Origin of the sequence: Kitasatospora sp. NPDC059571, assembly GCF_042735675.1 — a bacterium.
GTDB lineage: Bacteria > Actinomycetota > Actinomycetes > Streptomycetales > Streptomycetaceae > Kitasatospora.
This window is the reverse complement of record NZ_JBHWBW010000004.1, coordinates 25,177-74,345: the sequence shown is the minus strand read 5'-3', so window position 1 is coordinate 74,345 and position 49,169 is coordinate 25,177. Positions and strand designations below refer to the sequence as shown.

General features: G+C 67.6%; 37 protein-coding genes and 3 pseudogenes. 26 read left to right on the top strand and 14 right to left on the bottom strand.

Going from position 1 to position 49,169, the window contains the following annotated elements; all coding sequences use genetic code 11:
- Positions 1 to 54 precede the first annotated feature (54 nt).
- Complete coding sequence (locus tag ACFV0G_RS01800) at positions 55 to 1,500, bottom strand: glyceraldehyde-3-phosphate dehydrogenase (RefSeq protein ID WP_380539911.1); 1,446 nt, start codon at positions 1,498 to 1,500, stop codon at positions 55 to 57.
- An 862-nt stretch (positions 1,501 to 2,362) separates the two neighbouring features.
- Here ACFV0G_RS01800 and ACFV0G_RS01795 point away from each other — a divergent pair.
- On the top strand, positions 2,363 to 3,601 hold the full coding sequence (locus ACFV0G_RS01795) for an alpha/beta hydrolase family protein (protein ID WP_380539908.1): 1,239 nt from the start codon (positions 2,363 to 2,365) through the stop codon (positions 3,599 to 3,601).
- Between the two features lie 442 nt (positions 3,602 to 4,043).
- Here ACFV0G_RS01795 and ACFV0G_RS01790 read toward each other — a convergent pair.
- A pseudogene (locus ACFV0G_RS01790) lies at positions 4,044 to 4,130 on the bottom strand (Lrp/AsnC family transcriptional regulator); the annotation flags it as partial.
- A gap of 203 nt (positions 4,131 to 4,333) precedes the next feature.
- Here ACFV0G_RS01790 and ACFV0G_RS01785 point away from each other — a divergent pair.
- Both ACFV0G_RS01785 and ACFV0G_RS01780 read left to right on the top strand, forming a co-directional pair.
- Positions 4,334 to 6,235, top strand: a complete 1,902-nt coding sequence (locus tag ACFV0G_RS01785; protein WP_380539905.1) for a DNA/RNA helicase domain-containing protein — start codon at positions 4,334 to 4,336, stop codon at positions 6,233 to 6,235.
- 540 nt (positions 6,236 to 6,775) lie between these two features.
- A pseudogene (locus tag ACFV0G_RS01780) lies at positions 6,776 to 7,853 on the top strand (integrase core domain-containing protein).
- Positions 7,854 to 8,173: 320 nt separating this feature from the next.
- On the opposite strand, the gene ACFV0G_RS01775 reads toward ACFV0G_RS01780, so the two are convergent.
- Together ACFV0G_RS01775 and ACFV0G_RS01770 are read right to left on the bottom strand one after the other, a co-directional pair.
- On the bottom strand, positions 8,174 to 9,541 hold the full coding sequence (locus tag ACFV0G_RS01775) for a hypothetical protein (protein ID WP_380539902.1): 1,368 nt from the start codon (positions 9,539 to 9,541) through the stop codon (positions 8,174 to 8,176).
- Positions 9,538 to 12,867 carry an AAA domain-containing protein gene (locus ACFV0G_RS01770; protein WP_380539899.1) on the bottom strand — a complete coding sequence of 1,110 codons (3,330 nt, stop codon included), beginning with the start codon at positions 12,865 to 12,867 and terminating at the stop codon, positions 9,538 to 9,540. Before ACFV0G_RS01770 ends, ACFV0G_RS01775 begins: the two co-directional genes overlap by 4 nt.
- Between ACFV0G_RS01770 and ACFV0G_RS01765 the strand changes: the two are divergent.
- Both ACFV0G_RS01765 and ACFV0G_RS01760 read left to right on the top strand, forming a co-directional pair.
- Positions 12,802 to 13,011: pseudogene (locus ACFV0G_RS01765) on the top strand (transposase); the annotation flags it as partial. The gene ACFV0G_RS01770 and the pseudogene ACFV0G_RS01765 sit on opposite strands and share 66 nt — an antisense overlap.
- A complete protein-coding gene (locus tag ACFV0G_RS01760) occupies positions 12,924 to 14,000 on the top strand; it encodes an IS3 family transposase (RefSeq protein WP_380539917.1) in 1,077 nt (358 codons plus the stop codon). The pseudogene ACFV0G_RS01765 and the gene ACFV0G_RS01760, both read left to right, overlap by 88 nt.
- Positions 14,001 to 14,030: 30 nt before the next feature.
- On the opposite strand, the gene ACFV0G_RS01755 is transcribed toward ACFV0G_RS01760, so the two are convergent.
- Positions 14,031 to 14,279: a protein kinase gene (locus tag ACFV0G_RS01755; RefSeq protein ID WP_380539896.1), complete on the bottom strand. Its 249-nt coding sequence runs from the start codon at positions 14,277 to 14,279 to the stop codon at positions 14,031 to 14,033.
- A gap of 468 nt (positions 14,280 to 14,747) precedes the next feature.
- On the bottom strand, positions 14,748 to 15,071 hold the full coding sequence (locus ACFV0G_RS01750; protein ID WP_380539893.1) for a helix-turn-helix domain-containing protein: 324 nt from the start codon (positions 15,069 to 15,071) through the stop codon (positions 14,748 to 14,750).
- A gap of 916 nt (positions 15,072 to 15,987) precedes the next feature.
- Between ACFV0G_RS01750 and ACFV0G_RS01745 the strand changes: the two genes are divergently transcribed.
- Positions 15,988 to 16,614, top strand: a complete 627-nt coding sequence (locus ACFV0G_RS01745) for a nucleotidyltransferase domain-containing protein (protein ID WP_380539890.1) — start codon at positions 15,988 to 15,990, stop codon at positions 16,612 to 16,614.
- On the opposite strand, the gene ACFV0G_RS01740 is transcribed toward ACFV0G_RS01745, so the two are convergent.
- The 3 genes from ACFV0G_RS01740 to ACFV0G_RS01730 all read right to left on the bottom strand — a co-directional run bounded on the left by ACFV0G_RS01740 (position 16,604) and on the right by ACFV0G_RS01730 (position 19,589).
- Complete coding sequence (locus ACFV0G_RS01740; protein ID WP_380539887.1) at positions 16,604 to 17,071, bottom strand: PPC domain-containing DNA-binding protein; 468 nt, start codon at positions 17,069 to 17,071, stop codon at positions 16,604 to 16,606. The two genes, ACFV0G_RS01745 and ACFV0G_RS01740, sit on opposite strands and share 11 nt — an antisense overlap.
- A gap of 43 nt (positions 17,072 to 17,114) precedes the next feature.
- Positions 17,115 to 18,107 (bottom strand): asparaginase, encoded by a 993-nt coding sequence (locus ACFV0G_RS01735; protein ID WP_380539884.1) that lies wholly within the window; start codon positions 18,105 to 18,107, stop codon positions 17,115 to 17,117.
- 72 nt (positions 18,108 to 18,179) lie between these two features.
- A complete protein-coding gene (locus ACFV0G_RS01730) occupies positions 18,180 to 19,589 on the bottom strand; it encodes a helix-turn-helix domain-containing protein (protein WP_380539881.1) in 1,410 nt (469 codons plus the stop codon).
- Between the two features lie 329 nt (positions 19,590 to 19,918).
- Here ACFV0G_RS01730 and ACFV0G_RS01725 point away from each other — a divergent pair, with 329 nt between their 5' ends.
- From ACFV0G_RS01725 to ACFV0G_RS01670, 12 genes are all read left to right on the top strand, one after another.
- Positions 19,919 to 20,635, top strand: a complete 717-nt coding sequence (locus tag ACFV0G_RS01725; RefSeq protein WP_380539878.1) for a hypothetical protein — start codon at positions 19,919 to 19,921, stop codon at positions 20,633 to 20,635.
- On the top strand, positions 20,635 to 21,312 hold the full coding sequence (locus ACFV0G_RS01720; protein ID WP_380539914.1) for a dTMP kinase: 678 nt from the start codon (positions 20,635 to 20,637) through the stop codon (positions 21,310 to 21,312). Before ACFV0G_RS01725 ends, ACFV0G_RS01720 begins: the two co-directional genes overlap by 1 nt.
- Positions 21,312 to 22,181 carry an isocitrate lyase/phosphoenolpyruvate mutase family protein gene (locus ACFV0G_RS01715; RefSeq protein WP_380539875.1) on the top strand — a complete coding sequence of 290 codons (870 nt, stop codon included), beginning with the start codon at positions 21,312 to 21,314 and terminating at the stop codon, positions 22,179 to 22,181. The genes ACFV0G_RS01720 and ACFV0G_RS01715 overlap by 1 nt, the downstream gene beginning before the upstream one ends.
- Positions 22,182 to 22,206: 25 nt before the next feature.
- Positions 22,207 to 22,668: an NUDIX domain-containing protein gene (locus ACFV0G_RS01710; RefSeq protein ID WP_380539872.1), complete on the top strand. Its 462-nt coding sequence runs from the start codon at positions 22,207 to 22,209 to the stop codon at positions 22,666 to 22,668.
- Between the two features lie 5 nt (positions 22,669 to 22,673).
- Positions 22,674 to 23,336, top strand: a complete 663-nt coding sequence (locus ACFV0G_RS01705; protein WP_380539869.1) for a TylF/MycF/NovP-related O-methyltransferase — start codon at positions 22,674 to 22,676, stop codon at positions 23,334 to 23,336.
- Positions 23,333 to 24,277: an NAD(P)-dependent oxidoreductase gene (locus ACFV0G_RS01700; protein ID WP_380539866.1), complete on the top strand. Its 945-nt coding sequence runs from the start codon at positions 23,333 to 23,335 to the stop codon at positions 24,275 to 24,277. Before ACFV0G_RS01705 ends, ACFV0G_RS01700 begins: the two co-directional genes overlap by 4 nt.
- The gene (locus tag ACFV0G_RS01695; RefSeq protein ID WP_380539863.1) at positions 24,274 to 25,149 is read left to right on the top strand and encodes a hypothetical protein; all 876 of its coding nucleotides are present in this window, start codon (positions 24,274 to 24,276) and stop codon (positions 25,147 to 25,149) included. The genes ACFV0G_RS01700 and ACFV0G_RS01695 overlap by 4 nt, the downstream gene beginning before the upstream one ends.
- 29 nt (positions 25,150 to 25,178) lie before the next feature.
- Complete coding sequence (locus tag ACFV0G_RS01690; protein ID WP_380539860.1) at positions 25,179 to 27,077, top strand: radical SAM protein; 1,899 nt, start codon at positions 25,179 to 25,181, stop codon at positions 27,075 to 27,077.
- A complete protein-coding gene (locus ACFV0G_RS01685; protein ID WP_380539857.1) occupies positions 27,074 to 27,817 on the top strand; it encodes a hypothetical protein in 744 nt (247 codons plus the stop codon). Before ACFV0G_RS01690 ends, ACFV0G_RS01685 begins: the two co-directional genes overlap by 4 nt.
- Positions 27,818 to 27,897: 80 nt before the next feature.
- Positions 27,898 to 28,065 (top strand): hypothetical protein, encoded by a 168-nt coding sequence (locus ACFV0G_RS01680; protein ID WP_380539854.1) that lies wholly within the window; start codon positions 27,898 to 27,900, stop codon positions 28,063 to 28,065.
- 77 nt (positions 28,066 to 28,142) lie between these two features.
- On the top strand, positions 28,143 to 29,099 hold the full coding sequence (locus ACFV0G_RS01675) for an aKG-HExxH-type peptide beta-hydroxylase (protein WP_380539851.1): 957 nt from the start codon (positions 28,143 to 28,145) through the stop codon (positions 29,097 to 29,099).
- A gap of 119 nt (positions 29,100 to 29,218) precedes the next feature.
- A complete protein-coding gene (locus ACFV0G_RS01670; RefSeq protein WP_380539848.1) occupies positions 29,219 to 29,686 on the top strand; it encodes an NUDIX hydrolase in 468 nt (155 codons plus the stop codon).
- Between the two features lie 191 nt (positions 29,687 to 29,877).
- Here ACFV0G_RS01670 and ACFV0G_RS01665 read toward each other — a convergent pair whose 3' ends face one another.
- The 3 genes from ACFV0G_RS01665 to ACFV0G_RS01655 are packed head-to-tail and all read right to left on the bottom strand — an operon-like array spanning position 29,878 to position 34,216.
- Positions 29,878 to 30,789 carry a phospholipase D family protein gene (locus tag ACFV0G_RS01665; protein ID WP_380539845.1) on the bottom strand — a complete coding sequence of 304 codons (912 nt, stop codon included), beginning with the start codon at positions 30,787 to 30,789 and terminating at the stop codon, positions 29,878 to 29,880.
- Entirely contained in the window at positions 30,786 to 32,654 is a 1,869-nt protein-coding gene (locus ACFV0G_RS01660; protein WP_380539842.1) for an ATP-binding protein, read from the bottom strand. Before ACFV0G_RS01660 ends, ACFV0G_RS01665 begins: the two co-directional genes overlap by 4 nt.
- Positions 32,651 to 34,216, bottom strand: coding sequence for a DEAD/DEAH box helicase (locus tag ACFV0G_RS01655; protein WP_380539839.1), 1,566 nt, complete (start codon positions 34,214 to 34,216; stop codon positions 32,651 to 32,653). Before ACFV0G_RS01655 ends, ACFV0G_RS01660 begins: the two co-directional genes overlap by 4 nt.
- Positions 34,217 to 34,705: 489 nt before the next feature.
- Here ACFV0G_RS01655 and ACFV0G_RS01650 point away from each other — a divergent pair, with 489 nt between their 5' ends.
- The 6 genes from ACFV0G_RS01650 to ACFV0G_RS01625 all read left to right on the top strand — a co-directional run bounded on the left by ACFV0G_RS01650 (position 34,706) and on the right by ACFV0G_RS01625 (position 43,499).
- Positions 34,706 to 35,875, top strand: coding sequence for a cysteine desulfurase family protein (locus ACFV0G_RS01650; protein ID WP_380539836.1), 1,170 nt, complete (start codon positions 34,706 to 34,708; stop codon positions 35,873 to 35,875).
- Positions 35,876 to 35,930: 55 nt separating this feature from the next.
- Entirely contained in the window at positions 35,931 to 37,031 is a 1,101-nt protein-coding gene (locus ACFV0G_RS01645; protein ID WP_380539833.1) for a DUF4007 family protein, read from the top strand.
- A complete protein-coding gene (locus ACFV0G_RS01640) occupies positions 37,028 to 40,588 on the top strand; it encodes an ATP-binding protein (RefSeq protein ID WP_380539830.1) in 3,561 nt (1,186 codons plus the stop codon). The genes ACFV0G_RS01645 and ACFV0G_RS01640 overlap by 4 nt, the downstream gene beginning before the upstream one ends.
- A gap of 2 nt (positions 40,589 to 40,590) precedes the next feature.
- Entirely contained in the window at positions 40,591 to 41,427 is an 837-nt protein-coding gene (locus ACFV0G_RS01635) for a phosphoadenosine phosphosulfate reductase family protein (protein WP_380539827.1), read from the top strand.
- A gap of 146 nt (positions 41,428 to 41,573) precedes the next feature.
- Positions 41,574 to 42,176, top strand: a complete 603-nt coding sequence (locus ACFV0G_RS01630; protein WP_380539824.1) for a hypothetical protein — start codon at positions 41,574 to 41,576, stop codon at positions 42,174 to 42,176.
- Positions 42,177 to 42,206: 30 nt separating this feature from the next.
- Complete coding sequence (locus ACFV0G_RS01625) at positions 42,207 to 43,499, top strand: DNA sulfur modification protein DndB (protein WP_380539821.1); 1,293 nt, start codon at positions 42,207 to 42,209, stop codon at positions 43,497 to 43,499.
- 260 nt (positions 43,500 to 43,759) lie between these two features.
- Here ACFV0G_RS01625 and ACFV0G_RS01620 read toward each other — a convergent pair whose 3' ends face one another.
- Positions 43,760 to 45,496, bottom strand: a complete 1,737-nt coding sequence (locus ACFV0G_RS01620; protein WP_380539818.1) for a hypothetical protein — start codon at positions 45,494 to 45,496, stop codon at positions 43,760 to 43,762.
- Positions 45,497 to 45,725: 229 nt separating this feature from the next.
- Entirely contained in the window at positions 45,726 to 46,310 is a 585-nt protein-coding gene (locus ACFV0G_RS01615; protein WP_380539815.1) for a hypothetical protein, read from the bottom strand.
- A 908-nt stretch (positions 46,311 to 47,218) separates the two neighbouring features.
- On the opposite strand from ACFV0G_RS01615, the gene ACFV0G_RS01610 reads away from it, so the two are divergent.
- A complete protein-coding gene (locus tag ACFV0G_RS01610; RefSeq protein WP_380539812.1) occupies positions 47,219 to 48,148 on the top strand; it encodes a hypothetical protein in 930 nt (309 codons plus the stop codon).
- A gap of 305 nt (positions 48,149 to 48,453) precedes the next feature.
- Complete coding sequence (locus tag ACFV0G_RS01605; protein WP_380539809.1) at positions 48,454 to 48,801, top strand: hypothetical protein; 348 nt, start codon at positions 48,454 to 48,456, stop codon at positions 48,799 to 48,801.
- Positions 48,802 to 49,169: the final 368 nt, after the last annotated feature.

The window sequence follows — 49,169 nt, the reverse complement described above, 5'->3', positions numbered from 1 at the left end:
ACCCGACAGGGCGCAGCGGCGGGCCGGCCGCCGATCTCGCAGGGTCCGACGGCGTCAGACCGCCGGAGCCGGGTAGGTCGGGTACTCCACGCCGGAGACGTGCTGGACGACCCGGATGACCTGGCACGAGTAGCCGAACTCGTTGTCGTACCAGAGGTAGAGGATCGCGTTGTCGCCCTCGACCTTGGTGGCGCCGGCGTCGACGATCGAGGCGTGGCGCGAACCGATGAAGTCGCTGGAGACCGCGTCGGGAGCGGTGATGAAGTCGATCTGGCGCTTCAGCGGCGAGGTCAGCGACACCTCGCGGAGGTACTCGAGGACCTCCTCGCGGTTCGCCTCACGGGCGAGCTGCAGGTTCAGGATCGCGATCGAGACGTCCGGCACCGGCACGCGGATCGAGCTGCCGGTGATCTTCGCCTTGAGGTCCGGCAGCGCCTTGGAGACGGCCGAGGCGGCACCGGTCTCGGTGATGACCATGTTGAGCGGCGCGGAGCGGCCGCGACGGTCGCTGCTGTGGTAGTTGTCCAGCAGGTTCTGGTCGTTGGTGAACGAGTGGACGGTCTCCACGTGGCCGCGCAGAACGCCGTACTGGTCCGCCATCGCCTTCAGCGGCGGAACGATGGCGTTGGTGGTGCAGGAGGCGCACGAGATGATCTGCTCGTCGGGCTTGATCATGTCGTGGTTGACGCCGTGCACGATGTTGGGCACGTCGCCCTTGCCCGGCGCGGTCAGGACGACCTTGGCGACACCGGGGCGGAGGTGCTTCGACAGGCCCTCGCGGTCGCGCCAGCGGCCGGTGTTGTCGATGAGGATGGCGTCCTTGATCCCGTACTCCGTGTAGTCGACCTTGGTCGGGTCGTCGGAGTAGATCACCGTGATCTCGTTGCCGTTGGCGATGATCTTGTTGTTCGCCTCGTCGACGGTGATCGTGCCGTGGAACTGGCCGTGGATCGAGTCGCGGCGCAGCAGCGAGGCGCGCTTCACGAGGTCGTCGCCGGCGCCCTTGCGGACGACGATGGCACGGAGCCGCAGGCCGTTGCCCGAGCCGGTCTTCTCGATGAGCAGGCGGGCGAGCAGGCGGCCGATCCGGCCGAAGCCGTACAGGACCACATCGCGCGACTCGCGGCGCTCGACCTTGTTCGGGCCGGTGGCCCCGGCGACGGCCTCGGCGGTGAACTCCGCCACCGAAAGGCCGCGGTCGTCGCTGCGGTAGGTCGCGGCCAGCATGCCGATGTCGATCTGGGAAGGACCGAGATCCAGCGTGGTGAGCGCGGTCAGGAACGGCAGCGTCTCGGTGACCGAGAGTTCCTCACCGGCGATCTGGCGGGCGAAGCGGTGGGTCTTGAGGATGCTCACCACCGACTTGTTCACCAAGGAGCGGCTGTGGAGCAGGACGGTGACATCCCGCTCGCGGTGGAGTCTCCCGATGACCGGGATCATCGACTCCGCGATCTCCTCGCGATTATTCCAGTCCGTGAACACGTCGTCATTGACAGTCACAAGTTCATCTTTCGAGCTAGGCGATGCCCACATGGTAGCTTTCCGGCTTTTTGATCTCTCCGCCGGTCCACGCCGGGAATCGCTCTCCGCCGCCCCGCCCGCCCCACGGACCGCGCCGCGCCGAACAGGTCGGCCGCACCGCCCACCCCCGCCCGGACGGCGCCCCGAACCACACCGGGAGGCGTCCGCGACTCAGCGGCACCCGCCGCAACCCCCGTCACTTCGACCACGGATCGCCGCAGGTCAAGATGGAACCGGCATTGCCCTGCCCGCCCGGTCGACACCGCACCAGCCCCCGCCCGGACGCCCGGCGGGGCACCGCCGGGCCCCCGGCACTCCCGACCGCCACCGCGCTCGAGCGGGCCCGGACGCCGCGCCCGACCGGAGCGCCACCAGTGACCCGAATCACCACGAGGCCGACCCGGGCATCCATCCGGATCCCCGACAATTCGCCCCAACCGCCACAGCAGGATGTCCCGCCCGCACGGCGGCCGACCGCCGCCCCCGTCCCCGGCGTCGGCATCTCCCGGAGTGAAGTTCCACCCCCGGAACGACGGCGGGAAGGCTCCCGCCCGCACGGCGCGGCATCTCCCGGCCGCGAATTTGTCAACGCGGACGAGAATCAGGGGAGTGCGCTGGATCACAGATCCCCACCCGACCGCCGTCGCCATGCGATGCACCATCGCGCCGACACCTCACCGACCAAATCGGCGGCGCCGCACGGACACTTCGCACCATGACGGACCACCCGCCTCTTTGCCAGTGCTTTTCCTGCATGATTTCGCGTCAAAATCTGTCCTGATAGCGCCGGTACGCTCAAATTCAGATGTGTCCGGTAAGCGTCACTGCATAGGTTCGGGGTATGACGACGAACCGTATCCGGCGGTCCAGTGTGGCCGCCGCCTCCGTGCTTCTCGCCCTCGCAGGTCCGTTCGCCGCCCCGGCGGCACATGCAGATCCGGCCACCACGACCCGTCCGGTCGCCATGACCCTTCCGGCGCCCCACGGGCCGCACGCGGTCGGCACCACCGGCCTGCACCTGGTGGACGCATCGCGGAAGGACCCCTGGCAGCCCGGGCACTCCCGCGAACTGATGGTCACCCTCTGGTACCCGGCCCGGCCGGGCCAGTCGGACGCGGTGGCACCGCAGTTGCCGGCCGGCACGGCAGCGGCCTTCGCGGCCTCGCTGCAGCAGCAGTTCGGGCTCCCGACCGACACGGCCGACTGGGCCGGCACCGAGACCCACTCCCGCACCGACGCACCCGCCCAGGCGACGCAAGCCGGCCTTCCGGTCGTGCTGTACTCCCCCGGCGCCACCGGCCTGCGCGGCCAGGGCACCGTTCTGGCGGAGGAGTTGGCGAGCCGCGGCTACCTGGTGGTGGCGATCGATCACACCTACGAGTCGCTGGCCGTGGAGTTCCCCGACGGCCGGGTCGCCCTGCCGGACCCGGCCGCGGCCTCCGCCCCACCGAGCCGCCTGGTCGACATCCGGGTGGCCGACGCCCGGTTCGTACTGGACCGGCTGACGCTCCTGAACGCGGGCGGCAACCCGGACGCCGACCACCGTCGACTGCCGACCGGTCTCACCGGCCGGCTGGACCTCTGCCACGTCGGGATGATCGGCCACTCGCTCGGCGGTGCTACGGCCGCCCAGGTGATGCACGACGACGCCCGGGTGGAGGCCGCGGTCGACCTCGACGGCGGGCTCGACTTCGGCGACCAGGGGCCGGTGGGCAGCGTCGTCGCGGACGGCCTCGACCGCCCGTTCCTGCTGATGAACAGCGCGCAGTGGACGCACAACGACCCGTGGTGGCAGCCCTTCTGGGCCAACCTCCGGGGTATGCACCGCAACATCCAACTCGCGCAGTCCGCCCACCTCTCGTACACCGACCTGCAGGTCCAGCTCCCCCAGATCGCCGCCGCCGGCCGGGTGCCCGAGGCCGCCGTCCAGTCCCAGGTCGGCACCATCGACCCGACCGCCTCGATCACGACCCAGCGCGCCTACGTCGACGCCTTCTTCGACCTCACCCTGCGCCACCGGGACGACCACCTGCTCGACGGCCCGTCGAGCCGCTTCCCCCAGGCGACCTTCGTGAAGTAGGCCGAGCGCCGCCACCCTCACCACCAGAGCGGGTGTGTCCGCCCCCTCGGGCCACCGGCCACGCGGTGCGCCGCCGGCACGTCCCCGTACCCTGACGGGCCGACTGCTGCGGGGGTGCCCGTGAAGGGCTGATCAAGGCGCGATGTGGTCAGCCGTGGTTGTCAAAAGGGCCGGAGACTATGCCTCCGGCCCTTTGACCACTGTCGGAACGACAGGATTGAACCTGCGACCCCTTGACCCCCAGTCGCCCGGCGATAGGCATCGCTGCACGTCAGACGGTAGACAGCCCGCGCTGTTCGTTCACCGAAAGACACCTCAGAGGCGATGGTGATCGACGCGTGGTCCCCGGCCGTCCCCCGGTTCTCCCCGCTCCAGCCCCTCCCCGACTCCGGCGCAGCTGTCGTGGCCCAAGCCGTCGGAGTAGCCCCGTCCAGACGGGACCGACGGTGGTTCGCCGCACGATGCCGCGCTCGCGCAGCTTGCGGACCCGCCCGTGGGTCGCGCCCGCGGACAGTACGACGGCCCGACCGCTACCGGGCTCTGTCGGCCACACAAGCCGTCCCCGTCGCCCATTCCCGGTCCGCCATGCGTTGGTGGAGGCTCAGGTGTTCGGGCACGAGCTCAGACTCTCCGTTGTAGGTTTAGCCCTGTCATCAGCGCGGCCCGCCGGGCTTCCCTCCAGGGACATGCCCCCACCCGCACGAGTCACTTCGTGCTGCCTGGGAGCATTCCTTGCTGTTCCGCGACTCCGCGTCCGCGGTCGCCGCAGAGAGCCTGGCCGGATCACTGTTCGTGCGCCTTATCGACCAGTTCGTCCACAAGCACGGCCACAAGCCCAGCCCGTCCGAGGTGCGATCCTGGGAACGGAGCATCCCGGCTCTGACCAACGCGCTCCTGGACGCCGGGCTCGGCATGGTGGAGGTGCTGGTCGAGTACTCGCTTCCGCTCAACAGCAAGCGCGCGGACGTCATACTCGCCGGCGTCCACCCGAGCACGGGCGAACCGTCCTACGTGGTGGTCGAGCTCAAGCAGTGGAGCAGCGCGGTCCCGGAGGACGGCGAGCCCCTGCTCTGCCGGGTGGACGCCTACACCCGACCGGTGCTGAACCCCATCGAGCAGGTCCGCGGCTACTGCGACTACCTCATCTCCTTCAACGGCGCACTCGCCGCCCATCCTGAGCGGCTGTCGGGCGTGGCCTTCCTCCACAACGCGACGGAGTTCGGCGTCCAGGGCCTCTACGAGGTGCCGCAGGACGAGCGCGGCCGGCTCTTCACCGCCGAGCGCCGCGGGGAATTCGTCCAGTACCTCCGCTCGAAGCTGAAGCCGGTCTCTGGCGCGGAGGCGGCGGACCAGTTGCTCGCGGGCAAGGTGGCCCCGTCCAAGCAGTTGATGGCGGTTGCCGCCGAAGAGGTCCGCGAGCGCGAGCAGTTCGTCCTGCTGGACGAGCAGCGAGTTGCCTACGAGCTGGTGCTGCGCGCGGTCCGCCAAGCGCAGCAGTCCGACCACAAGCAGGTTGTCGTCATCACGGGCGGCCCGGGCACCGGGAAGAGCGTTATCGCGCTGTCCCTCCTCGGCGATCTGTACCGGCGTGGCGTCACTGCCCTTCACGCGACCGGGTCCAGCTCGTTCACCACCACGATGCGTCGGATGGCCGGGGCGCGGAAGCGTCAGGTGCAGGAGCTGTTCAAGTACTTCAACAGCTTCATGACCGCTGAGCGCAACGGGCTGGACGTGCTGATCTGCGACGAGGCCCACCGGATCCGGGAGACGTCGGCGAACCGCTACACCAGGGCCGCCCAGCGCACCGGTAAGCCCCAGATCGAGGAGCTGATCGACGCCGCCCGGGTGCCCGTGTTCCTGCTGGACGAGCACCAGGTCGTCCGGCCGGGCGAGATGGGCACGGTGGCCCAGATCAGGGCTGCCGCAGCTGTAAAGGGCCTGGATTGTCAGGTGGTCAAACTGGATAGCCAGTTCCGCTGTGGCGGTAGCGACGCCTACCTGAACTGGGTGGTGCGCCTGCTGGACCTCGAGCCCGGAGGCCCTGTGGGGTGGGAGCCCGACGGCAAAGTCGCCCTGGAGGTGGTCGACAGCCCCCAGGAACTGGAGGCATTCCTCGACGCCCGGAGCGCGGAGGGATACGGCGCCCGCATGTCAGCCGGCTACTGCTGGAAGTGGACCACGAAGGTGGCCCCGGGGGATCCACTCCCCCTCGACGTGCACATCGGTGACTGGGCCAGGCCGTGGAATGTGTACGGCGACCGCTCGATCGCCGGCGCGCCTCCGGCCGCGCTGTGGGCCACCGACCCGGCCGGCTTCGGCCAGGTCGGATGCGTGTACACGGCTCAGGGATTCGAGTACGACTGGAGCGGTGTCATCCTGGGGCCCGACCTGGTCTGGCGAACTGACCGCTGGGTGACCGACCGCACGGCGTCGAAGGACCCGGTCTTCCGCAAGTCGACCAACGACGCCGACATCGACCGCCTGATCCGCAACACCTACAAGGTGCTGCTAACGCGCGGGATGATCGGCACGGTCCTCTACTCGACCGACGCGGAGACCCGGACCAAGCTGCGCGAGCTGGTGTCCGAGCGGCAGACGGAGATGATTCCCGCAGTGCACAAAGCTGGCTCCTGACAGGGCCGACGGCCCTGTGCTCGGGGGTGGTGCAGTCGTCTTGAGCCAACCGTTACGGGGTGGGCGGCAGTTCAACGTTTTCGTGTCGGGCAGGGTGGCCCGGGCCCATGCTGCTTTCGCGGCGGAACGGTGAGGCAAGGGGATCCGTTCGACTCCACGACGGGCAAGACCGTCTGGAGCACCCCGGTCGACCTCGTGGAAACGCCTCTGGACAGGGGGAGGCTGTGAGCCGCGACGAATCGCTGCTCGCCGACGGCATCAGGGCGGCGCAGGTGGTGGCCGTGGACGACCAGAGCCTGGTCGTGCCCGACGACGAAACGACCTATGTGGTCGACGCGGGATCCGGGCAACTCCGATGGACCAGGGCGGGATTCAACGCGCTGCTGCTTGTCGATGGCATCGTCGCCGGCGCCAGGGCTCCGACGTACGGCGAGCGTCAGCTCGCAGGCTACCGCGCATCAGACGGCAGTCCTGTCGGGCTCGGAAAGTCATCGCCCCAGGTGGTAGGGGTAGAACGATCTCGGCTGGCAGCATGTCAGGGTGATCGTTTCAATGCTGTACAAAATGACGCGCAAGCTGCTGGCCATCCCCCTGGTGCTGCTACGCCGCGAAACCGCCAAGGATGCCGAAGTGCTCGTACTCAGGCACGAGAACGCGGTGCTGCGTCGCCACCTTGCCAGCCCGGTCCGCTATGAACCGGAGGATCGGTTCTGGCTGGCAGCGCTGTCCAGTCTGATACCCCGTCACCGGTGGCGGGCAGTCCTCCCAGTCACTCCCGGCACGCTGCTGGCCTGGCACCGCCGACTCATCGCGGCGAAGTGGGACTACAGCGCGCGGCGCACCCGGACCGGGCGGCCGCCGACTAGAGCGGCGCTGAAGGACCTGATTCTGCAGCTCGCTCGCTCGCTCGAACCCAAGGTGGGGCCACAAGCGGATCCAGGGCGAGCTCGCCCGCCTCGGGCATCCGATCGCCGCATCCACGGTATGGGAGATACTCCACGCCACGGGCATCGACCCGGCCCCGCGCCACACCGGCCCGACCTGGCGCGAGTTCCTCACGGCCCAGGCCGAGGGCATCATCGCCGTCGACTTCCTCCATCTCGACACGATGCTCGGCCAGCGCCTGTACGCGCTGGCGTTCCTCGAACACGGCACCCGTCGCCTGCACATCGCCGGCGTCACCGCCCACCCCACCCGCGAGTGGGCGGTGCAGCAGGCCAGGAACGTGGCCGCCGACCTAGGCCGGCGCATGGAGTCCCTGCGGTTCCTGCTGCGTGACCGCGACGGCAAGTACGGGCAGCCGTTCGACGCCGTCTTCGAGGCCGAGGAGATGGAGATCCTGAAGAGCGCCCCGCGAGCTCCCCGGATGAACGCCCACTGCGAGCGCGTGATCGGGAGCATCCGGCGTGAGGCCCTGGACCACGTCCTCATCATGAACGAGGCCCACGCCCGGCAGGTCCTGGCCGCCTACCAGCGGCACTACAACGAGCACCGGCCACATCGAGCCCGGAACCAGCTACCGCCCGGCACCCACGAGCAGCCCGTCACAGGCGATCTCGAACGCCGCAGACTCCTCCGCACCCGCGTCCTCGGCGGCGTCATCAACGAGTACCGGTAAGCGGCTTGACCAGCAGCGATGACTTTCCGAGCCCCACAGGACGCAGTCCACTCTTGGCGCGTTCCGAGCCCGAGGAATAGTGGACGCCGGGGGTCCACCGTCAGGCACCCGGATGTGTCGCTCCGAGCACGTATATCAGACCTCTGCCTGCCAGTCCCTTACCGGACGGAGTCGTTCTCGCGCACGTGCGGCCTGGTCGTCACCCTGGTCACCACCGGTTACGAGACAGGGATGACCGTCCCCATTTACGCACCGATCTAACCGATACCGAAGAGACAACCCGCCGCCTTCGCCGGCGCAGCATTCGCTGCCAGGTTAAGCTACGGCTTAATGTCAGTCTTCAACACTTCGACATACTGCTTGTATGCTTTGTCAACTTCGCTCGAAATCTGCACGAGCGTTCCTTCCTCCATGCGGAAGGTCCGGTTCGGGTCACCCTTGAAGGAGAGCCAGTTGAAACTCGTATTAATCCAGATCCCGTCGTAGATCAGGATCTTAGCGTGGGTGTTCTTAAGCCGCACGAAGTGGAACCTGTCTCCGTGGCGCTGGGCAAGATTGCGCAGCTTGCGAAGTGCCCACTCGTCGCAGTCGCGATCGTCGGGACCAATGCCATAACCGATATGAACCTCGACACCCGCACGCAGCCGACGCTCAAGCCTTTCTACGAAGTTAGTAGTTACGACGCCGCCCCTAACCCATGGGGAGATGATGAGGATTCGCTTGCGGGCCGAGTCGAGCGCGGCGTTCAGGTGATCGGGGTGCTCCAGCATGCTGATGCTCCGAACGGGGATCTCCGTCACCTTCTGCGGCGCCTCGGTCGCCGAGTTGCCTCCGTCGGGCATCCTTGCGGCGCCTTGAACCAGTGCCTCGATCTGCTCGGCCGGGACACGGACCTCCTCGAGCTCCGGGCTGAGAGTCGGGCGGGGCTCCGGCTGACCGACCTCGAAGCCCAGCTTCTCGGCCGCACCAATGGCAGCGAGCTCGAGCCCGTGCGCCGGTTGGAGCTCGCCGTCGATGCATAGCTCCAATTCGACCTCGCCCTGCTCGGGGTTGCCGTAGACGAGAAGTTGTGCCGGCAGGTAGAGGTGCTGAGTCTGGGATGCGATCTTGCGGATGCGGAGAATCTCGATTAGCCGCTCGCGGTCTTCGCGATCACGGATCAGTTCGTTGAACTGTTCGACTGTGAGGTCCGTCAATGCGACACTGGCTTGCTTCTTACGCGGTAGTAGGAGGTAGCCATGTTCCTCCGCCGCTTTCTTATTGATCAGGCCGATCTGGGCGTAGTTCTTGATGCTCCAGACAATGCGGTCGAACGGGACAGGCAACTGCTTCAAGACCGGCTGGATGGCGGCGAGAGTCCGAGCAACCTCGGTCCCCTGCGCAGTCAAGGCGAGATGTCCGCTACTCCGGCGGATGTTGCCTTCGCGGATCTGCTCGGCGGTGGCGTTGAGCACCTGCTCGTGTTCAAGCCCGAGCAACGCCGCCAGTTCATCGAGCGCACGCACGCCCTCATGTACGAACTGGATGACGAACTCGTCGAGTAGCGGCAGCTGCTTGCGCTCCTGAGCAAGCACGTCCACCCGGAGAACCGTGACCGGCACGGCGGCTTCGACCAGCCCGAGCAGCTCCAGTCCAGGCCTCTTGTTTCCGAACCTTCGCCGGATCTGTTCTGATGCGGTGAGGCTCATCGGTCGGCCATCCTGATCTCGCAGTCATCGGGGTGCGTTTCGATGTGTGACAGCACCTTTCGAAGGGCACCGGGCGTACCCTTGATGAACCCGGCGTCACCTACGATGGTCAAGCCATACTTAGCACGGGACAGCGCAACATTGATGCGGCGCCAGTAGTCCGCACCAAGGAAGCCGAGCTGCCCAGTACTGTTGCTCCGGGTGACCGAGAGCATGGCAATGTCGGACTCGCGGCCTTGAACCGCGTCAACCGACATCACGGTCATGGTGAGATAGGGCAGCCACTTGCGCATCGGGGCCAGCTGGACGTTAATCTCCGTCACCTGGCTGGCATAGGGCGCGATCACCAGCACGTCCAAAGGGGTGCCGGGGTTCGGAGGTTGGATTAGGTTGCGCTCGATGGCCTTGTTCAGCACCCTCAGGCGATCGATAAGCACACGCACTTCAGCGCGGTTGGCGTAGCTAGTCGCAGTGCCCTGCGGCGCTGACTCGCGACGCTGGTTACCGAGCGACGACGTGTCGATCCACAGAACGGGCTTGCCGTACGCCCGGTCATAGCCGGACAGACCGGTCTGTCGGTGCGAGACCAGCTTGCCACCGTAGAAGCAAGAACTGATCAAATCGCCGATGGGGCGAACCATGCGGTACTGCTGGTTCAGTAGGATCTGGGAGTGCTGCGGCAGGTGTGTAGCAAGCCGTTGGAAGAGCGTCTCTTGGATGTCCGCCTTGGTGAGATGGTGTTCATCAAGGAGCTCCTTACTACGGAGAAGCTCTTCATCAGTCGGCGGCAACTGGTTGGTGTCGCCGACGAAGATCCAGCGGTTGGCCCGAGACACTGGCACCAGCGCCTCAGTCAACGTTGCCCGCGACGCCTCGTCAACAATGCACAGGTCAATGTCTAGGTGGCGCACGGCCTGGTGCCGAAGAAAGCCAGTGCAAGTACCGGCGATGACACTGACTTGATCCAGGAAGGTCGCCGCGAGGCGCTGGTCGGATGCGATCCGCTGGAGCCACTCTCCCTGAAGCCGGAGGTGCGTCAGCAGCGCACGCGATTCAGCGCCTTCGCCGACGAGAACATCAACTGCGTTGAGTGCGTCCTCCGAAGACATGCTGAGCGACAATGTCAGATCGCCGGCGAGAGTTGCTTGGGCTTCCTCGAAGAGTTCATCGCGGAGGTCCATCAGACTATCGACGCGTTCCTGTACGGAGGCAGTTGAGTCCGATGACCCCAGCGCGGTCGTGAGCTCTGTCTGCTCGGGAAGCGCTTCCTCGTTCTTAACCCTCGATTGCAGTGCTGCAACCTCGCGGAGGGTCGTAGCTAGCTGCTGCAGCGCGAGAGCTGCCCGCAGGTGCGGTCCCGAGATACCGGCCGCCTCCGCCTGCGAGCTGAGGTGCGACTCCGCCTTACGGCGGACAGACTGCGCCCACTTCCGCATCTGGGCATCCAGCAGAAGGTGGCGCACCGGCTCGCTGACGCGACTTTGATCTGCGCTGGCTAGACGGACCAGACTGGCAAAGCCGCCCTGATCGAGCTTTTCGAGGGCGTTATCGACCGCAACGTTCGTTTGGGAAGCGATGAGAACGCGAGCATCAGGCTTGGCGAGCAGACACTGCTCCACCAGCTCAGCAATGAAGCTAGTCTTCCCGGTCCCTGGCGGACCTTGCACCAGGTACACATCCTTGGCACCGAGCGCGGCCCTGACTGCCTCTTGCTTGCGCTGATCGAGGTCGCGACTCCAGGCGGTCACTCCCACCGGCATCGGTGCCGAGGCGGTCTCTGGCTGCAGCAACAACTCCCGCAGCTCCGGCCGTGCCGCCGAACCATTCTTGACTGACATGACTGCTTCGCGCTGGCGTCCGATGGCTACTTCGTCCGGCCCGATGTGAGGAACGAGCAACCCGCGATCTGGAATGCTCTCCCACCGATTGCCAAGAATGACGACAGTGTCTCCATCGTGTTCAACGACTTCGCCCCAGCCGAAACGGCGGTCGGTGTACTGGTCCTTGACGCGCCACTCGGTGTTGATGAGGTCCTGCTCAACCGACTCCCCGAGTGTGAAGGTCGCCTCTCGCCCTCGGACCTTGAAACGCTGGTATGGAAGAGGCTTCTTCTCACCGCGCGCCAGCTCTTCGCGGGCGGCGAGGATTCGGAGCCAGGTGTCGAAGAGGTCGTCGCTGGCTCGATCGACCGTGCCAGCAGCAATCTGCTCAGCCTTCTCGGCGTAGAACTCGTCCAGGCCATGGATCAAGTCGGCCATCGCCTGTCTTGCGGCCTCGATGTTCGCTGGCCGATAGAACGTCCACGCGTAACTCTTCGGCAGAAGGAGCCCTCGACGCCGATACCCGTCCAGTGCCTGCAGCTCCATCTGTCGCGCTGACACCATCACAGCGCCGTCTGCGTCAGGCTTGATGTTGAAGCGCCACGAGTCACCGATGATGAACACGCTGTCGCGTTGTGGTTCTCCCGAGTCGCGGTCGAGCAGGAACGTTGCGTGGACGTCTCCGGTGAGATCGGCTTGAACAACGGTCTGAGCCTCCACGCGCTTCTCGGGTGCGCCGGCCAGCGCGGTCGCTGCGTTACCCGTGATGCGCAGCCAGATCGGCTTTGGCGATGCCGCCGCTGCGTTCGCGACATAGAGCTTCTGAGCGGCAGTGAGCGCCGCGAGCAGGTCACTGGCGTTCTTCGGGCGGTCACTCGGAACACGTGATACGCAGGCCGTCAGGATCCGCCGGATCTCTGGCGGAACGTCGATGTCCAGGACGGCCTGCTCGACATTATCCCACGTCTTGAGGCGCGAGGCGCTCATGCACTGGATCAGAAGGACACCGAGAGAGTAAACGTCACGTACGTAGCGGATGTCGGCGTTGATCTCAGGCGGTGCGTAAGGCCGCGAGTGCCAGTCGGCAACGGTGTTGACGGTCTCCTCGTCGTCGCCGCGGATCTTGGAGATGCCGAAGTCAGCCAACATCGGGACCCCACTGGATGTGATCAGGATGTTCGCCGGCTTTAGATCGCGATGCTCAACCTGCTTGAGGTGGGTATACGCCATCGCGTCGACGATGGGGATCGCGATCTCTTTCGCGAGGCGATCCCACGACAGCCACGGACCGGCATCTGTGAGCAAGTCGTCGAGGTTGCGCTCGACCCAGTCCAGCACGATGTAGTAGCTGCCTGAAGTTCCCCCGTTGAACTGGACAGCCTGATACTGGGACGGTTGGTCCCGGAGGAAGCAGTCCAGGTAGTGAGTGGCAAGAGCAACATGAGCAAGCGGTACACGGCGGAGTTCAAACGGGACGCGGTCGCGCTGGTGCGGTCCTCGCCGCATCGGAACGTCACCGAGATCGCCCGGGAGCTCGGGGTGAGCCCCGAGGGGCTGCGGGGCTGGGTCAGGCAGGCGAAGACCGACCGGGGCGAGGGGCCGACGGGCGCGCTGACCACCGACGAGCGCGAGGAGCTGCGGCGCGTCCGCCGCGAGAATGCCGACTTGAAGAAGGCCAACGAGATCCTGGTAAAAGCCGCAGCCTTCTTCGCGAGGGAGATCGTGAAGTAGGCACTGTGTGCCTCTTCATCGATGCGGAGAAGGCCACCGAGGCGAATCCCGGCGGCAGCAGTGTCGCCCGACTGTGCCGCGTTCTGGGCGTGGGCCGCTCCACCTACTACTCGTGGCTTGCCGCGAGGCCGGCCGTTGCCGAACGGCAGCGCGCCGACGACGAGTTGGCCGGACGTATCCGCGAGATCCACGCCGCTTCCCGGGGCGCCTACGGCGTTCCGCGGGTGCACGCCGAACTGCGGCGGGGCGGCCACGGCATCAACCGGAAGAAGGTGGAACGGATCATGCGCGAGCGCGACATCCGTGGGATCACCCGCCGCAGACGCCGCCACCTGACGAAGCAGGACATGGCGGCCGCCCCGGCCCCGGACCTGGTCGGCCGCGACTTCACCGCCGAGCGGCCCGGCACGAAACTCGTCGGCGACATCACGTATCTGCCCACGATCGAGGGCTGGTGGTACCTGGCCACGGTCATCGACCTGGCGACCCGCGAGGTGATCGGCTACGCGATGGCCGACCACCACCGCGCCGAGCTGGTCACCAACGCCCTGAAGATGGCCGCCGGCCGCGGCGAACTGCGGCCCGGCTGCATCATGCACACCGACCGCGGAAGCGAGTACACGAGCAGCGAATTCCGCAGGGAGATAAGGAAGTTGAACCTGAGGCAGAGCATGGGAAGAACCGGCATATGCTACGATAACGCCGCAGCCGAGAGCTTCTTCGGACTGCTGAAAGCGGAGATCGGCACCACCGTCTGGGAGAGCCGCGAGGCCGCCCGAGCCGACGTCTTCCGCTTCATCGAAGTCGAATACAACCGCACCAGGCTCCGCAAACACCCCGAGTTCGGGTACCTCACCCCACTCGAAACCCGAGCCAGACTGCAGTACGACTTCACCCCCGCAGCGTAAGCAACAGCTGTCCAAGATCAGGGGGGAACTTCAGCCGGTCTCGTCGATGCCGGAGTCGCGGTAGGGAACGATATTGGGGTGTGACAGGTCTTTGAGCGTGCGCCACTCGCGCTCAAAGACCCGCCGACTCAGTTCATCGGCCTGGCTTTTGACAAACTTCACGGCCACAAAGGAGCCGTCTCGTCTGTCGATCCCCTTGCGAACGACGCCGAAGCTTCCGGCACGGGATCCGACCTCAAGCAGGGTGAAGTACTCCCCGACGTGGTCTGGTGCTGACACGTTCGTCCCTCCCGGAAGACGACCACACCCATCGTTCGGGCTGCAGGTCAGATCCTGTCACTCCGCAGAGTTCCGGCACAACTAGCCTGGTCCGCCATCGTGGTGGTGACGTCCGGCGCAGCCGGCCGTAGCGGCTCTGCCTGGAGGCCGTGGGCTGGACGGCCGTTACTGTGGCTGGAAACTTGATGACCGCCGAGAACCTCACCACACACCTGTGGACGTTGAGGGACGCCACTAGCAGGCCCACCGTTCGGTAGTTGGCGGGGTCGACCACCTGTGGCGGAATGCATCCTCACACGCCCGTCCCGGTCGCGGTCGCGCTCCAGATGGTCGTCCTTGCGCACCGGCTCGCCTGGGCGGCCTGGGACGTGATCAACCGGTCAGACAGTCCCGCTTCGTCCTGCGAGTCGGGACCGGGCGAGTGAGGGCTGGGCGCTTGGCCCCGTCGCTGGCCTGCCTGAGCCGGGGTCAGTAGCGACGACTGCGGGTCGACCGGTAGTGGTCGTGCAGGATGTGCTGAAGATACACATGCAGTTGGTAGACGTGTTCGTCCCTGAGCTGCGGGAGCTTGGTGCCGAGTTCCAGGATGGTCCTTTCGCGGCGGGGGATCTTCCGCTCATAGGAGGACAGGACCACCTCGAGCAGAACGGCGGTCTCGGTGCTGGGCTCGGTTGCGCCGTTCTCGATCTGGGAGATGTGCGCGGCCGATACGCCGACCTGGCTGGCCAGCTCATGCTGGGTGATATCGGCGGCTCGCCGACGCTGACGCACTTCATCGCCTGAGGTGATCACGTGGGGTCCTTCATCGCGTGTGGTTTCTTCACGAGGCGGGGCCAACCGTATTCAGTAAAGTCGCTACGCAAAAGCCGAGTTGACGGCTAGGCATGTCGGGCGGTACAAGGGCTCGCGGGCCATTTCCGGGGTGAACTGGCGGCTTTGACGCGGCGCGACAGTCAGGCACATACTCTCTGTGCCGGGCCAGCCCTGCGGGCTGGTGACCTTCCCCTCAGCGGAGGGGGCTCAACTGGGTGACTCCCGCCTGCGCCGGCGCGCAGGGCGGGGAGCTTATGCCCCTGGTCTCGAAGTATCCGAGCCGGAGCCCGCGCGGCACGCGGAACCCGTTTCCAGCGGAATCCAGGGCCCGCACAGCGAGCAGCGCCGCGATTGCTCGACAACCAACACCACCACATGGGGAGTTGGGTGTCGAGAACGGCTCCGGCAGTTCCGCCCCTCCCCTTGACCAGGGGAGAACCGAGATGAACCACGCGTTGCCCGTCCGGATACTGCTGTGCATGTGCGCTGTACTGTCGGGGCTGCTGGCTGCCACGATCACCGGGGTGCTGGCACGGGCCGACGGGAAGTCCTTGCCGGGTGCAGTGCTCGCGGCTGGGGCGGCCTTCGTCGGGTGGATGGGTATGTGCGCCGCCTTGGCCGCGCTCTGGTAGCCGCCGCCCGCCTGCCCTGCGGACAAGCGGGCCGTTCACCAGCGTCTGTCCAACCAAATGATCACCCTCCTGGTTCGCGGGGCCTCGGCGTCGCGGCCGACCAGGCAGCCACGGCTGCCGAGCATGACGCGCAAGCCCTGTCGGGCCAGGCGGGCGGCAAAGGCCAGCCCGAGTCCTCGGTCGGCGCCGGAGACGAGGGCGACGTGGTGGTCAGTATGCGGATCGGCTCCCGCGTCCCGGTGCGGAGTGCCAGGATGAGGGTCGTGAACGACACTCACGCGACCGTGCCGGCGCGGGGACGGTGGGCTCCGCTCTCACCGCGGCAGACGGCCGAGTTTCTGGCAGGGGCGGACTTTCCCTGGTGGATCGCGGGAGGCTATGCGATCGAGCTGGCCGTTGGTGAGCCGTATCGCGAGCACGGCGATCTCGACGTGCTGGTCCTTCACCGCGATCAGGACAGGGTCCGCCGCTTCTTCGGCGGGTGGGATCTCTTCATGGCCGATCCTCCCGGAGCCGGGATGCTGCGCCCCTGGCCGCCGGGCGGGCTTCTTCCGGCCCGGGTGCACGACGTGTGGTGCCGCCGTGCGCCCGACGAACCGTGGTCGGTCCAGCTCATGTTCGACGAGGCCGACGGCGAGGAGTGGGTCTCGCGTCGGGATGCCCGTGTTCGGCGAGCTCTCGCGCAGCTCGGCCGGGTGACCTCGACCGGTGTTCCGTACCTGAGCCCCGAGGTGCAGCTGTTCTACAAGGCGAAGAACGTGCGGGAGAAGGATCAGCTCGACTTCGACCGGATGCTCCCCCGTCTCGATGCCACAGAGCGGGCGTGGTTGGCGGGTGCCCTGGAGTTGGTGCTGCCGGTCCATGCGTGGTTGGGCAGGCTCAGGCGGTAGAGCCGAAGGTGAGGAGCGGCACGTCGTAGAGGTTGGGGTTGCGCGGGCGGGTCATGGTGGGCCCGGTGACCTCCACGATGAGGAGCTCGCTGAGGAACTGAACGCGGGCGTTGAGCAGGTGGCTGGTGCGTCCGTCGGCGTCTTCGCCCTTGAGGCCGGCGGCGAGGTGGATGTGCGGGAGGATCAGGCCGGTGGCGGGGTCGTGGGCGAGGGTGCCGCCGCCGAGGGCTTCGACGAATTCGACGCGGGTGCGGTCCCAGAGCGGCTGCTCGGGGTGAGTCAGGCCGTTGCAGGTGCCGACGATCTCGGCTTCGGAGAACGCGCCGATGAACATGGGGATGTAGCCCTGCTGGACGTCGTTGTCCTTGCAGAAGGCCGTGAGGGCGTCGAAGAAGTCCTCGCCGTGTTCGAAGGTGACGCCGAACGTCCGGCCGAGGGTCAGTTCACTGGCACGCATGAGCAGGTCCTCACTGGGTCAGGGGCTGTTGGCGATCTCGGGATCAGAGGGTCACGGTCTTGAAGGCCGCGGCGATCTCATCGCTCTTGCGTCCCTGGGCGAGGAGGACGTGCAGGAGCAGCCGGGCCTTGTAGGCGTCGAGGTGGCCGCCCCGGATGAGTCCGCGGCCGAGCAGGTCCTTCTCCGAGCCGGGGAAGCTGTACGTGGCTTCCAGGACTGGTCCGTTGCCGATGCGGCTGGTGAGGATGACGGGGATCCGGGAGGCGGTGTTCTCAAGAGTGGCCACGAAGCTGTGGGGAACGTGGCCGACGCCGAACGCGGCGACGACGAGTCCGTCGCAGGCCTCGGCCATGGGGGCGAGCAGGGTGCCGTCGTCGCCGAGCGTCGCGGTGTACAGGCCGACGCGCGGCGTCGGCTCGGTGAGCGATCCGGGGAGCGTGGTGCGGGCGGCGAGCGGGCCGTGGAGGTGGACGCGGCCCTCGTAGAGGCGTCCCAGGGGGCCGGTCGCCGGGGAGGTGAACGCGGCGGGGCTGGTGCTGTGGGACTTGCGGACGGTGCGGGCCGCGTGGATCTCGTCGCCGAGGACGACCACGGCGCCGGCGCCCTGCAGTTCCGCGGCTGCGGCGGCGATGACGGCGGCATGGATGTTCGCCGGGCCGTCCGCACCGGGCTGGGTGGGGTTGCGCATGGCCCCGGTGACGACGATCGGCTGACTGCCCGCGTGTAGGAGGTCGAGGAGATAGGCGATCTCCTCGATCGTGTCGGTGCCCTGGGTGACCACAGCTCCGTCGCAGCCGGCTTCGAAGGCGTCGGCGATGGCCTGTGACAGTGCGGTGAGGTCGTCGAAGCCGAGGGAGGCGCCTGGCAGGCGCCGGAAGTCGTGGACCTGCAGGTCGACGTCCAGGCTCTGCAGGGCGGGGACGGCGTCGAGGAGTTCCTGGGCGGACAGGGCCGGTACGACTCCGCCGGTGGCAGGATCGGTGGTCATGGCGATGGTCCCGCCGAGGGAGAAGATCGCAACTGTCCTCGTGTGCAACGCCGTTGTCTCCCTGTCATCGGGCTTCCCGCGAAGCGGTGCGGCCTCGTGGCCTTCGGGCAATCTATCGGTTCAGGTGGTGCGGTGGGAGGCGACGAAGCGGCATGCGGCGTCCAGGCCCTCCAGGCCCAGAAGCCGGCTGCGGGGGCGGGCGAGGGCGCGCGTTCCCACCAGCGCGAGTTGGTGACAGCGCCGGGTGAGCCAGGCCCAGTCCAGGCCGAGGTAGTCGGCGGTGGCGACGAGGCGGCCGCGGGCGAGGCCGGCTGACGTCACGGAGTGCGCGGCGGCGTGCCCGATGGCGTCGGCGAAGGCGTGCAGATCTGCCGGTCGTGTGGTGAGGCCGAGTTTGGAGACGGCATCGGCTCGTACCCAGCTGGCGATGACGGCGCGCTGTCGTGGGAGCAGGACGAAGCCGTCGGTCTCCGCGAGGTCGGGGTTCTCGGTGATCCAGGTGGTGATGCCGAGCGATTCCATCAGGGCGATGGCCAGGAAGAGCAGGATCCGCTCGTGGGCGGGGGAACGGGTGACCGCGTGCGGTGGAATGCAGAAGGCGCGGCCGGTCCCGGTCGTTGCCTGCGGCGTGCCTGGGGCGGATCGGCGGAGGTAGTCGAGTTTGTGCGTGAACAGGAGCCAGGTGACGGCTTCCTCGCCGGTCCGCTCGCGGGTCCAGAAGATCGGCGAGTCTCCGAGGGTGGCGCGGTTGTCGAGGATGTAGCCGGCGCTGGCTTGGGAGCCGATGAACATGAGGGAGCCGGGTGTCAGCTCCTCGTCCTGGACCGCGGCGGCCAGCGGGTCGAGATCGGCGCCGTTCGTCAAGGGCAGGAGGGTGTGCAGGTCGGTGTCGTCGCTGAGGAGGGCGGCGTCGAACCCGGCGACGGCCCACAGGATCCCGTACGTGAGGTCGTCGAGCTCGTACGCGGACGGGATCCGTAGGACGCGGCCCTGATCGCCTGCGCTGTCCTTGGCCCGGGTTCCGTAGCGGGCGTCGACGGCGAACTGCCGGCTGGTTCCGTCGACGGTGCGCGTGGCGATCACGAGGGCGCGGGTGGGTGTGCCCGCCCAGGCGTCCAGTTCCGGGCTGCGGCTGATGTGGAGCTCGTTGCCGCGGAAGGTATCGGCGTCGAGTACCAGGGTGGGCAGGGAGCCGCCGCTGAGGTTCTGTCCCACGGGGAGGTGCAGCTGCCGTGGTCCGGCCGGCTCGACGATGAGCGGCGGCAGGGAGGGAGCCCGGAGGGTGAGCGCTGTGGTCTCGTCGAGGCTGCTGGGGAGCGCACCGGCCAGCTGCTCGGGAAAGTTGAGGGCCTGGGCCCACTGCGTCATCCGCTTGCGGTCCTTGACGGCCCGTCGCCCGCGCTCCAATCGGCTGATCTCTGACTGGTCGCTGTTGACGATCCGGGCGAAGGCCGTCTGCGACAAACCGGTGTGGGAGCGGACGAGACGGCTGACTGCTCCGAGGTCCCATGCCGCCAGGGCTTGCCGCACCTGCGGGTCCTGCCAGAACTCGGGCGCAACGTGTAACCCGCGCTGACAGGGGCCGCACCTGGTTTCGGCGTTGTAGCGGCTCAAGGCGTTGCCACAGGAAGTGCACCGCCGCTGCTGACTGCTGTCCACCGTCGCATTCTTCCTTGCGATCACCCGTCAGGTCGGCGGCATGAGGAGACTCGCATAAACGCCCATAACCGCAGCCCGACGTATTCGCCACCATGGAGGGATCGCACGCGGGCCGGCTCGGTGATCCTCGCCGTCACAGGTCGTGTGCCAGGAAGGACCTTCAGGCGATGAGAACGATGAGCCCCGCAGGGGAGCCCGCCGTGCCCTCACTTCGAGCGGCGTGGCGGACTCTGGCGGACGGGTTGCTGATCCAGAGGCTGCACCTGCACGTGGAGGAGTGGCGGGAGCTCGTGCAGAACACGGGGAGCCTGCCCGACCTCGGCGGCGTGCCGCTGGCCGGTCTCGCCCGCCGTCCCACCCACGTCCCCGGACCGCAGGCCCAGGAGGTGCTGGAGGGCGCCGGTCTGGGGTACTGGTGGTCGCTCCCGCAGCTCCACGGCGTGGACGCCGACCCGGACGCCGGCCAGATCCTCGGCGCAACGGAGCAGGCCCGGCAGCGGCTGGTGCCCGATGGCGCGGCACAGCCGTGGGCCGAGGCGCTGACCGCGGTGTGTGAGGCGAGTGCGTGGTGGGTGGGGTTCTTCGCGATCATCAGGCATCGCGGTGTGCGGCACCTGACGTTGGAGCCGAACCCGGAGCCGATCCGCGCCCAGGTTCTGGACAGCGCTGCCGGCGCGGTGGCCTACGGCATGGCGGACCGGCTGCTGGCCTCCGCCCTGCAGACGCGGGACGACGAGCTGGCGCGGCGCGCCTACTGCGAGGCCATCGCGGCGGGCATTGAGATCGAGCGCACGTTGCCAGCCCTGCTGGAGGAGTTGGGCGAGTTGCGCCTGGTCGACCTCGTGGCCACGACGGCCGTCTGGCGAGGCCAGTTCACCAAGTACGCGGGCGGCACCGGAGCAGGACAGGTCGAGTGATGATGCACCGTTACCCCTTCATTGCCGTCGAGGGCCTGGACGGCACCGGGAAGACCACGCTCCGCAAGGGGCTGTTCCGGCTGTGGCAGGGCCTGTTCGACATCACCCCGCTGTGCCTGCTGACCACGAACTTCCTGTCGGCCGAGCACGCCGGGCAGATCGTCGCCGGCAAGTACCGTCCGTCCGCGGAGAACAGCGCCGCCTACCTGTCGGCCATCGTCGCCGACAAGAACGCGACGCTTGAGCAGCTGGTGCAGCCGCAGCGACAAGCCCGGCCGGTCATCGCGGATCGCTGGCTGCTGAGCGAGCTGGCGTTCTTCGCCGTCAAGCACGGCGCCCGCGCGCAGGACACCTACAAGGCGCTGGCCAACGGCCTGGCGGACGGCCCTGACGTGACGCTCGTGCTCGAGCTCCCTCCGGCCGACTCCATGCAGCGGGCCAAGGGCCGCTCCGGTGACGCCGTGAGGGCGGACTGGGACGTGCATCACGTGCAGTCCGCGGTGCACGAGGTCTACGCGGACGTGACGGCCTCTCCTCAGTCGTTTCCGCTGCTCGGCACCGTGGTCCGCCTGGACGCCGCCGCAACGCCGGCCCAGGTCATCGGCTCCGCGTGGAGCGCACTCGAGCACCTCGGACTGATCCCCGGTCTACCGACCGACAACGAGACGGAGAGCTGATGCCCATATCCGACGCCACAGCCCGACTACGCCTGTCGCTCGCCACGCGGACACCGGTCCGGCCGCTGCTCGCCGCGGGGGCCGTGAACGCCATGGCGGCCCGCCTGGCCGTGGAGGAGGGCTTCGACGCCCTGTGGGTGAGCGGCCTGGAGGTGTCCGCCGCCCTCGGCCTGCCCGACGCCAACGTGCTCAGCGCACGCGACCTCGGCGATGTGGTCACCGCGCTCGGCCGCGTCACCGAGCGCCCGGTGATCGTCGATGTCGACAACGCGGGTGGCACCGTCGATGGTGCCGCCCGCGTCGCGGCCGATCTGGCCCGGGCCGGGGCCGCCGCGATCTGCCTGGAGGACAGCGCTTACCCCAAGTGCAACAGCTTCGCCGCACACTCCTCCCAGCAGCTAGCTTCGGCGGACCTCGTCGTCCGGCAGATCGAGCGCATCCGCAAGACGGTCGGCGACGCCCTGGTCGTCATCTCCCGCACCGAATCGTTGATCGCCGGGATGAGCCTGGAGCTCGCCATGGGCCGGTCGGCGCGCTTCGTCGAGGCCGGCGCGGAAGCCGTTCTGATCCACTCCAAGGACCAGAGCGGCGACCAACCCCGCGAGGTCGCGGCCCGGTGGAGCCACCCCGCGCCGCTCGTCACCGTCCCCACCGCCTTCCCGCAGCTCACCAGCGCCGAGCTGGGCGAGGCCGGCTATCGGCTGTGCATCTACGCCAACCAGTTCAGCCGGGCCGCTCTGGCCGGCATGCGCGCCGCGGCCCGCCAGTTCACCCGCGAGGGCACCTTCCGCCCCAGCGCCGAGGCCCCGCTCGCGGCTGTCGGCGACCTGCTGCGCATCGGCGAACCGGACGCGCTGTCCTGCATCTGACCCCACGCCCCGAGGGAGCCCCGCGATGACCCTTCCGCGCATCAGCGTGTCGGTGAAGGCCGCGATCCTGCACGAGGACCAGGTCCTGCTCCTCTCCTACGACGACCACTCCGGATTCCACTACAACCTGCCCGGCGGCAAGGCGCAGGAAGGCGAGAACCTTCGCGCGGCGGTCCACCGAAAGGTCGCACAGGAAACCGGCCTTACGGTGGCCGTCGACCGGCTCCTGCTGGTGACCGAGTACGTGCCGGCCTCATGGGACAACGAGTTCGGGACCGTACAGAAGGCCCAGTTCACCTTCCTCGCCCGCCCGCTGGGCGACAAGACCACCCCGCGGTTCCAGGACCTGCCCGACCCGATCCAGGTCGGCTTCGAGTGGACACCCGTCGACAAGCTCACCGAGGTGTACCTGCTGCCCCGGGTCGGCAAGCCGCTGGTCGCTGCCCTGCACGGTCGGCTCCGCGACCCGTTCATCGACAGGTGGTGACCTTGATGGACGACGTACGCGAATGGCTCCTCACCGAGCACGCGAACACGGTCTGCGCCGACCGGCTCAACGTCATCGAAGGTGAACTTCACAGCCTGGTCCACCGCGGCATCGACGGACCGATCGTGGAACTCGGCTGCTACCGCGGCGCGATGGCCCTGTGGATGCGCTGCGTCCTGGACACGCTCGGTGACTCGCGGCGCGAGATCCACGTCTTCGACTCCTTCGCCGGCATGCCCGCCCCCGGCACGCAGGACTCCGACCACCTCACCGAAGGCGAACTGCGCGCCACACCGCAAGCCGTCCTGGACACCCATGCCCGCTGGAACCGCACGCCGCCGACGATCCACCCCGGCTGGTTCGAACGGACCATCCCCACCGCCCTGCCCGGCGCCATCGCCCTCGCCTACCTGGACGGCGACTTCTACGCCTCCACCCTCACCGGCCTGCGCGGCTGCGTACCGCGCCTCGCCCCCGGCGGCGTGCTCCTTCTCGACGACTACGCCGACACCAACGCCAACCCCAAGGCGTGGGACGGTCTGCCCGGCGTCAAGCGCGCCTCGGACGACTTCTTCGGCACACCGACCCCCGTCGAGGCCGTCATCGGCGACGGCGACCTCGCCTTCGGCCGCTTCCTATCACCCGCCCGAGAGGACGCCGGCCGATGACCCCCACCGTCCTCATCGCGAAGGGCACGGCCGACCTGAGCGGTCTGCGACTGGCCCTTCCCGGCATCGAGATCACCGAAGTGCCCGACTTCGACTCCCTACCCGACATCGCGGCCCGCACCGCCATTGTCGCCCTACGCTCCGGTACACGACTGGGCCGAGAACAGCTCGACCAGCTGCGAATCCTCCAGCACGTCATCCGGGTCGGCTCCGGCACCGACAACATCGATCTCCCCGAACTCGCCCGCCGCGGCATCACCTTGCACCGCAACGCGCACGCGAGCGCCACCGCGGTGGCCGAGTGGTGCCTGGTCGCCACGCTCAGCCTGGCCCGCCGCGTTCCCCTGGGCCACAACGCCCTCGCCCACGGACGGCACATGAAGGACGCCTGCCTCGGCAGGGCCCTGTCCGAACTCGACGTCGCCGTCTGGGGAGCCGGCCCCGTCGGAAGGTCGGCCGCCAAGCTCCTCACACCCTTCGCCCGCCAGGTCACCTTCGCGCAGTGGCCGTCCAACCCTCCCGAGCTACCGCAGCTGCCCGCTCAGGCCCTGCGCGAACGGGCCGATGTCCACGTCATCGCCGTGCCGCTCCAGGCCGACACGCGAAGGCTGTTCAACGAGGCATTCCTCACCGAGGTCGCCGAGCGCCAGCCGCTGGTGATCTGCGCCGGCCGGATCGAGACACTCGACGTGGCGGCGTTCGTGCGTGCGCTCGATGCCGGGCAGATCGGTGGCCTGGCCCTCGACGCGATCGACCCCGAACACGCCGAACAACTAAACGTCACGGTCGGCCTGCGGAATCTGCTGGTCACACCGCACATCGGGGCCCAACGCGCCGATGTCCGCCACACCTTGGACGCCTGGCTCGCGCAACTCATCGCCTCGATCACGGCAGGCCCGGCCGCGGCCCCGAAGTACCCCGGCCTCCTGGAGGTCCGGTGATCGGGGACTCGGCACGGCGCCGACTGCGCATCGCGGGGCAGGCCGCCGAACAGCTCCTTGCCGCTCATCCGGGCGCGACGGTCTGGCTCGAGGGAGCCCTGGCGTGCGGACTCGCCCACGCCACCAGTGACGTCGACCTTCGCCTGCTGGGCAACGAACCGCTGCCCGAGCCCCGTTCGTGGCTCAGCGACGGCGTGCGGGTCGATCTCCAGGTCTCCACGCCCGACCAGATGACCGGACTGCGTGAGCTTCTGCGCGGCTTCGAGATCCGCGCCGACGATCTCGCCCTGTTCCGCCGGGTCCGCAAGGAGCTGCCCAGGCTGACCGGACTGCGCACCGCGAAGTACTACGAGGCCGGCCAGTGGATTCCGGTCGTTGATTCCGGCGAGGCCGAGGTCTACCGCGCCTGGGCGGTGGCCGACCGCGCCGAGACGGTGGCGAGCCTTGCCGAGGACCTGCTTGGACTGGTCGCCGACGAGCAGTACGCCTCGGCGGACCTGGTGCTGGAGCGCCTGGTGCTGACGCTCGCCTCCGCGGAGTGCGCCGCCGCCGGGCAGCCCCTGCTTGGGGAGAAGTGGCTTCCGCTCATGGCCAGCCGGCCCTCGGCCACCAAGCCGCCGACCGGACTGTGGCACGACACCGCCTGGGGGTGGTTCCGCCCGGTCCAGCGGCGCCTGGCCTACGCCCTGCTGTCCTGCCACCCCGTCAACGGCAGCAGTAGCGCGCCAGTTGAGGTGTCGGTCGACGGTCCGGCGTGGCTGGCCCAGCGCTACAGCGACGGCTGGTTCCTGCGCCGTGCCGACGACCGTGTGCCGCTCACCGGTGCGGCCCTGCTCGCCTGGGCCGAGCAACTGGGGCCCGAACCCACCTGACCACCGCGAGGCACCTCTGGAGGTGAGCCTTGTCCACCGCCCCGCCCTCGAACGACCTCGACTCCCTGTACGCGCGCCTCGACCCGGCCGACGTCACCTCGGCCGTGTCGGTGATCCTCAAGCTGCGCGGCGAGACCTGCGACATCGACTGCCTGTACTGCTTCGAGAAACGGAAGGAAGCTCCCGGTGGACGCCGCGTCGACGCCGCCGACGTGCACCACCTGTCGGCGATCTTCGCCGGCCGTCCGCTCGCGGTCGAACTGCACGGCGGCGAGCCGCTCACCGCCGGCCAGGACGCCGTCGCCGACGTCCTGCGTGCTCTCGCGGCGAACCCGAACGTGGTCCGGGTCAGCCTCCAGACCAACGGCCTGCTCCTCGACGACTCCTGGCTCGACCTCTTCGACGAGCACCTTCCCGGGCTTGAGATCAGCATCTCCCTCGACGGCGACGCCCGCGGAAACAGGTGGCGGGTCGGCTACGACGGCGTCCCCGTCTACCCCAGGATCGTCGACGCGCTGCGGCTGCTGGAGCGCCGCGGCCGGACCGCCTCGCTGGTCTGCGTCGTCACTCCGCAAATCCTCGGCCGGTCGGAGGAAGTCATCGACCACCTCGCCACCTTCCCCGCCGTGACCGCGATCAGCCTCGTCCCCTGCTTCGACAGCTCCGTCCTCACACCCACCAAGTCCGCACCCAGGCGCCCCGGCACCAGCCGGACCCTCCAGGCAGAGGCCATCAGCCCCGCCGGCCCGGCCTGGGCCATCACCCCCGAGCAGTACACGGACTTCACCCTCGCCGCCGCCATCCAGTGGGTCCGCACCGGCTGGTTCCGCAAGGTCAAACTGGATCCGGTCGTCTCCGTGATCCGCCGCCTCCGCGGCCTTCGCACCGGCTCCTGCCACTTCGACGACCTCAAATGCGATCACGTATTCACGCTCTACCCTGACGGACGCCTCGGCAGCTGCGACGAACTCCCCTGGCCACAGGCCCAGCTGACCCGGCTGCCGCTCATCCGCTCGCAGCAGGCGGTTCGCCACGTCCAGGACCGCTCGCCGTTGCTCACCCAGGCCCGCGCCCTCACCTCACCGTGTGTCTCCTGCGACTACCGCGAGACCTGCGGCGGCGGGTGCATGGCCATCCGCCTGCGCCACACAGAGGCCGGCCGAGCAGACGCCTACTGCGACCACCGCATGCGCCTCATCGACGGCGTCGCGGCCTTGCTCGCACAACCCGAGCACCCCGAGGGCATCCGGTGTACGCGGCTCCGCTGGCGCCCGCGCCATCCGAACCAGATGCACGACGTCACCGCTTTCCTGAACCGCTGGGACGACCCGACCACACCCCGGCACCCGGCCCGCCTACACACCAGCCCGCTCGGCAACATCAACACTGTGGGACTCCCCGGTGTCCACGAAGCGGACGACCTCGACCCACGGCACCCGCAGTGGCGCGACGGCATCGAGCCAGGCGTCTTCCCACTCGTCCAGGCCGTCACCGAAGGCTGGGGCTACGTCACGTACGACAGCTGCCAGGGCCACCCCGCCGCCCCCGGCGCGCCGCAGCGCGAGCTGGCCGTCGGCATCCTGCCGCGCAACCGGACCGAGGCCGCCGAGATCGCCGCCCGCCTGTGCCGCTTCGCCTCACTCGCCGAGGCGGCGCTCCCTCCGCACTGCACACTCGACATCGGCCGCAGCCTGCTGACCTGTGCTACCAGCGGAAATCGCTACCCGGTCCTCGACGTGCGCCTCATGCCCTCACCCGGTAGCCGCCCCGACGACTACCTCGCGGCACTCCCCACTGGCGGCCGGCTCCTTGCCGATCTTGCCGAGCGCCTCGCCCACCGCCCGGCCGGCGGTGACCCGTTGCGCTGTGCCTGCCCGCCACCGTGTTCCCGCCCGCGCACCCCCGAACCGTTGGAGGTCTGTCGGTGATCCACATCGCCGAGACACTGAGCATCCACACCGTCGAGGACTTCCTCGACGCCGACGAGGTACGCCAGCTCAACGAACTCATGGACGCCGCCCTTGCGCTGCAGGGGCGCGAGTCATTCGACCTCGCCCGCACCTCCACCATCCACGAGGTCCCCGGCCTGACCGCGGACCAGGCGCGTGCACTGTACGAACCCGCCGGGCGTGTGGAGATGACCGACGTGCCGGCCCTGGCCCGGACCATCCTGGACGCCGCCATGATGCGCAGCCGCCCCGCTCTCACGCGCGGCATGCCGTCGATCGAGGGCCACCGTCCCTGGATCTTCCTGGAGTACCAGGCCAGTCAGTACATCAGCGCCCACGCCGACGGCATCGCGCCCGACCCTGCGGCCTGGCCGCGCCAGATCGCCGCGGCGAGCGTCACTGTCGCAGAGGCGCCCGACGGCAGCGGCGCCTTCTACGTCGAGACCAGCGGGAGCGAGGCACCCTGGACCTCACCTCCCCTGGACGCGCCCGCCGACTACGCACCGCACATGCGCTTCATCTCGGAGGGCACCGACGGCTCCTCCACCTGGTTTACGTCGATGAAGCGCACCCGCTGGACCGTGCAGCCTGCCGTCGGCACCCTGTGCCTCTTCGGCAGCCAGCTCGTCCACGGCACCGAGCCCGTAAAGGCCGGCAGAGTCCGAAAGTTCCTCACCCTGCTCACCGCGGACGCGCCCGCAGCACACGGCACCCGGTGAACCGCCCGGTGCGCCGGAGCCGCGGGCCTCCGCCGAAACACCGGCCTCTCCCACCACACATCCACCTGTACGGAGGACCTATGGAGCACACCGACTCGTTCAGCGAATTTGTCAGCGCCGTCGAAGCCCTGCACGACGACGGACCCGTTCGGATCACGGCCCACACCTCCAACTCGTCCGCCCACGGTTGGAACACCTCCCGATCGGCCGCGACCGCCGAGGTGCCCTCCGAGGGCGTCAAGCAGTAGGCACATCAATGACCTGGTGCGTCCGGCACGACCCGGTGGTCCGCGCCGGACGCACCGCCTTTCGAGGAGATGCGAGCATGACCGAGCCCCTGACCGACCAGCTCTTCCACCTGCCCGACCTCGACGAGCGGAGAGCGTCCCGGACTCAGCGCATCGCTGAAGTCCTCGGCAGCAACCTCACCGGCCAGGGCCCGACGGGGCCGGCCATCGTCCACGCAGTAGCCCACCACCTGCTCGAAGGAGCAGAGCAGGCCGCCAACAACCGCGACGCCGGCCTGCTCTCCTGGTATCGACGCACCGAGCTGCGCGATCTCGCCTACCTCACCACCGTAGATGCCGCCGGCGCAGCCCACCTGCTCCTCAACCCGCCGCGCCGGCAGCTTCTGCAGTCACCGCTGTCGGACACGGCCTACTACCTGATCAACCCGCAGACCTCACCCGCAGCGCCGGACAAGCATGAACTCCTCGAAGCGGCATTGGACTCCTCCCACAAACACGGCTTCGGTGACCTGCTAAACCATCACGCGCCGATCATCTGCCTCCTCGAACGACGGGATCTGCGCGACACCCTGTTCAGCTGGAGCATCACGCGCCTCCCCGGCACCGTGTTCACCGACCACACCGACCACCCGGAAGTCCTGGCGCGTGACCTCGTGCACGAGGCCGGCCATCACTGGTTCAACGAAGCCCTGGCCATGAGGTCGGTCTCGCTTCCGGACGACATCACCGTCTACTCGCCCTGGCGCGAAAGCGAACGCCCCGTCTTCGGGTTCCTCCACGCGTGCTGGGCGTTCTCCCTCACCGTGATCTACAGCGGCGCCGCCCTCGACGGCGCCCCGCCTACCGCCCGCGCCTTCCTCAGCGGCTACATGGAGCAACAGGGAGAGCTCCTGCGAGCTGCTGCGCCGGACTTCGCCCAAGTCGCTGCCCTAATCAAGTCGAAACCGCTACGAGAACGACTCTCCACAGCGGTCGCTACCGCTCTGCGATGCACACAGAGGCTCCCGAAGCCAACCGAGCAGGCGAGCTCGTAATCTGCTCCATCTCTAGCGCGTGCATGTCACTGCCTGGTTCGACGACTACGCTCAGAGCTTCGAAGCCGTCCGGGCCCACGCACAACCCTGGACGCACGACCAGGAGGGGACCGCCTCGCATGGGCAGGACCGAGTACTACAACGACCCCAACGCCCCTATGGCCAACACCCTCATCCCCGCCAGCAACCTGCTCGTCGTCGACGACTCCGGCGCCGTCCTGCTGCAGCGCCGTCGCGACACCGGCCAATGGGCCCTGCCTGGCGGTGCCCAGGACATCGGCGAGACCGCCGCAGGGTGCGCGGTGCGCGAGTGCCTGGAGGAGACCGGCATCCAAGCCGAGATCACCGGCTTCCTCGGCGTCTACACCAATCCGAACCACATCGTCGCCTACACCGACGGCGAGATCCGCCAGCAGTACGAGAACACTTACATCGGCCGCCCGATCGGCGGCGAGCCCACCATCAACAATGAGGCCGACGGTGTCCGCTGGATCCAGCCCGCCGATCTCAACGAGTACGACATCCATCCAAGCATGCGCCAGCAGATCGGCGACTACCTCGCGGGTACCTATCCCCACCTCGGCTGAACCACCACTCGTCAGCTGTCGGCCAGCTCGATGCCGACCCGCTCCCGGGATCCGATGACAGCCGACGAGGAACGGGCCGCTGAGCGCGTAGCAGGCACACTCGACACTTGGCGGAGGCACAGCGCCGGTCCTGAGGAAGGACGGCTGGACGTACATACCTGAGCCGCTGGCGGCCGTGCAATGGCGAGGAGCTAAGTGAGTTCTCTTCCTTGCCGTATCTCCCAGGGGCCGGTCGGCACGAAGTGCACATCGTCGAAGTAGTGGAGCCAGGCAGCGATCGTCTCGACTGCTCGTTGTGCCTGCTCGCTCGTGAGGTCTCCTGCGGCCAGGAGGGCACACTGAGCGTCAGCGAGGTTCATCCGTCCTGCCGCCGTCAGCGCACGAAGTTCGGGCATGGCGTGGAGCCTGGCGAGGACTTCGGCGCCGAAGGTCTGCTCGTCGAGGCCGGGGCCGATGTCGAGGTGCGCAAGATCGCGGAGCACGCCGACCAGGACGTCACTGCCGATGTGGCGGTGGCGCCCGTTGTAAACCCGGTAGAGCCGTTCAGGGTTGCGGGTCTCCGGCAGCCACCGCGTCGGCTGCTCGTCCAGGCCCGGCACCACCACGCGAGGACAGTCCTCGTCGTCCCGCATGAGGGCCGCCTGCTCGCGCATCTGCTCGGCCAGCTCGACCGTGCCCGGCACCGAGCTGGCGTCGAGCTCAGCCAGTACGCGCTGGACCTCCGGGTGCGTGGTGCTGACCTCGACGAGGATCTCGACGTTCGCCGCCGGCACGCGGCCGGTGGCCTTGCCAGTGAGGTTGGCGGACCCTACGAGGCACCGGTCGTCAGCCGCGAACAGCTTCGCGTGGAGGTTGTGGCACAGCCGCACGGTTGCGCGTCCGTCCCGCTGCGCCAGTTCGGCGATCTCGGGGTCGGACACGCCGGCGGCGATCTCAGGCACGGACCAGCGGGTGATGCAGGTGATCTCCTCGACCGTCGTCGGCACGGCGGCGAGCGCCGCCTGGAAGACCTCCTTCTTGATGAAGGGGGCGACCAGGACGACGCGGCCGGTGGCGGTGGCGAGGAGCTGCTCGATCTGGCGCCAGACGTGATCGGCCGTCACTCGTCGTCCTCGTCGTCGGCATCGCTGGCGCCAAGGAACTCGCTGGCGAGGCGGCCCCAGTCCTGTCGCATCCGCTTCGCGCGCTCGCGGGGCTTTTCGGGCTGCTCGTCCTCGAACCGTGCCCAGGAAATCAGGATGAGCTTGAAGGCGTTGGCGGCTGAGGTCAGGCGTGCGGCGAGTTCCTCGCGGCTCGCGCCATCGATGTCCCCGTCGAGGACGGAGATCAGGTCGCTGTAGACCGGGTGGTCCATGTTGAGAGCGACCTGGAGCATGCCGGGGATGTACTCGACGTTGAAGAAGGCCGGCGAGTCGGGGTTGCGGCTGGTGAGCAGGCGGACGTGCTTGCCCTGCGACGTTGTCTCTTCGATGATGCGCTGGGCGTCGGCCGGGCTGTAGCGGTGTGTCTGGACCAGGCTCTCGTACTGGATCTGCTGACTGACCTCTTCGGGGGTCTCCTCGGCGAGCTGGTCGGTCAGGCTCGGCCGGGTCTCAGTGCGCCGGCGCTGGACGGCCACCTCGGCCTGGACCTCGACGGTCTCGTGCCGCTTGCGGCTGGAGCGGGTGCCCTCGGTCTGGTGAGCGAGCTCGGTGCGCAGGCGGCCAAGGAGCTTCTCGCGGATGTGGTAGACGATCTCGATCAGCGGTAGACGCCGGTCGCCCTCGTCACGCAGTTCCTCCCGGTACTCCTCCCAGGACAGTCCTGCCGCTTCCTCACGCCAGTTGAAGTGGGCGAGGCTGGAGAAGACGTTCGCGGCCTGCTTGTTGTTGGTGACGCCGAAGACCTCGTCGAGGGCCGGGGGGAAGTCGATCTCGACGCCCCACCACCGCTCGACCGGGTCATAGGAGTTAATCCAGCCGGTGTCGAGGTCGAGTTCGCGGTCCGCCCGGATCAGGGAGATGCCGATGTTCTTCGCGGCGTGCTTGCCCCAGGGGGTGTCACCGGGCTTGAGACTCGGTGCCACGTTTGCCGGCCAGGGCTCACCCTGGATGTCGGTGCGGCGGGCGGCGTCGACGGCGATGGAGGAGCGCACCAGGACCGGGTAGTCCTCGCCGTCGGCTGCACGGATCATGAACCTCTCCACGCCGACCTCGCCAGTGTTGCCGGCGCCGTAAGCGCGGAACATCGGCTTCTTGTCGAACGGTGCCGGGGTGGAGCTCGGGCTCATCAGGTAGAGCGGGTCGTTGGGGCGGGTGTCACCGGCGCCCGGGAGCTGCGCCCAGCCGCGCACGGGGATGAGCTTGATCCGCTTGCCCTTGGCGATGAGTCGGCGGTAGATCCGTCCGATCAGGTTCTCGGTGTTGGTGATGGTGGTTTGCGCGCCGCGCCACTGCACGCGTTCGAGTTCGGTCCACTGCACGAGGGTGCCGGAGCGGCCGAGGCCCTCAGACAGGTCCTGCCACTCGCCGGGCACCGCGTCAAGCTTGGGCTCCGGGACCTCTTCGAGGCCTGCGGCGATCTCGTTGAGGTCGAGGTAGGTGTGTAGGGCGTTCTCGGGCCCGTTGGTCCAGGACCAGACGTCCACGCGGTCGCACTGCGAGATGCTGGAGTTCGGCAGGCCGACGCCGAACCGGCCGATGCCCTTGCGCTGCTGCCGGGTGCCGGCGCCGAAGCGCAGGGACTGGCGGAGCGTCTCGGAGTCCATTCCGTGTCCGTTGTCGAGGACGGCGATCTTCTCAACGCGGTACCGGGCGCGGTGCCCGGTGTGCTCTGTGCCCTCGACGACGAACAGTTCGACGAGGTCGGCCTCGGCTTCGAGGCCGTTGTCGATGAGTTCGGCGATGGCGTGCGCGGTGGACTTGTAGCCGCTGTCCTGCAGCGCCTTGACCGTCAGGTCGGATGTGACGATCGAATACTTGGATGTCATCGGGCGCTCCACACGTCCTCCCAGTTGGTGAATGCTTCCGCTACGTCGCCGAAGCCCGGGAGTTCGGGGTCGATGACGGTGACGATGTCACAGGTCGGGGTTCCGCCGGCCTTCGGGCCGCGGATGACCCGTCCGACCATCTGGCTGTAGAGGACCAGTGATCGGGTCGGGCGGGCGATGACGGCCGCGCTCGCGGACGGCGCGTCGAATCCGGTGGTCAGGACGCCGTAGTTCGACAGGACCATCGGCCTGCTGCTCGTGCCCTTGAAGCGGGCGATGGCCCGGTCGCGGTGGCGCGGAGGGGACTCGGCCGTCACCTCGTCCGCATCGAGACCGAGGGCGGACAGGATCGCCACGAGCAGACGGCTGTGTTCGACGGACGCGGCGAAGAGCAGGATCCGCTGGTGGTCTCGGCTGAGGTCGAGGACAGTACGGACGACCTGCAGGTTCCACTGCACGTTGCCGGCTAGTCTGGCCATGAGGGTGTCGGGGATGTCGAAGGAGGCTGCGAGGGCCTGCTTGTCTCGGCTGCTGAGGGTGGTACCGGACTCCGCGGCGACGGTGCGGAAGGTCGGGCGGGCAAGGTAGCCCTGCTCGATGAGGGCGGTGACGGGGTTGTCGTAACTGTCGATCTCCAGCATCACCTTCTGACGAGCGAAGAAGTCGGCGAGCTTCTCGTCCTCGGTGAGGTCGGCCCATGTCCGGCCCGGGGTTGCGGTGAGGCCGAGCAGGCTGGAGTCGCTGCGCAGCGTGAGTGCGTCGACGGTGCGGCGGTAGGTCGGCGCAATGGCCTGGTGGGCTTCGTCGAAGGTGGTGAGCGTGGTACGGATCCCGAGCTGGTCGAGGAACGTCGGGTCGGTGCTCGCGGCGGCGCTGGCCTTGTCGAGGCCGAGCACGATGATGCCGTCGTCGATGCCGTCGAGGTCGGTCGGCGCGTCCCCCCACATGCGCACGATCGATATCTCGCGGTTGCCCAGGGTGCTCCATGCCTTCTCGGCTTCGACGGCGGCTTGCTCGAGCAGCTCGCGGCCCCTGGCGAGCCAGACCACGACAGTCGGTTCGTGCCGGCGCAGGTGGTCGCAGATGATGTTCATCCCGGTGCGGGTCTTCCCGACGCCGGTGGGTAGGTGCAGGACGACTCGTCGTTCGCCGGAGTACAGAAGCCGCTGCACTCGGCCGGCTGCCAGTCGCTGGTGGGGGAAGAGCCCGTACTGTGGGGTGCTGATGTTGCGGAACGCGGCAGGGGTCTCGGGCGCCCGGTCGACGATGAGGCCGAGGAAGCCGAGCAGGGTGCGGCGCTGCTCCTGCGACCAGGGCAGGGACGCAAGGCAATCGCTCGCAGATGGTCCGCCGAATCCGAGCCGCTCGGCGAGCTCGACACGCTTGCCGTCCGGGACCAGCTCCAGGAATCGCGACCGCTCGACTGGATCGTTGATGATCCGCTCGGGGGAGATCGCGGAAGCCGCGACCTTGCGCAGCGCCGTCTCTGTGTCCTGATCGCGGTACAGGAGGTCGAGCAGGTCGCAGGCGCTGTCGCCGAGGAGGCTGCGGACGTAGGTCACCGGCGCGGAGTTCAGGACGGACTCGAATGCGATTCCTGGTGATCTGATCACGGCGTGGCCCAGCCGAGGCGCATCCTGCCGACGTGGTCCACGCTTCGTGCCCCCTCAATCACGCTCGCGCGCGCATGCTCACTGGCGGGCGTGAGGTCCACCTCACACCACCGTTTGCGATCAAACCCTAGCCCTCCGCACCGACATCGGGTGCGCGGGCCCGGCAGTCTGGCCACCCGGAGGCGATCACGGGGCCTACTCTCTCAGAACTTCCCTGCTGGGGATGGGTTTTCCGACCTATGGCAGTGACAGTAAGCTTCGGGAACGCTTGTTCGAGGGCGGGACGCCAACGCCGTGCCGGAGCCGCGGAGCCACGCACCTCCACCCCGGCCGTCACTCGCTCCGGCTAGTATCACGGGGTACTACTGGTGGACGCTCTCGACCGTGAGCCGGAACTCCACCAGTTCGTCGAGCAGAGCAGAGCGAATGGGGTGGAGCGTGACATTTCAGTCACCGGACGCGGATCTGGCCTACCTCGACTACAACGCCACGGCGCCCGCCCGCCCCGAAGCTTTGCAGGCCGCTCTCGCCGCAATGAGTACTGTGGGTAATGCATCGAGCACGCATCGATCTGGCCGCGGCGCTGCTGACCGCGTAGATCTGGCGCGCCGTCAGGTTGCTGACCTCCTGAACTGCTCTCACGGGGAGATCATCTTCACGTCCGGTGCGACGGAAGCGAACAACCTTGCTCTGCGTGCGGCGTTCACGGCCGGCGGGCGGCTGGTGACGAGCGCAGCAGAGCATCCGGCCGTCCTAGAGGTGGCGAAAGCGATCACAACGGAGCGGCCCGAAGCTCTGGTGGTACTTCCCGTGGACGCCGACGGCCTGGTGGACCTGAACGCCCTCCATGCCGCTCTGGCGACCGGGAACGTCGGCATTGTGTCGCTGATGGCCGCAAACAACGAGACCGGGGTGCTCATGGACCTCGTGCCGATCGTCAAGGCCGCACACGAGGCCGGCGCCTTGGTCCACACCGACGCGACACAGCTGGTCGGCCGCCTGCCGATCGACCTCGAAGAGACGGACGTCGACTTGTTGTCGTTGTCCGCCCACAAGTTTGGCGGCCCCCAAGGAGTCGGGGCATTGTTCGTCCGCCGCGGTGCCGCTCTCCCTTACCGCCCGCTGCTGTTCGGCGGCGGACAGGAACGTGGTTGGCGGGCTGGCACGCTGAATGTGGCGGGCATCGCTGGCGCGGGGGCCGCGGCGGCCGCCGCCCGCCTCGGAATGGCCACCGAAGTGCCCCGGATCACGCAGTTGCGTGACTCGCTCGAGAAGGCACTCGTTGAACAGATCGGCGACTGCCGCGTCAATGGAGCGGTAGACCAGCGCCTGCCTGGCGTGACCAGCATCACCTTCCGCCGGGCCCCGGCGGACGCAGTCCTAGCTTCGATGCCGGACGTGGCGGCCTCGGAGGGGAGCGCGTGTTCGTCGGGTGCGCCTACTCCGAGCCACGTGCTCCTGGCTATGGGGCGCAGCCGGGAAGAGGCGGACTGCACTGTCCGGTTCTCCCTGGGGTACGCCACGACCGCCAAGGACGTCGACCAGGCCGTCGCCTCGACGGTTCGTGCCGTCCACCACGTGCGCGGCACCCTCGCATCCGCGTCATAGCCACGCCAGCTCTGCTAGACCAACTGAACCTGAACGGACACGGAGAACGCCTCGCATGTCAGACAGCCGGCTCGCGGAAGCCGCCCACTTTTCCTTTGCGCGCCACGAGACCTTCGCGCCGCGCTTCGGGTGGCTCCATAAGGCATACATGCAGGTGAAGCAGAACCCAGAGACGTTCCTCGCCGAGGACGCCCCGGTTCTCCTCGGTGTCGGCAAGAACATGGCCTACTCGATGCGCTATTGGTCCAGGGCGTTCAAGCTGACCCGCGAGTTCTACGGCGACGATGCCAACTCCCGGGCGATGCTGTCCTACCCCACGTGGGAGGCTCGCTGGTTGCTCGACGAGGATGGCGCCGACCCCTATCTCGAAGAACAGGGCAGTCTGTGGCTGCTGCACTGGTGGCTGCTGTGCTCGCGGCCCGGTGCCAAGAGCTGGGCACCGTCGTGGTACGTCGCCTTCCAGCTCGCCCCGTTCGCCCGCTTCACCTCGGCCGACCTGACACAGCTGATCGTGCGCCACGTCAACCTCTCTTACGATGAGGCTCCAGTGGGGTCGTCCGTCGCCAAGGACGTCGACTGCATCACCAAGATGTACGTCCCCGCCAAGCGCGCGAAGGGCGGCGCGCCTGGCGCGTTCGAGGACCTGATGGCTTGCCCGTTCCGCGAACTCGGCCTGATGGAGGCCGTAGACCGCCCCACCTCCGGCCGCGCGGAGTGGGAGTTCACCACCGGCACGCGCATCACGTTGCCCGACCGGATCGTGGCCTATGCGTGCCTCGACTACGCGGCAAGCACCGCGCCCGGTGCCGGCTCCATCTCCCTAGCGCGTCTCGCCAACGAGAACGGTGCTCCCGGCCGCGCCTTCCGCATAAGGGAGCCCGACATCGCCGCGGCCCTGGAGCGGGTGGCCGCGACTACCCCGGGCCTGCAGGTCATCGAAGCCGTGGGCCAACGCAGCCTCGTCTTCGCCTCCGACCCCTTCGAGCTCGCCTGGGACGTTCTCGACGCCCAGTACGACAACGTCCGCAAGCGGCCAGGTTTCCCGACCCGCGAGGAGTGGACCCGCGCGTACCCGAAGCTCGCCGCCGCCGAAGCGCGAGAGCTGCGGCAGGACGCTACCGAGCAGCAGCTCCCCCTGAACGGAGATGACGAGTGACCACCGCGACCCAGCGGCCCAAGACCGCCCGCAAGACCGCCGGTGGCCCCGAGTTCCCCGCCGGCGTCGAGCTCATCGGCTCCCGCATGCGCTCCACCAACCTGGAACGGGACGTCCTCGACGAGCTCCACTCTCCGTACGTCGGCGCCCGGTCCCTCGATGTGCTCGACCGCCTCGCCAACGCGCTCGGTGACCTGCGCCGCACTCGCTCCTGGTCATTTACCGGTCCCTACGGCTCGGGCAAGTCCACGCTTGCCAACCTGATTGACGCTCTCCTCGGTCACGACGAGGCGCGACGCACCGAGGCACAGGAGGTGCTGGCCGGCACCAGCAGCGGCCTCGCCCAGCGGCTGTCGACGGCACGTGAGCAGCTGGCACCTGCGGGCTTCCTCGCTGCCGTGACGACGGCGCGTCGCGAACCGCTCGTTGCCACCCTCGCCCGGGCCCTACACACCGCGGCCCAGCGCCGCTGGCCAAGCCGTACCCCGAAGGCCGTCTCCGCTGCGCTGGCACGCTGCGCGGACCCGTTGACCGTGCAGCCCCAAGACATTGTCGAGGCCGTCACCACCCTCTGCGCGCAGCAGCCCCTACTGCTGATCGTCGACGAGTTCGGCAAGACCCTCGAACACCTCGCCGGGAACAGCCAGTTCGCCACCGCCAAGGAGGACCTGTTCCTCCTCCAGGAGCTCGCCGAGAAGAGCGCCGGCGCCAAGGGCCTGCCGTTGTTCATGGTGACGCTGCAGCACCTGTCGTTCACCGACTACGCCGCGCAGTCCAGCGAGCTGCAGACCCGCGAGTGGGCGAAGATCCAGGGACGCTTCGAGAGCGTCACATTCATCCCCCACCTCGGCGATTCGGTGCAGCTGATGCGCCGCCGCCTCGATCAGTCCGGCGTCGCCGAGGCTGGCCAGAAGCTGATCTCCACCTACGCGCAGGCCGCGGAGGAGGCATGGCGCGAGCATGGCCTGAACGACGTCGTTGTCCTCGAGGCGCAGGACTTCACCGACCTGTACCCACTGCACCCTCTCACTGCGGTCGCAGCCCCGTTCCTCGCGTCGCAGATCGGCCAGCACGACCGCAGCCTGTCCGGGTTCCTCAACAACGACGAGCCGCATACGGTCCGCCGATCGCTCGACTCGTTCTCCACCGACAAGCCGCGCTACGCCAGTACGGTCAAGCTCCCCCAGCTGTACGACTTCTTCCTCGACTCTGGCCGGACCTCGCTACTCGCGTCGAGCAACGCGAGCCGCTGGATCGAGATCGAGTCGCGCATCACCCAGGCCAACGGCCTGTCAACCGCCGACCAGAACCTCCTGCGCACAGTCGGCATGCTGAACCTGATCGACGAGGACGGTGCCCTTCGGGCTACCGCCGCCATGATCTACTTCGCTCTGCACGAACCGACCGAGCCCGCCACCGCGAAGGAGTTCGCGGTTCTCGAAGAGCAGCTCCAGGACCTCGTGGACCGCGGCTTCCTCGTCCACCGGCTCTTCAACGGCGAATACCGGCTGTGGCGCGGCACCGACGTGGACATCGACGCGCGCCTGCGCGAGGCCCACGGCCACCTCGACGAGACCACCGTCATCCAGAGGCTCGGCGACTACCTGCCGCTGGCCGTCGCGGCTGGCAGGCACAGCCAGGTCACGGGCATGCTCCGCGCCCTGTTCGTCCAGGTCACCAGCGCCCAGTCCAAGGTCGTCACCGGGCCGGACGAACTCGCCGACCACGCCGACGGCCTCCTGGTCTTCCACCTCGGAAGCATCGAAGACCGGCCTGTCGTCGAGTCCACCCTGCCGGTGGTCCTCGGCGTCACCGAAGAGCCGGGCCTCGTCCTGCGGGCCGCGTACAACCTTGTCGCGCTGGAGGAGCTGCAGCTCGACAAGACCCTCGACGCGGTCGCCCGGCGGGAGCTCAGCGAGCGGACGTCCGTCGCCAAGCGTGAGCTGCTCGAGCTGCTCGCCGCCGCGTTCTTCCCGCCCACCCCGCGCGCGACCTGGCGGCTGTGGCGCTCCGGGATCGCCGCCGACTCCGAAGCAGGCGAGGTGATCGAGGGCCGCAGCCTCAGCGGTCTCGCCTCCATCGCCTGCGACAGGGTGTTCCCCGCAACGCCGCACATCCGCAACGAGATGCTCGGCCGACACGAGTTGACCAGCCAGGGCGCCAAGGCCCGCCGCGAGCTGCTGACCGCCATGCTGCTCAAGTCCGGTGAACGCTACCTGGGCATCCAGATGTACCCGGCCGAGCGAGCCATGTACAGCGGCGCACTGGCCTACATGGGCCTCCATCGGGAGAACACCGGTGTAAGCGACGACACGTCAACGTCCCTGCTGCCCTATGGCTTTTCCCGCCCGGGCCCGGCCAACCAGCATGCCCTCCCGGTATGGGAAGCCCTGGAGGATGCGCTGTCGCAGGCGCACGAGCGCACTAGCCTCGAGCAGGTCATCCGGGTCCTCATGGTGCCGCCGTATGGCGTGAAGGCTGGCATCGTGCCGCTGCTCGTGGTGACCGCCCTGATCGTGCGCAGCCAGGACGTCGCCCTGTTCGAGGACGGTTCCTACCTTCCTCGGCTGACGCCCGACGTTGTCGAGCGCATGGTGAAGGCCCCCGGCCGATTCTCCGTGAAGGCCACGCCCGTCGGCGATGGCCTGCGCAACAGCGTGGTGAAGAGCCTGTCCTTGGCCCTGAAGGTGGAGCCGCCACGTTCCCAGGCGTTGCGCAACCCGGCCTTGCTGGCAGTGACCCGCGCGCTGATGGAGCGGGTCATGGTACTCACCCCCTATGCGCGGCGCACCCAGCACATCAGCAAGGACGCCATCACCGTCCGCTCCGCCCTGTTCACCGCGCAGGACCCGGACGAGCTGCTCTTCCATGCCTTGCCTAAGGCGCTCGGCTTGGATCCGATCACCCCCGAGCAGCGTAAGAGCACGGCCGGAAACAAGGGCTACGCTGAGCGTCTGGCCGCCGCGGCCGACGAGATCTCCGGTGCCGACCGCATCCTGCGCGCCCAGGTGGTCGAAACGATCGCCCGCGAGTTCCGTCTGCCGACCGCGCTGCCCGAGCTGCGCCGCGCCCTGGCTACTAGGTTGAAGGGCTTCGCCGGCGTCACGCTCAGCCTGGAGCTGCGCGGCTTCGTCGCCATAGCTCTCAACGAGCGCCTGCCGGACGATGACTGGCTCGACCCGATGATCGTCCGCCTGTCCCATGCCGCCCTCGGCGACTGGTCGGACAACGACGTCAAGGTCTTCCCCCGCAAGGTAAGGGAGATGGCCAGCGCGCTCGACCGCGTGAGTCACCTCTACAAGAACCATGAGCCGACAGATCTCCTCGAGGAGGAGATCGAAGCGCGGCTGCTCACCCTGACTGACAAGGATGGCGCGGAACAGCGCACCCTGATCTACCTGCCCAAGCAGGCCCAGCAGGAGGCCGAGAGCCTCGCTGTCAGCGTGCTTCAGCAGGCTGAGAAGGTGCTCGGCCCCGACGGCGCTCGAATCCTCCTCGCCGCCCTGGCCCAGCGTGTCACCGACCCCGCTACCACCGCACTTGAGAGGACGGAGTGACCATGACCGACACCACCGCTTCCGGGAAGAAGGTCCGGCACGTCCTGGGCCTGTCCGGCGGCAAGGACTCGTCCGCCCTCGCCATCTACATGCGCGACCGCGTGCCGGAGATGGAGTACTTCTTCTGCGACACCGGCGCCGAGCTGCCCGAGACGTACGAGTACCTCAACAAACTCGAAGCCGCCGTCGGCAAGCCCATCGTTCGTCTGAACACCGACCGCGACTTCGACCACTGGCTCGAGGTCTACCAGGGCACACTGCCCAGCCCCCAGATGCGCTGGTGCACCAAGAACCTCAAGATCAAGCCGCTTGAAGAGTGGGTTGGCGACGATGAGGTGATCTCCTACGTCGCTATCCGTGCCGACGAGAACCGCCTCGGCTACGTCAGCACCAAGCCCAACATCACCGCGGTCTTTCCCTTCCGTGAGGACGGCATCGACCGCGACGGCGTCAACCGCATCCTCGACGAGGCTGGCACCGGCCTGCCCGCGTACTACGAGTGGCGCACCCGTTCCGGATGCTACTTCTGCTTCTTCCAGCGGAAGCACGAGTGGGTCGGCCTCAAGGACCGCCACCCCGAGCTCTTCGACAGGGCTGTCGCCTACGAGGAGAAGGTCCGCCACCAGAGCACCGCCATGCAGGGCCGCGACTACACCTGGTCGCAGGGCGAATCCCTGCACGAGCTGATAGAACGTCGCGAGGAGATTCAGGCCAAGCACGAGGCCAACCTCGCCCGCGCCGCCAAGCGGATCAAGCCCAACCGGCCGCTGCTTGAAGTCCTCTCCGACGCCCTCGACGCCGACGATGACGAGGCCGGCTGCTCCGTCTGCCACCTCTAAACCAGACACAACACCCAATGAGGCCCTGTTGGTGACAAACCGTCACCAACAGGGCCTCATTTGCTGCTCCGACCCCAACTGTCAGCGCTCCATGTAAGGATGTGTGCGCTCTTCACACACCGTCACCCAGTCGGAGCACATGACGAATGGCGATACCAGATACCATCGCGCGAGCGGTCAACCGCCACCGCCTGGACGCCAGTCCTGCTCTCGAGATACAGCTCGGCATCGCCCCGATGCTGGACGTCCCCGCCCATCAAGTCCTCCAGCACGACCTGAAACGACTCGCCTCCCCATGGGAGCGGCTCAAAGCGACCGAGGGGATCGTCGACGCAATACCCGACGAGCCGGGCCTCTACATGTTCGTCTGGTCCCCATCGATCAAGCTAGCCATGGCGGACCAGACTGCGGGCAGCTTCCATCAAGTCCTCTACATCGGGCACGCAGGCGGCGCCGGCCAAATGGGCAACACGCTCAGGAACAGGTACCGGGACTACCGGAAGCACCTGCGCGGCAACCCCGAGAACCTCTGGACCCGGGAGCCCCCAACCAACCGGGACGACCGCCTCACCCACTATCTCGCTCTGCGCCCCCTGGAGTACTGGTTCGCGACCGTCGATGATCGATCGATGATCAAGAATCTGGAGGAGCGCCTGCTTCACCTGTACAACCCGCCCATCAACATCCAGGGCGGCCCCACCCTGCGCGGCCGGATCAGCTCGGTAGCCAAGCCGGCACTCCGCTCCTAGCTCGAACTCTTCCTGACACAGAGGTACCTCATGCCGTCCAAGACGTTCGTCCCCGCCTTCGAGGCCAAGGTGGGCAACTGGACCTACTACTCCTGCCTGATGAGCTACGCCCAGGTAGCGCGCGAGATCAACTTCGCACACGAGCTCGGCGGCAACCGGGATCTCGGCACCATGATCCAGCGCGGCGTCGGTGACCGCACGGAGAAGATCACCGAGTACCTGCTCACCAACGAGAACCGCTTCCTCGGAGCGCTCATCATCGCTGTGTGGGGCGGAGATCCCAAGTACCACTCCGTCTCGATGGATGCGGATGACCAGGCTGTCCTCCAGGGGCTGGACCGAAACTTCGGTGTCCTCACCTTCGACGGAACTCAGCAATTCTTCGCTCTCGACGGCCAGCACCGGCTCAAGGCGATCAAGGAAGCCATCAAGCAGAATCCCGAGCTCGGTCGTGAGGACATCAACGTCATCGTGGTGCCCCACTTTGACACGGAGGAGGGACGACAGCGCACCCGGCGGCTCTTCACCAACATCAACCGGAACGCCAAGAGCACCAACCTGCAGGAAAACATCGCTCTCGACGAGGACGACAGCTTTGCCATCCTCACCCGACGGCTGCTCGACGAAGACGACTTCCTGAAGCGGGAGAAGGTTGTCCTGGTGTTCAGCAAAGTCGGCCAGGATGGGGAACTCGTACTGGCTCAGCGCTCGATCAACGCGTCAAGTCCGGCATGGAGCACGATCGGTGTGCTCTATGACGTCGCTAAGGAGATCGGCTACGACCTCCCCTGTGCCGGCGACCAGTCCAACCAACGAGCAACTGACGACCTTCTCGACCAGAGCTTCGAGCTCCTCACCGTTCGTCTCCGGGAGCTCCTCGACGCGTGTGGAAATCTGCGCCAGCGCTACCTCGCGTCTGTGTCGCCGAAAGACTTGCGGGCACCCAAGGGCCGGGACGGTGCGGGCCACCCGTTCATGCGGCCGGCGATCCAGGTCCAGGTGGCGAGGGTCGTGCGGCACATCCTGGAGCAAGGATCGCTGGAGTGGCCGGAGGTGACAAAGCGCCTGTCGGCGCTGGACTGGAAGATGACCTCGGCACCGTTCTCCTCCATGTGGATCGAGACGCCCGAGGGAACGAAGACCAAGGGCAAGATGGCCAGCGGCAATAGCCAGCTTCTGTATGACCTCCTGCAGGTGCACCTCGCGCCGCGCTCCAAGGCCCAGATCAGCAGGGCACTGCGCGCCTACGCTGACGTGATGAAGACCAAGTATCCCGTGCAGGCTGAGGAGCTGTTCGCTCTTCTCCCGGTCGATGCCGACTGAGTGAGGCGCACTTCCGGGCGCACAACTGCCCCGAGTTCCCACCGTTTCCTGCGCACCTCGTCGGTGTGCAGGAAACGGAGAGATCAAGGTCTCGCGCCCGCTGAACTGTCGACGGGCCGGCCCTGGCCCATTGGCACACCCGCGGGCTCCGACCTGCAGCCACTCGGGCGTTCCAACCCAGCAGCTCATTCCGTCAAATCACTGCCGCGGCTGTGCCCAGGGCAGGCCGTGCACCCGACTAGCACTCGATCCGATTCGAATCATTCGGGTGCCTTGTCGGTTGCATCGAACCCATCTGGAACCATGAGCGCGTATCCCCCTCCCGAGAGCTGGGCCACCACCTTGCGAACTTCCTGAACGACCGACAGGACTGGTGTGACGATCGCGCCCTCGGTCAGCTCTCGCTCGCATTTAGCCAGGAGAACTGGCCAAAGCAGCTCAGCAAGCTCAACCTTTGGATCACCGAGGCCCATCTTACCCAGCGACTCTTTAATATCCCGGTGGCACTTTCGCACTTCCTGGAGATGACCGCGTAGCTCTCCCTCCCAGCCATCCGGCACTGGGCCACCAATCTTGCGCTCTGCAATGGCCCTGACCGGCGGCACGAGCTCATCGTCTGTGAAGTTGGCGATCTCGTATTTGTCATTGCCCCAGACATGCACGCGCACTAGGAAGTCAAGGTCGCCTTGAGAGATATCGGCGCCTTGCCATTTGACTTCTTCACGAACGGCATCTTGCAGCTTTCTTCGCTCAACGGCACGCTGATCCGCGGTGGCCCACTTGTTCTCAGCATCCATCGCGACCACCAGCACTGTGGGTGTCGCGTCCAACAACCACCGGTCGTGCAGCCGCCGACCGACACGCGGGGCTACATTATATCTTGCGATCAGCTGAGGGTTAATCTTTGATCCTTTAGCCCGCTGAACGCGGACGTATTGGGGCTGGCTAAACCCAAATTCAGCAAGTAGGCGCGGCAGGTGATATAGCTCAGTTTCGCCTTCTACCAGCAGCAAGACTCTTGGGTGTGGAGAGAGACCGAAGGAGCCAAGGGCTCGTTCCAGCGATTCAGCTTCGTCATGTTGAGGAGTCAGCCGATCATGAAGGGGCAACCCGGACTGAACGCCGGAGATATTCGGCAATGGCTCCAACTTCCCAGCTTTAGCTAGAGCTTCATGCGACCGCAAGAAAATCTCCGCCGCAACGCGATACCACATACACTCGAGAGTGACCCCACGAATCTGCGACCACCCCCTATAACTTGCGTGTCGAAGCAGGGAAAGCCACTCTTTCATCGGGTCCTTAGCGCGCGCATGAGCCAAGAGTAGCTCTGCTTCTACCTGGAGGCGCCCGGCGGGGAATCCAGAAATCCTGAGGAGATCAGCTACATCGGACTCAAAGCGGAAGCGCCACAGGTCTTCGTCGGAAGTACCGGGTGCGGTATCGGCGATCCCTAGGATGCCGGGAAGATATCGAGGTGAAAGCGCCACCAAAGCCTGAGCACGCGATCTCCAGCGCAAAACCCTGGCTCGGAAATCATGCGACGCTCCAAGCTGGATGAATCTTCGCTCATTAAGAACATCGGCGAGGTCTAGGAGCTGCCAAGATGAATATGCAAAGCCGTTCCACCATCTGCGCGGCGCCTCCAGGTCAGCCGCGCGCCCATAAGGCCAGTTCGCTGAATATCCTTCATGGTGAGGGTCGCGCAGCCTCCCCTGGAGAGCTGCCTCGAGCACCCGACCCCTTGTATTCAATCCGATGACGTCAGCCGGAAGGTCGACCCGCCGGCCTTCCGATGGCGTGTCGCTGACCCGGTAGAGAGGAATCAGCAACCTCTTGCTATGAAGCTCCTGGAGCAGCGCCAGGTCAAGGCTGTAACCCCAATCTTTCGCTGCCGCTATCAACTCTCCAGTATCTAACAGGCGATCCTCTTGAGTGAAGGAGAAGGGAAGGGTTAGCAGAGCCAGCGATGTACCTGGTGCAGCTGCTCCTGGGGCCATAAAACAAGCCTAGCAACCTTGGCAGTTCTCGACCACATCAGCCCGAGCAGAGAAATCCAAGATAAGTCGACCGCCCCCTGCACGCTGCAGGCAGGGAACTGCAGCACGGGCGCTGATCCATGCGCGGGAAAGAGCGCGGGCAGAGCGGCGGCGCCAGGACAATCCTCGGGCTTGGCATGAGGTGTCCTGGGTCGGGGCCGGGCCGCGCGACGGCGGCCCGGCGCGCGCGTCACTTGGTAGCGGCGAGCTGGCGGTGGGCCAGGTCGGCGAGGCGGTCGGTGAGGGCCTTCGCGGCGCGAAGGTCGGCGGAGGAATGGCCGGTCCCGGTGGCGCAGCTGTCGAGGAACTGCGTGGCGATGGTGGTCAGGCGCCACATCGCAAGGGTGTCGTAGGCGGGGATCGTGCGGGTCCAGCCGCTTTCGGGGCCGATGCGGTGGTTGATGCCGGCGCGGTAGGCGAGCAGCAGGCGGTCGTCCGCCTCGTTGCCGGTGTAGTCGGCCGGGAGGCACTCGTCGCGGGTCAGCCACTCGCAGAAGGGGCCGGGCAGGACAAGGGTCCATCGGCGGCTGGAAACGGCGTGGTGGCGGGCCTGCTCGGCGTAGGCGGCGGCGTAGCCCATGTGTCGGTGCACGGCGTCCGGGTCGGTGTCGATCGCCTGGAGCGCCCAGTCGTAGCCTCGGGCGGCATGCTCGTGGTGGCGGCGGGCGGAGGGGCCCAGGGCCTCGTCGGCAGCGCTGCGGCGGTGCTTGTCGCGGGCAGTCCGCAGGTTCTCCGGGGTGGGCCGGTCGAGTTCCGGCGCGGCAGGGTTGGACATGGCGGCCTTCGGATCGGGGCTGGGAACGCCGTAGGGCGTGCCCGGCCGTGGGCTGGGGCCGGGCAGTCCGGCCAACGCCCCCAGCCTCCCCAGCCGATCAGGCCTCTGGAAACATCAACTCTTTAACGCACCATCAGACTTGACCGTCGAGATCTGACACAGTGAGCCCGGCAATGGCGCCCTCAACGCGGGCAGGCCATGCCGCCACCTAGGCAGGTTCAGGGATGGGCCGCGACGACCAGATCGGCCGGCGCGCCTTCGCAGCACCCGGTCGATCGCCGGGAGGTCGCCATCCCTTACGGCATTCCGGTAGGCGATGAGGAACATCCGGTCGAGGCGGGCGTCCTCCGGGCCCGCAGTTCCTCCACGTCGACCGCCAGGTCGGTCACGCGGTGGTCGAGGGCCTCAGCGATGTCCCGGCGTACCGCCCGGGCGAGTGTCGCGTCGTCGGGTGCCGGGCAGCCCCTGGCGTACAGCTCGTGTCCGCATCCGTAGGGGTATGCGATCCGGTCCGAGTTGATGGTGGAGTCGGCGGCGAGCTTGCGGCCCACGGCGGCCGGATCGACGCCGGCGAGCGGAGCTCAACAGCGTCGGTGCGGGCGCTGGGTGATGGCAGCACGCTGCGCCCGGGTGGGGCTGGCCATGGCGCGGGTCCCCCGAACAGTGCGCCCCCGCGCCACCACCCATGATCCCCTACATGCGACCTGGCGGCCGACGTGCGACCGCGCGCCTCCTGCGGCTTGTCGAGCGCCGGACCGGCTGCCAGAGGTACGCGCGGGAATACGCGCCGGGCCCCTGGCCCCGTGGCACTTCGCCTGGATGAAGGTTGCAATCGATGGTAAGTTTAGCCTCGATTTGCAGCTAAACTGGGAGTCGGTGTAGCGTGCAGCATGGAGGAGGTCCAGCGAATGAATGAATCGATCAAGCCCGGCGCCGACGTCACCAGGCAGCAGGTGCACAAGGCGTTCGGTGGCCGCCTCCAGGGCGGAATCTCTCCAACCAGGGACCACGGCGTCCTCCTCTTCCTCCCCGCACGCCCGCAGTCGAACGCCCCGACCGGCCTCGCACCGGACGGCACTCTTCACTTCCAAGGCGAGGGCCTCGAAGGCGACCAGCAGATAACTCAGGGCAACAAGGCCCTCCTCCACCACAAGGAGGACGGCCGAAGCGTCCACGTGTTCCAGGAGGTCGGCCGCGTACCGGGTGCCAAGACTTTCCTCTACCGGTACATCGGCCAGTTCGAGCTCGACGACACCCGGCCGTTCTTCCACCAGGATGAGGAGGACCGTCACGGGCTGTCGCGCCGCGTCATCATCTTCCGGCTACGCCCCCTCGACGGGACCGTTCCGTTCGCCGAGGCCTTCCTTCCACCTTCCGACCGCACCATCACGTGGTCCCGACCGGTCCGCCTGACCGAAGACGTGGCGGCATACTCGCCTGAGCGCATCCGCCCGTCAGTGCCGACCGTACGACGTGATACCGCAGCACAGGAGCGCGCACTTGTCGGAGCTTTCACTGCCCATCTGCACGAGCTCGGCCACACCACTGGCCGCCTCAACCTCCCTCTACCGGGCGGCACCAACCACGCTCTCGTCGACCTGTTCGACAACACCACCCAGACCATCTACGAGGCGAAGTCGTCCGCCTCACGCGCTTCCGTCCGCACCGCCATCGGCCACCTAATGGACTTCCGCTGGAGGCACGGCGGCTCCGCCGGCATGGGCATCATCCTGCCGTCGGCGCCCTACGAGGACATCCTCGACCTGTGCTCCAGCCTGGACATCGAGGTTGTCTGGCCCGACGCGACAACGGGCCGCTTCACCTCCAGCAAGAGCTGAGGCCGAGGGTCGCCACCCTCGGCCTCAGCACACAACCAGCCGCTCGCACGGTTTCTCACGCCTCTGCGAGTCGGCCGCTCACCGCCCATCTCACTGAACAGGAGCATCCCCAGTATGTCCGACCGCTCCCACATGCGGAAACCGCAGGCCAAGTGGCTCTAGCGGCATCTTGCGCACACGGCCGAGCCAACGCCGGCCCGGGTGCCCGGCAGCACCGTGTGCGCACAGGCATAGCCGGCTGCCAGCCGGACGAGCCGACACAACTCCGCCGCCTGAGCGGAGTCTTACAACCCTGGGGGTCTGACGTGCTTCACGTCGTCCATTCGCTCATCACCGACGAGAACGCCTGGAAGGTGTTCGGGCTCGCCCTGAGCCTCCTGCTGGACCTGGTGCGCCAGATCCTGGATCAGCGCAAGACCCGGCGCGGCCAGCCCGAGGCCGACGCCGAGCCGTCGACCACGGTGAGCGCGCCCGCTCCCCTATACCCGTCCCGCCGCGTCGGCGAACTGCACCGCGCCGCCGCCCGCCACCGCCGCAACACCCCGGCCGGAAAGTCCGCCGCCAAGGTGCGCGTCATCGCGCTGGCCGGGCGGACAGCCACCGCGAGCGGCCGGGTACCCAATCGCCGCCGGCAGGGCACCCGCCGGCCGTAGCAGCTGGCCCTTCGCTGAGCAGCCCGGCTCCGACGGGCTGCTCAGCCTGGTGCTGAGCCGCCGCGGCTGCGCCGTGTGTAGGACCAGCTCACCTCCCGGCCCGGCCGCCCCGGCCTCTTCCACCGCCTCCGCCTAATGCCCGTGCTGCGGGTACCGCCGGCTGTCCGTCAGCGAGTCGCGGTGGACGGCTCCGCCTACGGCGCGTTCTTCAACTACCGCCGTACACCCAGGCTGGCGCGTGCATCGTCGCCGGCGGGGTGGGCGGGACTGGGGGTGTGGCTGGACATGGCTTTCCTCGCTGCGGAGGCGGCGGCCGTCGTGGGGGCGGCCGGGGGGTGGGGGAGGGGGGTGGGGGTTGAAAAAAAACA

Bases quoted from the DNA above. Each gene is read 5' to 3' on its own strand.
- ACFV0G_RS01795 (WP_380539908.1), top strand. From the start codon at position 2,363: ATGACGACGAACCGTATCCGGCGGTCCAGTGTGGCCGCCGCCTCCGTG.
- ACFV0G_RS01775 (WP_380539902.1), bottom strand. From the start codon at position 9,541: ATGAGCCTCACCGCATCAGAACAGATCCGGCGAAGGTTCGGAAACAAG.
- ACFV0G_RS01770 (WP_380539899.1), bottom strand. From the start codon at position 12,867: ATGCGGCGAGGACCGCACCAGCGCGACCGCGTCCCGTTTGAACTCCGC.
- ACFV0G_RS01740 (WP_380539887.1), bottom strand. From the start codon at position 17,071: ATGCGTGCCAGTGAACTGACCCTCGGCCGGACGTTCGGCGTCACCTTC.
- ACFV0G_RS01720 (WP_380539914.1), top strand. From the start codon at position 20,635: ATGATGCACCGTTACCCCTTCATTGCCGTCGAGGGCCTGGACGGCACC.
- ACFV0G_RS01715 (WP_380539875.1), top strand. From the start codon at position 21,312: ATGCCCATATCCGACGCCACAGCCCGACTACGCCTGTCGCTCGCCACG.
- ACFV0G_RS01710 (WP_380539872.1), top strand. From the start codon at position 22,207: ATGACCCTTCCGCGCATCAGCGTGTCGGTGAAGGCCGCGATCCTGCAC.
- ACFV0G_RS01705 (WP_380539869.1), top strand. From the start codon at position 22,674: ATGGACGACGTACGCGAATGGCTCCTCACCGAGCACGCGAACACGGTC.
- ACFV0G_RS01700 (WP_380539866.1), top strand. From the start codon at position 23,333: ATGACCCCCACCGTCCTCATCGCGAAGGGCACGGCCGACCTGAGCGGT.
- ACFV0G_RS01680 (WP_380539854.1), top strand. From the start codon at position 27,898: ATGGAGCACACCGACTCGTTCAGCGAATTTGTCAGCGCCGTCGAAGCC.
- ACFV0G_RS01675 (WP_380539851.1), top strand. From the start codon at position 28,143: ATGACCGAGCCCCTGACCGACCAGCTCTTCCACCTGCCCGACCTCGAC.
- ACFV0G_RS01670 (WP_380539848.1), top strand. From the start codon at position 29,219: ATGGGCAGGACCGAGTACTACAACGACCCCAACGCCCCTATGGCCAAC.
- ACFV0G_RS01660 (WP_380539842.1), bottom strand. From the start codon at position 32,654: ATGACATCCAAGTATTCGATCGTCACATCCGACCTGACGGTCAAGGCG.
- ACFV0G_RS01645 (WP_380539833.1), top strand. From the start codon at position 35,931: ATGTCAGACAGCCGGCTCGCGGAAGCCGCCCACTTTTCCTTTGCGCGC.
- ACFV0G_RS01635 (WP_380539827.1), top strand. From the start codon at position 40,591: ATGACCGACACCACCGCTTCCGGGAAGAAGGTCCGGCACGTCCTGGGC.
- ACFV0G_RS01630 (WP_380539824.1), top strand. From the start codon at position 41,574: ATGGCGATACCAGATACCATCGCGCGAGCGGTCAACCGCCACCGCCTG.
- ACFV0G_RS01625 (WP_380539821.1), top strand. From the start codon at position 42,207: ATGCCGTCCAAGACGTTCGTCCCCGCCTTCGAGGCCAAGGTGGGCAAC.
- ACFV0G_RS01620 (WP_380539818.1), bottom strand. From the start codon at position 45,496: ATGGCCCCAGGAGCAGCTGCACCAGGTACATCGCTGGCTCTGCTAACC.
- ACFV0G_RS01615 (WP_380539815.1), bottom strand. From the start codon at position 46,310: ATGTCCAACCCTGCCGCGCCGGAACTCGACCGGCCCACCCCGGAGAAC.
- ACFV0G_RS01610 (WP_380539812.1), top strand. From the start codon at position 47,219: ATGAATGAATCGATCAAGCCCGGCGCCGACGTCACCAGGCAGCAGGTG.